The organism is Cupriavidus gilardii (genome assembly GCF_017598945.1).
In the GTDB taxonomy this organism is placed as follows: domain Bacteria; phylum Pseudomonadota; class Gammaproteobacteria; order Burkholderiales; family Burkholderiaceae; genus Cupriavidus; species Cupriavidus gilardii_E.
Genome location: NZ_JAGFTW010000023.1, coordinates 1 through 48,051, shown reverse-complemented (window position 1 = coordinate 48,051; position 48,051 = coordinate 1). Strand labels below are relative to the sequence as shown.

Annotated in this window: 38 protein-coding genes, 1 tRNA gene and 1 pseudogene; 6 read left to right on the top strand and 34 right to left on the bottom strand. The window is 67.1% G+C overall.

Annotated features, from left to right (window positions below):
- Positions 1-80: 80 nt before the first annotated feature.
- From J5T34_RS09395 to J5T34_RS09365, 7 genes are all read right to left on the bottom strand, one after another.
- Positions 81-156 (bottom strand) — tRNA-His (locus J5T34_RS09395).
- A 116-nt stretch (positions 157-272) separates the two neighbouring features.
- Positions 273-524 carry a hypothetical protein gene (locus J5T34_RS09390; RefSeq protein WP_208579522.1) on the bottom strand — a complete coding sequence of 84 codons (252 nt, stop codon included), beginning with the start codon at positions 522-524 and terminating at the stop codon, positions 273-275.
- Between the two features lie 661 nt (positions 525-1,185).
- Positions 1,186-2,241, bottom strand: a complete 1,056-nt coding sequence (gene dusA, locus J5T34_RS09385) for a tRNA dihydrouridine(20/20a) synthase DusA (protein ID WP_208579521.1) — start codon at positions 2,239-2,241, stop codon at positions 1,186-1,188.
- A 151-nt stretch (positions 2,242-2,392) separates the two neighbouring features.
- Positions 2,393-2,722 (bottom strand): hypothetical protein, encoded by a 330-nt coding sequence (locus J5T34_RS09380; RefSeq protein ID WP_208579520.1) that lies wholly within the window; start codon positions 2,720-2,722, stop codon positions 2,393-2,395.
- A 76-nt stretch (positions 2,723-2,798) separates the two neighbouring features.
- Complete coding sequence (locus tag J5T34_RS09375) at positions 2,799-3,359, bottom strand: NADPH-dependent FMN reductase (protein ID WP_208579519.1); 561 nt, start codon at positions 3,357-3,359, stop codon at positions 2,799-2,801.
- Positions 3,360-3,533: 174 nt separating this feature from the next.
- Positions 3,534-4,616: an enoyl-CoA hydratase/isomerase family protein gene (locus J5T34_RS09370; RefSeq protein WP_208579518.1), complete on the bottom strand. Its 1,083-nt coding sequence runs from the start codon at positions 4,614-4,616 to the stop codon at positions 3,534-3,536.
- Positions 4,617-4,708: 92 nt separating this feature from the next.
- Entirely contained in the window at positions 4,709-6,313 is a 1,605-nt protein-coding gene (locus J5T34_RS09365) for a methyl-accepting chemotaxis protein (protein WP_208579517.1), read from the bottom strand.
- Positions 6,314-6,502: 189 nt separating this feature from the next.
- Here J5T34_RS09365 and J5T34_RS09360 point away from each other — a divergent pair, with 189 nt between their 5' ends.
- Positions 6,503-6,853: a VOC family protein gene (locus J5T34_RS09360; RefSeq protein WP_208579516.1), complete on the top strand. Its 351-nt coding sequence runs from the start codon at positions 6,503-6,505 to the stop codon at positions 6,851-6,853.
- A 124-nt stretch (positions 6,854-6,977) separates the two neighbouring features.
- Here the strand turns inward: J5T34_RS09360 and typA are convergent, their stop codons facing one another.
- Positions 6,978-8,798, bottom strand: coding sequence for a translational GTPase TypA (typA, locus tag J5T34_RS09355; RefSeq protein WP_208579515.1), 1,821 nt, complete (start codon positions 8,796-8,798; stop codon positions 6,978-6,980).
- A 213-nt stretch (positions 8,799-9,011) separates the two neighbouring features.
- Here typA and J5T34_RS09350 point away from each other — a divergent pair, with 213 nt between their 5' ends.
- The 4 genes from J5T34_RS09350 (at position 9,012) to J5T34_RS09335 (ending at position 14,088) form a co-directional block, all read left to right on the top strand.
- Complete coding sequence (locus tag J5T34_RS09350) at positions 9,012-9,482, top strand: MarR family winged helix-turn-helix transcriptional regulator (RefSeq protein ID WP_208579514.1); 471 nt, start codon at positions 9,012-9,014, stop codon at positions 9,480-9,482.
- Positions 9,483-9,578: 96 nt separating this feature from the next.
- A complete protein-coding gene (locus J5T34_RS09345; RefSeq protein ID WP_244258790.1) occupies positions 9,579-11,135 on the top strand; it encodes an AdeC/AdeK/OprM family multidrug efflux complex outer membrane factor in 1,557 nt (518 codons plus the stop codon).
- A gap of 71 nt (positions 11,136-11,206) precedes the next feature.
- Positions 11,207-12,472: an HlyD family efflux transporter periplasmic adaptor subunit gene (locus tag J5T34_RS09340; protein WP_208579513.1), complete on the top strand. Its 1,266-nt coding sequence runs from the start codon at positions 11,207-11,209 to the stop codon at positions 12,470-12,472.
- A gap of 2 nt (positions 12,473-12,474) precedes the next feature.
- Positions 12,475-14,088, top strand: coding sequence for a DHA2 family efflux MFS transporter permease subunit (locus J5T34_RS09335; RefSeq protein WP_244258789.1), 1,614 nt, complete (start codon positions 12,475-12,477; stop codon positions 14,086-14,088).
- Between the two features lie 229 nt (positions 14,089-14,317).
- On the opposite strand, the gene truB is transcribed toward J5T34_RS09335, so the two are convergent.
- From truB to J5T34_RS09295, 8 genes are all read right to left on the bottom strand, one after another.
- A complete protein-coding gene (gene truB, locus J5T34_RS09330; RefSeq protein WP_208579512.1) occupies positions 14,318-15,289 on the bottom strand; it encodes a tRNA pseudouridine(55) synthase TruB in 972 nt (323 codons plus the stop codon).
- Between the two features lie 119 nt (positions 15,290-15,408).
- The gene (rbfA, locus tag J5T34_RS09325; RefSeq protein WP_149319110.1) at positions 15,409-15,777 is read right to left on the bottom strand and encodes a 30S ribosome-binding factor RbfA; all 369 of its coding nucleotides are present in this window, start codon (positions 15,775-15,777) and stop codon (positions 15,409-15,411) included.
- Between the two features lie 107 nt (positions 15,778-15,884).
- Complete coding sequence (gene infB, locus J5T34_RS09320) at positions 15,885-18,761, bottom strand: translation initiation factor IF-2 (protein ID WP_208579511.1); 2,877 nt, start codon at positions 18,759-18,761, stop codon at positions 15,885-15,887.
- Positions 18,762-18,836: 75 nt separating this feature from the next.
- Entirely contained in the window at positions 18,837-20,312 is a 1,476-nt protein-coding gene (gene nusA, locus J5T34_RS09315; RefSeq protein ID WP_174108445.1) for a transcription termination factor NusA, read from the bottom strand.
- A complete protein-coding gene (gene rimP / locus J5T34_RS09310; RefSeq protein ID WP_208579510.1) occupies positions 20,309-20,797 on the bottom strand; it encodes a ribosome maturation factor RimP in 489 nt (162 codons plus the stop codon). The genes nusA and rimP overlap by 4 nt, the downstream gene beginning before the upstream one ends.
- 295 nt (positions 20,798-21,092) lie before the next feature.
- Positions 21,093-22,973 carry a 23S rRNA pseudouridine(2605) synthase RluB gene (gene rluB / locus J5T34_RS09305; RefSeq protein ID WP_208579509.1) on the bottom strand — a complete coding sequence of 627 codons (1,881 nt, stop codon included), beginning with the start codon at positions 22,971-22,973 and terminating at the stop codon, positions 21,093-21,095.
- A gap of 6 nt (positions 22,974-22,979) precedes the next feature.
- A complete protein-coding gene (gene scpB / locus J5T34_RS09300; protein WP_208579508.1) occupies positions 22,980-23,945 on the bottom strand; it encodes an SMC-Scp complex subunit ScpB in 966 nt (321 codons plus the stop codon).
- Positions 23,946-24,533: 588 nt separating this feature from the next.
- Positions 24,534-25,295 carry a sulfite exporter TauE/SafE family protein gene (locus tag J5T34_RS09295; RefSeq protein WP_208579507.1) on the bottom strand — a complete coding sequence of 254 codons (762 nt, stop codon included), beginning with the start codon at positions 25,293-25,295 and terminating at the stop codon, positions 24,534-24,536.
- Positions 25,296-25,396: 101 nt separating this feature from the next.
- Here J5T34_RS09295 and fnr point away from each other — a divergent pair, with 101 nt between their 5' ends.
- Complete coding sequence (gene fnr / locus J5T34_RS09290) at positions 25,397-26,125, top strand: fumarate/nitrate reduction transcriptional regulator Fnr (protein ID WP_208579524.1); 729 nt, start codon at positions 25,397-25,399, stop codon at positions 26,123-26,125.
- Between the two features lie 31 nt (positions 26,126-26,156).
- On the opposite strand, the gene J5T34_RS09285 is transcribed toward fnr, so the two are convergent.
- The 18 genes and pseudogenes from J5T34_RS09285 to ugpB form a co-directional block, all read right to left on the bottom strand.
- Positions 26,157-26,426 (bottom strand): hypothetical protein, encoded by a 270-nt coding sequence (locus J5T34_RS09285; RefSeq protein WP_208579506.1) that lies wholly within the window; start codon positions 26,424-26,426, stop codon positions 26,157-26,159.
- Positions 26,423-26,668: a FixH family protein gene (locus J5T34_RS09280; RefSeq protein ID WP_208579505.1), complete on the bottom strand. Its 246-nt coding sequence runs from the start codon at positions 26,666-26,668 to the stop codon at positions 26,423-26,425. Before J5T34_RS09280 ends, J5T34_RS09285 begins: the two co-directional genes overlap by 4 nt.
- 26 nt (positions 26,669-26,694) lie before the next feature.
- Positions 26,695-28,113: a cytochrome c oxidase accessory protein CcoG gene (gene ccoG / locus J5T34_RS09275; protein ID WP_208579504.1), complete on the bottom strand. Its 1,419-nt coding sequence runs from the start codon at positions 28,111-28,113 to the stop codon at positions 26,695-26,697.
- Positions 28,114-28,165: 52 nt separating this feature from the next.
- Positions 28,166-29,128, bottom strand: coding sequence for a cytochrome-c oxidase, cbb3-type subunit III (gene ccoP / locus J5T34_RS09270; RefSeq protein WP_208579503.1), 963 nt, complete (start codon positions 29,126-29,128; stop codon positions 28,166-28,168).
- 4 nt (positions 29,129-29,132) lie between these two features.
- Positions 29,133-29,381, bottom strand: coding sequence for a cbb3-type cytochrome oxidase subunit 3 (locus tag J5T34_RS24160; protein ID WP_432207646.1), 249 nt, complete (start codon positions 29,379-29,381; stop codon positions 29,133-29,135).
- Between the two features lie 2 nt (positions 29,382-29,383).
- A complete protein-coding gene (ccoO, locus tag J5T34_RS09260; protein ID WP_208579502.1) occupies positions 29,384-30,028 on the bottom strand; it encodes a cytochrome-c oxidase, cbb3-type subunit II in 645 nt (214 codons plus the stop codon).
- Positions 30,029-30,047: 19 nt separating this feature from the next.
- Positions 30,048-31,541: a cytochrome-c oxidase, cbb3-type subunit I gene (ccoN, locus tag J5T34_RS09255; protein WP_208579501.1), complete on the bottom strand. Its 1,494-nt coding sequence runs from the start codon at positions 31,539-31,541 to the stop codon at positions 30,048-30,050.
- Positions 31,542-31,767: 226 nt separating this feature from the next.
- Positions 31,768-31,911 (bottom strand): annotated as a pseudogene (ccoS, locus tag J5T34_RS09250) (cbb3-type cytochrome oxidase assembly protein CcoS); the annotation flags it as partial.
- Between the two features lie 30 nt (positions 31,912-31,941).
- Positions 31,942-34,566 carry a heavy metal translocating P-type ATPase gene (locus J5T34_RS09245; protein WP_208579500.1) on the bottom strand — a complete coding sequence of 875 codons (2,625 nt, stop codon included), beginning with the start codon at positions 34,564-34,566 and terminating at the stop codon, positions 31,942-31,944.
- A gap of 130 nt (positions 34,567-34,696) precedes the next feature.
- Complete coding sequence (gene zapE / locus J5T34_RS09240) at positions 34,697-35,794, bottom strand: cell division protein ZapE (RefSeq protein ID WP_208579523.1); 1,098 nt, start codon at positions 35,792-35,794, stop codon at positions 34,697-34,699.
- Positions 35,795-36,056: 262 nt separating this feature from the next.
- Positions 36,057-37,493: a dihydrolipoyl dehydrogenase gene (lpdA, locus tag J5T34_RS09235; RefSeq protein WP_208579499.1), complete on the bottom strand. Its 1,437-nt coding sequence runs from the start codon at positions 37,491-37,493 to the stop codon at positions 36,057-36,059.
- Positions 37,494-37,639: 146 nt separating this feature from the next.
- On the bottom strand, positions 37,640-38,929 hold the full coding sequence (gene odhB, locus J5T34_RS09230) for a 2-oxoglutarate dehydrogenase complex dihydrolipoyllysine-residue succinyltransferase (RefSeq protein ID WP_208579498.1): 1,290 nt from the start codon (positions 38,927-38,929) through the stop codon (positions 37,640-37,642).
- A 178-nt stretch (positions 38,930-39,107) separates the two neighbouring features.
- Positions 39,108-41,960, bottom strand: a complete 2,853-nt coding sequence (locus J5T34_RS09225; RefSeq protein WP_208579497.1) for a 2-oxoglutarate dehydrogenase E1 component — start codon at positions 41,958-41,960, stop codon at positions 39,108-39,110.
- Between the two features lie 386 nt (positions 41,961-42,346).
- Complete coding sequence (ugpQ, locus tag J5T34_RS09220; RefSeq protein WP_208579496.1) at positions 42,347-43,135, bottom strand: glycerophosphodiester phosphodiesterase; 789 nt, start codon at positions 43,133-43,135, stop codon at positions 42,347-42,349.
- Position 43,136: 1 nt separating this feature from the next.
- Positions 43,137-44,249, bottom strand: a complete 1,113-nt coding sequence (locus tag J5T34_RS09215; protein ID WP_208579495.1) for a sn-glycerol-3-phosphate import ATP-binding protein UgpC — start codon at positions 44,247-44,249, stop codon at positions 43,137-43,139.
- A gap of 229 nt (positions 44,250-44,478) precedes the next feature.
- Positions 44,479-45,327 (bottom strand): sn-glycerol-3-phosphate ABC transporter permease UgpE, encoded by an 849-nt coding sequence (ugpE, locus tag J5T34_RS09210; protein ID WP_174108427.1) that lies wholly within the window; start codon positions 45,325-45,327, stop codon positions 44,479-44,481.
- A gap of 72 nt (positions 45,328-45,399) precedes the next feature.
- Entirely contained in the window at positions 45,400-46,281 is an 882-nt protein-coding gene (ugpA, locus tag J5T34_RS09205) for a sn-glycerol-3-phosphate ABC transporter permease UgpA (RefSeq protein WP_208579494.1), read from the bottom strand.
- A gap of 141 nt (positions 46,282-46,422) precedes the next feature.
- Positions 46,423-47,754 (bottom strand): sn-glycerol-3-phosphate ABC transporter substrate-binding protein UgpB, encoded by a 1,332-nt coding sequence (gene ugpB, locus J5T34_RS09200; protein ID WP_174108425.1) that lies wholly within the window; start codon positions 47,752-47,754, stop codon positions 46,423-46,425.
- Positions 47,755-48,051 lie beyond the last annotated feature (297 nt).

Below are 48,051 nucleotides of genomic sequence, written 5' to 3'. Positions count from 1 at the left end.
GGCGGGAACAAACCACTGTATGGATGTCCAGAAAGCAAAACAGCCGCTTTCGTAAGCGGCTGTTTCTTAAGGGAATTCTTTGGGGTGGCTGATGGGACTCGAACCCACGACGACAGGAATCACAATCCTGGACTCTACCAACTGAGCTACAGCCACCGTAGCACCGTCGTCAGTACTGCTCGACGGAAACCAAGATTATACAAACTTCGTTTGGCGATGGCTAGTAGTACGCACAAAATTTTTCTGGTGCGGCCAAGCGAAGTTCTGAAGCCTCAGGACCAGCGGGCTTCGAGCCGGATCGCCTCGTGGATCGCGTCGAGCGTTTCCTGCTCCGTCTGATAGGTACCCGGCAGTCGACGGCTCCTGCCGTTCAGCACATCGGTCTGCAGCGCCGCCGCAGCGGCGGCATCGGTGCCGCGATGCCAGCAGTAGCGAGCGGTCCAGGTACCGTTCTGCAACCGCTCGACGACCCAGACGACGCGGAAACCTTCGAACGCGACACCAAACAAGCCCTCTTCTTCCATTCCACCCTCCGAGGCCAGATCTTCTTGTCGTTTTTGGGCTCCATCTTGCCATCACCCGGTTGGGGGGTCACCCCTTTGCAAGAGCTAAACAAGGATTGTCGGCAGGGACGTTGCTCGGCGGCATCAGGCCGGCGCAGGCGGGGCGGAGCGGAATGGAAACGGGACGGCGGACGACGGCGGGGTGCGGGAGGACTGCAGGAGGGGTGCAGGAGGGGTGCAGGAGGGGTACAGGAGCAGAGGGCCGGGCAAAAAAAAGTCCGCACATGGCGGACTCTTAAACTCTTGCGATCTCAATGCCCTGAAGGCAATTGCAATGTAACTGTCATCGACGCCAAGCACCATTCGGGTAAACGAAAGGACCGGCGGCCGACCGAGCCCCAGACAAAAAAAGCCCGCACAAGGCGGGCTCCAAAATCAGTTGAAGAAAGCCCTGTATTCGAGGGCACGGACAGTTTAAGAAAATCGGAATCGGCTTGGCTATCTAGGGGAATCCCTTTCCTGGTGCCTGCGATCGCCCGCATTGGCGCGAAAAGCGGCGGAAAGTGGCTGGAACACGGCGGCACGGCCCCCGAAGCCCTATGCCCGATTCGAAATTAGAGTCTGCCCTCCAATCGGCGGCTCGCACGCCGACCACGGAGCCTGCCGCGCCCGTGCGGCAGAATCACGCCGCCTGCAGCGATCGCTCCGCATGCAGATGGCTACGCGCCTCTTCGAACAGCGCATCGACACCGTCCCGGGTACGGATCGCGTTCATCCGGCGGGCGTCGGACAGCACGCGCCGCCACCCCCGTCCGCCCGGCACACCGCGATACAGACCGAGCATGTGCCGCGTCGCGGCGCCCATATAACCGCCCCGCTCCACCAGATCGCCGATATAGCGCTGCATCGCCAGTTCGGCGTCGAGCCGCGAAGGCGACGGCGCGGTATCGCCGTAGTAGCGGCGATCGACCTCCGCCAGCAGGAACGGCTGATGGTAGGCCTCCCGCCCGATCATCACGCCGTCGACGTGACGCAGGTGTTCGTCGATCTCGTCGTAGCGCGTGATGCCGCCATTGATCAGGATTTCGAGCTGCGGGAATTCGCGCTTCAGCTGGTAGGCCACCTCGTAGCGCAGCGGCGGGATCTCGCGGTTTTCCTTCGGGCTCAGCCCCTTCAGGATCGCATTGCGCGCATGAACGATAAAGGTCTCGCAGCCGGCCTCGGCAATGGTGCCGACAAAATCGCGGACGAAATCGTAGTGCTCGATGGTATCGATGCCGATCCGGTGCTTGACGGTGACCGGCACCGACACGGCGTCGCGCATCGCACGCACGCAGTCCGCCACCAGTTGCGGCTCGGCCATCAGGCAGGCGCCGAACGCCCCACGCTGGACGCGCTCGGACGGGCAGCCGCAATTCAGATTGATCTCGGCGTAACCCCAACGCTCGCCCAGCCTGGCGGACGCCGCCAGATCGGCCGGCTCGCTGCCGCCCAGTTGCAGGGCCACCGGCTGCTCGGCCGGATCGAAGTCCAGATGGCGCGCAACATCGCCATGCAGCAGCGCGCCGGTCGTCACCATCTCGGTGTACAGCCAGGTGTGGCGGCTCAGGTGGCGATGGAAGGTCCGGCAATGGCGGTCCGTCCAGTCCATCATCGGCGCAACCGAAATACGCCGTGGATTGACCTTCTGGGGATCGGCCGGAGCCGGCGCCGCGCCTGCGGCTAGCGATTCGGACATGACTTGGTTCGGCTATCCCGTCCGTCGACGGGAACGAGGAAAACCCGAAAGTTTACCACCCGGTGCCGCATCGCATCGCCCACCACTTTTACGGATCGATGGCCCGCGGCGGGCCGGCCGGCCCACGCACAAGCCGCCTCTGCGCCGCGGCTCAGTCGTTCAGCCGCTGCTCCCGCGGCTGCAGCTCCAGGCCCAGCTTGACGAACAGGTCGAAGGCATCGGCCAGCAGGTGTTGCTGGCGCGGCAGCAGGCTCGCGTACGGCATGTCGTAGATCGACTGGTGCGCGCCGCGGTTGCCCTTGAGCCCGCGGTCGCGGGCGATGTCGGACAGCAGCGCCGCGAAGCCGGACAGGTCTTCGGCGTCGATGGCGTTGTTCAGCACGGTCGCCAGCAATTGCGGCGAGGCCGTGGCCCAGCACCCGACCAGTTCGGCGTTGGCCGCGCCTTCCGGGAAGTCGGAGGAGTTGTCGCTTGCATCCATATCAGCATTGTCGGCGCCAATTTCGCGTTCTTTACCCCTACCGTAGGGGGGCAAGGCGGCGAAGGCGCCGTCACAGTCAGCTTGCGGCGTTGCGCTCCACCCAGGCCGCAAAGGTCGTCAGGAATTTGCCCAGAAAGGCACGCGTCGATTCGTTGCCGATATTGCCCTGGTCATCGAACAGCTTGTCGACGCCACCGATATACGCTTCCGGCATCTGGAGCACCGGCACGTTGAGGAATACCAGCGACTGGCGCAGATGGTGATTGGCGCCAAACCCGCCGATCGCGCCCGGCGAGGCGCTGATCACGGCCCCCGGCTTGCGGTCCCAGGCGCTCTGCCCGTACGGGCGCGAACCCACGTCGATCGCGTTCTTCAGCGGGGCCGGCACCGAGCGGTTGTACTCCGGCGTGACGAACAGCACCGCGTCGGCGCGGCGGATGCGGTCGCGGAACGCGGTCCACGGTGCGGGCGGGTTGTCGTCCTCGTCCTGGTTGTACAGCGACAGCTGACCGATCTCGACGATCTCGAGCTTGAGCTCGGGCGGAGCCAGTTTCGCCAGCGCCAATGCCAGCTTGCGATTGAAGGAATCCTTGCGGAGGCTGCCCACCAGTACTGCGACATCGCGTGGAGTGCTCATCGTGCTTCCTTTTCTGAGAGAGACGGGGAAAGGAAAGGCCGCCGAACGACGGCGGGACCGGCCATCTCTGGCCGGCGCCCAGACCACACTCTAACCCGATGTCGCTTTGGCCGTGCGCGCCGCTGCCCATGGGCCGAGGCGCGCAGCGGCTTACGTTTGCAGTCCGGCCTGCAATCAGGCTTGCAATCCAGCCAGCGGATGCGCCTCCACGCGCCACGGGCTGTCGAAGAAGGCCAGCACCTTGTTGCGCTCGACCTCGTCGAGCCGGGCCGGTCGCCACTTCGGCGCGTGGTCCTTGTCGATCGCCAGCGCGCGGATACCCTCGACGCCATCGCCGTAGCGGAACACGTCGTGCATCATGTCGAGCTCCATGCGCAGCTCGTCCTCGAGCGCCATCGTCCGTGCGCGGCGGATCTGCTCCAGCGTCACGCACAGCATCAGCGGCGAGCGCGTCCGCAAGGCGGCGGCGGTCTGCGCCGACCACTCGTCGCCCGCATCGCTGACGATGGCGACGATCTCCTGCACCGTGGCGGCGCCGAAGGCCACGTCGATCGCATCGCGCTGGCGCGCCAGCAGGCTCGCTGCCGGATCGCAGGCGGCGCGATGCCGGGCGGTGACCGCATCGATCGCGGCCAGCACGTCGTCGCCGCTGGCGAAGCTGCTACCGCGCAGCGACGCCGCCAGCTCGGCCAGCGCGTTGCTCGGCACGAAGGCATCGGCCAGGCCCGCGTACAGCGCGTCGGCGGCGTGAATCACGTTGCCCGTCAGGCCCAGATACTCGCCGAGGCGTCCGGGCGTGCGCGCCAGGAACCAGCCGCCGCCCACGTCGGGAAACAGGCCGATATTGGTCTCCGGCATCGCCATCTTGGTGCGCTCCGTAACCAGCCGCCGCCGCGCGCCTTGCGAGATGCCCATGCCGCCGCCCATCACCACGCCATCCATCAGCGCGATATACGGCTTCGAATAGCGGTGGATCTTGTGATTGAGCGCGTATTCCTCGACGAAGAACTGGTCCAGCGTCGGATCGCCGGCCAGCGCGGCCTGATGGAAGAAACGGATGTCGCCGCCCGCGCAGAAGGCCTTGCCGCCGGCACCGGCGACCACCACGGCCACAACGCCGGGATCGGCGGCCCACTGGTCCAGCGCCTGCGTCAAGGCACGCACCATGTCGAGCGACAGGGCGTTCAGGGCCTGGGGCCGGGTCAGCGTCAGATAGCCGACACCGCCGACGACTTCGGTTGCAACAAACTCGGTCATGTCTCCTGTTCCTGTGGTGACGAAATGCAGGCCGTCACTGTACACCAGCCATGCCGGGCCGAACTCCGTGCCGCCGGCCGAATGCCGTGGGTTCAGGCGAGGCGGAAGCGCGCCATCAGCCCGGTCAACCGCTGCGCCTGGTCCTCCAGCGAAGTCGCGGCAGCGGCGGCCTCCTCGACCAGCGCCGCATTCTGCTGAGTCATGCCATCCATCTGCGTGACCGCCTGATTCACCTGTTCGATGCCTTGCGACTGCTCCATCGAGGCGGCGCTGATGCCGCCGACGATCGCGCTGACGCGGCGCACCGCGCCGACGATGTCCTCCATCGCGCGGCCGGCATCGGCGACGATCTCGCTGCCGGCGCGGACATTGCACACCGATTCGTCGATCAGGCCGCGGATTTCCTTCGACGCGGTCGCGCAACGCTGCGCCAGGTCGCGCACGTCGCCCGCCACCACGGCGAAGCCGCGGCCATGCTCGCCGGCTCGCGCGGCCTCGACCGCGGCGTTCAGCGCCAGGATATTGGTCTGGAATGCGATCTTCTCGATCACGTCGATGATGTCGACGATCTTGTTGGCGCTGGCGTCGATCGCCTGCATGGTGTCGACCACGCGCGTCACCGCTTCGCCGCCCCGCTCCGCAAGCCCGCTGGCGTTGCCGGCCAGCGCATCGGCTTCGCGCGCGTTGTCGGCGGTCTGCCGCACGGTCCCGGTCAGCTGCTCCATGCTCGACGCGGTCTGCTCCAGCGAGGCCGCCTGCTCCTCGGTGCGCTGGGACAGATCGGCATTGCCCAGCGCGATCTGCCGGCTCGCGGCGGCGATCGCATCGGCGCCGGTCCGCACCTCGCCGACCATGCCGGCGAGACTGGCTTCCATGCGCGCCAACATGTCGAGCATGCGGCTGGTCTCGTTGCGACTGGTCTCACCGGCCACGCTGCCACCGTTGTCTGCAACACGACGATCGTGCTGCCGCGGCGTATCGAGAGCCCGCGCCGCACTCAAGTCTCCGCGCGCGATCCGCTCGAAACGCGCAATCGCAGAATCGAGCGGGCCGACGATCGAGCCGCGCAGCCGCCAGGCAAAGACGGTACTGAACGCCACGCCCAGCACCAGCAGTGCCAGCGACCACGTGCGCAGCTTCGCAAAGCGCTGCTGCGAATCCTGATAGACGGTCTGCGCGGCGGCGGTCTGCAGCTTGTTCAGTTCGGCATTGGCCGACGTGAAGGCGATATCGAGCTTCGGAATGGTATCGAGCACCAGCGCCATCACGCGCTCGCGATCGCCTGCCTTCAGCGCGGCGATCATCGGCTCGACCCCTTGCTTGTGCAGTGCTTCCCGACGTGCCGACACCAGCGCGGCGGCGCGGTCTTCGTGCTCGCCGCGCGGCATTGCCAGATAGGCCTTCCACGCCGTCTCCGACGCCCGTGCGAATCCGGCCGCGGTCTCGGCACGTGCGAGCGCATCGGCCGGATCGGTGGCAAAGGTCGCCTGATCCAGCAGCACGCGCACCAGCAATTGATTTGCGCGCGCCTCGGACAGATGCATCGCCGCGGCCAGCTGATGCTGATAGATCTCGCGCGTGGCATCGTTGCTGCGCGACATGCCAAGCCAGCCGAAGGCGCCCACGATCAGCAGGATCGAATTGGTAACGACAATCAGGCCCCACAATCGGGCCCCAATGGTGGTGTTGCGAAACATTCCAGCTCCCCGTTCTCGTTGTGCGATCGCGGCATGTCTTGCCGCTCCGCTATCAACGGCGCGCTGGCGCGTTCCTTGACGGCACCGGAATGAAAGTCTGTGTATCCGCAGGATTTGCGAATCGATACGCGCTTATCCGACCAGGACGCGAGCTTTAGAATGACCCCTGCTTACCGAGGAGGCGGCACCATGACTGTCAAACGCATCGTCGCCAACATCGCGACCCCGAACATCGACAAAGCCCAAGCCTTTTATGGCGACATGCTCGGCATGGATGTCGTGATGGATCACGGCTGGATCCGGACCTATGCCACCGATCAAACCACCACACCACAGATCAGCTTCGCGGCCGAGGGAGGCTCCGGCACACCGGTGCCCGATCTGTCGATCGAAGTGGACAACCTCGACGAGGTCCATGCCCGCGCCGTGCAGGCGGGCTTCCCGATCGAATACGGCATCGCCGTCGAGCCCTGGGGCGTGCGCCGCTTTTTCGTGCGCGATCCGTTCGGCAGGCTGGTGAACATCCTCTGCCATCTCTGACGACGGCGATCGCCTCGGCAACATCGAGCCGATGCGCGCCGAGCCGCCCCCAAAACAACAAGGGCCGAGCCCCGTTACCACAGGACTCGGCCCTCGACCTTCCGGTCAGCGTATCGCGTATCGCTTATGCGCCTTCGCGCGAGGCGCGCTTGCGCTCGTGTTCCTTCAGGAAGCGCTTGCGCAGGCGGATGCTCTTCGGCGTGATCTCGACCAGTTCGTCGTCGGCGATGAATTCCACCGCGTATTCGAGCGTCATCTGGATCGGCGGCACCAGGCGCACCGCTTCGTCGGTACCCGAGGCGCGCACGTTGGTCAGCTGCTTGCCCTTGATCGGGTTGACGACCAGGTCGTTGTCGCGGCTATGGATGCCGATGATCATGCCTTCGTACAGCGGGTCGCCCGGCTTGACGAACATGCGGCCGCGATCCTGCAGCTTCCACAGCGCGTAGGCCACGGCCTCGCCGTCGTCCTGCGAGATCAGCACGCCGTTGTGGCGCTCGCCCAGACCGCCTTCGCGCACCGGCGCGTAGTCGTCGAAGATGTGCGAGATCAGGCCGGTGCCGCGCGTCAGCGTCAGGAATTCGCCCTGGAAGCCGATCAGGCCGCGGGCCGGAATGCGGTATTCGAGGCGGGTGCGGCCCTTGCCGTCCGACGCCATGTCCAGCAATTCGCCCTTGCGGCGGCCCAGCTCTTCCATCACGGCGCCCTGGTGGCCGTCCTCGACGTCGACCGTCAGCAGCTCGTACGGCTCGTGCTTGACGCCGTCGATCTCCTTGAACACCACGCGCGGACGCGACACGGCCAGCTCGTAGCCTTCGCGGCGCATGTTTTCCAGCAGGATGGTCAGGTGCAGTTCGCCGCGGCCCGACACTTCGAACACCGTGTCGTCGCCGGTCTCGGCCACGCGCAGCGCCACGTTGGACTTCAGTTCGCGGTCCAGACGTTCGCGCAGTTGGCGGCTGGTGACGAACTTGCCTTCACGGCCGGCCAGCGGCGAGGTGTTGACGCAGAAGTTCATCGTCAGCGTCGGCTCGTCGACCTTCAGCATCGGCAGCGCGTCCTGCGCTTCCGGCGCGCATACGGTGCAACCGATGCCGAGTTCTTCGATGCCGTTGATCAGCACGATATCGCCGGCCTCGGCCTCGGGCACGATCTCGCGCTCCAGGCCGCGGAACTTCAGCACCTGGTTGATGCGGCCCTTGATCGGGTTGCCTTCGGGGCCGAACTTGACCACCACGTCCTGCAGCGGACGGGCACGGCCGCGGGAGATGCGGCCGACGCCGATCTTGCCGACGTAGCTCGAGTAGTCCAGCGAGATGATCTGCAGCTGCAGCGGACCGTCCGGATCGTCATTGCGCACCGGCACCTTGTCGAGCACGGTCTCGAACAGCGGCTTCATGTCGCCGTCGCGCACGTCCTCGGTCAGGCCGGCGTAGCCATTCAGGCCCGAGGCGTAGATCACCGGGAAATCGAGCTGCTCGTCGGTCGCGCCCAGCTTGTCGAACAGGTCGAAGGTCTGGTTGATGACCCAGTCCGGACGCGCGCCCGGACGGTCGATCTTGTTGATCACGACGATCGGCTTCAGGCCCAGCGCCAGCGCCTTGCGCGTGACGAAGCGGGTCTGCGGCATCGGACCTTCGACGGCGTCGACCAGCAGCAGCACGCCGTCGACCATCGACAGCACGCGCTCGACCTCGCCACCGAAGTCGGCGTGGCCCGGGGTGTCGACGATATTGATATGGGTGCCGTTGTACTCGACCGCACAGTTTTTCGCCAGGATCGTGATCCCGCGTTCCTTTTCCAGGTCGTTCGAGTCCATCACCCGCTCCGCAACCTGCTGGTTCTCACGGAAGGTGCCTGCCTGGCGCAGGAGTTGGTCCACCAGGGTGGTTTTGCCATGATCGACGTGGGCGATGATGGCGATATTGCGGATTGCGCGGGTCATTGCGGCTCTCGCTTGCAGCTGGGCATCAAAAATTCAACCCGCCATTCTAGCATGTTGCGGCGCAAAACTGCGGACGACCGATCCGACTGTCTTTCGCGTTGCTGCAAGGGCTTGCGGCGCACTATTTCCAAAACCGCAATGACGAATTGACGTTCTTGCTGTTCGCTCAATCCCTGCATATATTTGCCACGACAAAGATTGCATAGGCAAACGATGAACGCCCCGCCCCCCGACGATACCTACCCCTTCGATCCCGCCTCGTACCGGATCTGCGACAGCGTGGGCTATCTGATGGCGCGGGCCAAGGGCGAGCTGTCGCGCGACGTCGAGCAGGAAGTCGGCGCGCTGGATATCACGCACGCGCAGGCTTCCTGCCTGGTGATGCTGGCGCACGACCGCGCCCGGACGGTCACGGATCTTGGCCGCGAGCTGAACACCGATATGGGTTCGGTGACCCGTCTGATCAGCCGCATGGAAAAACGCGGCCTGGTCGAGCGGCGCCGCAGCGACGCCGACCGGCGCATTGTGGATTTGTGCGTCACGCCGGCCGGCTGGGCGCTGGTCGACCAGTTGCCAACGATCTTCTGCCGGGTGCTGAACCGGCGCTTCCGCGGCTTCTCCGAGGCCGAAATCGCCCAGTTCCGCGACATGCTGCAACGGGTGATCGCCAACAACTCCGGATAGCGGCGCTCCTGCAGTCCCGGTCATCCCCCGAACCATTCCTGCGGCCCGTGCCCCCGGCACCGGACCGCGGCATCCGCATTTCGTCGTCGTCCCAACATGAACCAACAATTTTCGACTTCTCGCCGCGCTCCGGCGCGGCAACCGGCCCGACGCCTTGGCGCCTTCGCGCTGAGCGCGCTGGCCGCCGCCGCGCTGGCCGGCTGCGCCGCCTTCGGCAATTCGCACACCACGCAGGTCATGACCGAGCCCGCGCAGCTGGCCACCGCGCAGACGCTGCCCGGCGAGCACGGCCAATGGCCGTCGCAGGACTGGGTCGACCAGTTCGGCGATCCGCAACTGCGCGCGCTGGTCGACGAAGCGGTGCAGAACAGCCCCAACCTGCAGGCAGCGCTGGCGCGCGTGCAGGCCTCGCGTGCGATGGCCGACGCCACCCGCAGTGCGCTGTACCCGCATATCGACTTCGACGCCTCGCTGACGCGCCAGCGTTTTTCCGAGACCGATCTGTACGAGGGCACGCCGCGCGCCGGCTCGTGGCAGAACCTGTCGCGGATGCAGGTGGGCCTGTCCTACGACCTCGACTTCTGGGGCAGGAACCGCGCGGCGCTGGAAGCCGCGCTGTCGGACGACCGCGCCGCCGAAGCCGAAAGCCAGGCCTCGCGGCTGCTGCTGACCACCGCGGTGGCGCGCAACTACGCCCGCCTGGCCGCGCTGTTCGCGCAGCGCGATGTCGCAGAACGCGCGATCGCGCAGCGTGGCGATCTGACCGAGCTGTCGCGCCAGCGCCTGTCGGCCGGGCTCGATACACAAGTGGAAACCACGCAGGCACGCGGCACGGTCGCGTCGGCCCGCACCGATCTGCAACGCATCGAAGAAGAAATCGCGCTGGCGCGCAACCAGATCGCCGCGCTGCTCGGCAAGGGCCCGGACCGCGGTCTGGCGATCCAGCGGCCGACGCTGCTGGCGCATGCGACGCCAACGCTGCCGGACAACCTGGCGATCGACCTGCTCGGTCGCCGGCCCGACCTGGTGGCAGCGCGCTGGCGCGTCGAAGCCTCGTCGAAGGACATCGACGTCGCCCGCGCGGAGTTCCTGCCCAATATCACGCTGAGCGCCTTCGCTGGCCTGGCCTCGCTCGATCCGTCCAATCTGCTGCTCGGCATCAGCCGCCAGTTCGGCTTCGGCCCGGCGGTTCGCCTGCCGATCTTCGAAGGCGGGCGGCTGCGCGCGAACCTGAAGGGCAAGCACGCGCAATACGACCTGGCGGTGGCCAACTACAACCAGACGCTGGTCGACGCGCTGCGCGAAACCGCCGATACCGTGACCAGCATCCGCAGCGTCGACCAGCAGATCCAGACGCAGCGAGAGGCGCTGGAGCTGGCCGAGCACGCCTATGCGCTGGCGACCACGCGCTACAAGGCCGGCCTCGGCACGCAGCTGACCGTGCTGAATGCCGAGAGCAACGTGCTGCAGCAGCGGCGCCTGGCTACCGATCTGCAGGCACGCCGGCTGGACCTGCAGATGGCGCTGGTCAAGGCGCTCGGCGGTGGATATCAGCAACCCGGCGAGCCGACCGAGGGCCAGCCGGCACAGGCGGCCAAGCCCGCCGCCGCCACGCCCGCGCCATCCCCCGCCACTGCAGCGGCGCACGGCTGAAGCACCCGCCGACCCGCAACCCGACCTCGAAGAACAACGACAACGTCCGAATCGTTTTAGCGACCGACATCATGAGCGACCAACAACAGAACGCGGCCACCCGCACGCAACCCTCCGACAACAACAACGGCAAGCGCAAGCGCCTGCTGCTCTCGCTGACCGCCGCCGTGGTGGTCGCGGGCCTGGCCTATGGCGGCTACTGGGCCCTGTATGCGCGCCATTTCGAAAGCACCGACGACGCCTACGTGGCCGGCAACGTGGTCCAGGTGACCCCGCTGGTGCCGGGCACCGTGGTGGCGATCGGCGCCGACGACACGCAGCTGGTCAACGCCGGCCAGCCGCTGATCCAGCTGGACCGCGCCGACAGCGAGGTCGCGCTGGCGCAGGCCGAAGCGCAGCTGGCGCAGGCGGTGCGCGAGGTGCGCACGCTGTACGTCAACAACGGCTCGCTGGCCGCCAACGTGGCGCTGCGCCAGGCCGATGTGGCGCGGGCCCGTGAAGACCTGAAGCGCCGCCAAGCCATCGCCGGTTCCGGCGCGGTCTCGTCCGAAGAACTCGCGCATGCCCGCACCACGCTGCAGGCTGCCGAATCGGCGCTGCAGGCCGCACGCGAACAGCTCGCATCGAACAAGGCGCTGACCGACCAGACCACCGTCGAGAAGCATCCGAACGTGCAGCGCGCCGCCGCCAACGTGCGCGCCGCCTACCTGAACTACGCGCGCTCGCAGCTGCCGGCGCCGGTGACCGGCTATGTCGCCAAGCGCTCGGTGCAGGTCGGCCAGCGCGTGGCCGCCGGCTCGCCGCTGATGGCCGTGGTGCCGCTCGATCAGGTCTGGGTCGACGCGAACTTCAAGGAGGTCCAGATCACGCATATGCGGATCGGCCAGCCGGTCACGCTGCACGCGGACGTCTACGGCTCCGACGTCGAATATCACGGCAAGGTGGCCGGCTTCTCGGCCGGCACGGGCTCGGCCTTCTCGCTGCTGCCGGCGCAGAACGCCACCGGCAACTGGATCAAGGTGGTGCAGCGCCTGCCGGTGCGCATCGCGCTCGATCCGCAGCAACTGAAGGACCATCCGCTGCGCATCGGCCTGTCGATGAACGTCACGGTCGACGTGCGCAAGACCGAAGGGGCGGCGATGACGACCACCACCGCCAGCAAGCCGCTGCAGACCGATGTCTATGACAAGGTGGGGCACGATGCCGATGCGCTGATCGCGCGCATCATCGCGACCAACAGCGGGCGCCAGGGCGCCGAGCCGGCAGCCCCCGCCTCGGCGGCACGCGCCTCGACCGCCCAGTCCACGGCGACCGCCAAAGCGACCACGCACGCCTGATCATGGCCGATACCCTGACCGCCCGCGAGGGCGTCGAACCCACGCCTGGATCGGCCCCTGCGGCTGCGGCGCGCCCCGCGCACCAGCAGCCGCTGTCGGGCGGCAAGCTGATCGTCGGCACGATCGCGCTGTCGCTGGCCACGTTCATGAACGTGCTCGACTCGTCGATCGCCAACGTATCGATCCCCGCCATCTCCGGCGACCTGGGCGTCTCGCCGAACCAGGGCACCTGGGTCATCACGTCGTTCGCGGTCGCCAACGCGATCTCGGTGCCGCTGACCGGCTGGCTGACCACGCGCTTCGGCGCGGTTCGGCTGTTCGTCACGTCGATCCTGCTGTTCGTGCTGTCGTCGTGGCTGTGCGGCGTCGCGCCGAATCTGGAGGTGCTGCTGGCCGCGCGGATCCTGCAGGGCGCGGTGGCCGGGCCGATGATTCCGCTGTCGCAGTCGCTGCTGCTGTCGAGCTATCCGCCGCACAAGAGCACGATGGCGCTGGCGCTATGGGGCATGACCACGCTGGTCGCGCCGATCATGGGCCCGCTGCTCGGCGGCTGGATCTCGGACAACATGACGTGGCCCTGGATCTTCTACATCAACATCCCGGTCGGCATCCTGGCCGCCTACGCGACCTGGGTCATCTATCGCGACCGCGAGACGCCGAAGCGCGTGCTGCCGATCGATACGATCGGGCTGGCGCTGCTGGTGATCTGGGTTGGGTCGATGCAGCTGATGCTGGACAAGGGCAAGGAGCTCGACTGGTTCCATTCGACCGAGATCGTCACGCTGACGGTGGTCGCGGTGGTCGGCTTCCTGTTCTTCCTGGCGTGGGAGCGCTACGAGAAGCATCCGATCGTCGATATCAGCCTGTTCAACGGCCGCAACTTCAGCGCGGGCGTGGTGGCGATCTCGGTCGCCTACGGACTGTTCTTCGGCAATCTGGTGATCCTGCCGCTGTGGCTGCAGACCATCGTCGGCTATACCGCGACCGATGCGGGCATCGTGATGGCCCCGGTGGGCATTTTTGCGATCCTGCTGTCGCCGGTGATCGGCCGCAATCTGCCGAAGATGGATCCGCGCTGGGTCGCCACGGCGGCGTTCATCACGTTCGGCATCGTCAGCCTGATGCGCTCGCGGTTCACGATCGACGTGGACACCACCACGCTGATGATTCCGACGCTGATCCAGGGCGCGGCGATGGCGATGTTCTTCATCCCGCTGACGTCGATCATCCTGTCAGGGCAGCCGCCCGACAAGATTCCGGCGGCCTCGGGCCTGTCCAACTTCGTGCGGATCACGTTCGGCGCGATCGGGGCCTCGGTGTCGACCACGGTGTGGGAGAACCGCTCGGCGATGCACCATGCGCATCTGGTCGAACAGGTCAATCCGTACAACCCGGTCTACAACGCCCAGGTCGAGCATCTGATGCAGCAGGGCATGAGCCATCTGCAGGCGGTCGGCGTGATCGAGCGCACCATCTCGCAACAGGCGTCGATGCTGGGGGCCAACGATATCTTCTGGATCTCGGGGGTGATGTTCTTCGCGCTGATCGTGTTTGTCTGGCTGACCAAGCCGAAGGGTAGCGGGGGCGGGTCGGCGGATGCGATGGGGGCGCATTGAGGGCGCATTGAGGCAGCATTGACGGCGGCATGGCAGGCTCGGCGCAATAGCGACCGCCGCTTGCCCTCTCCCCCGCCCCTCTCCCGCAAGCGGGAGAGGGGAGAAAACCAGCAGTACGCTCGCCCTTCCGCTAGAACTTCAGCAGTGTCCCCACCCTTCCCTGACCGATTGTGTTCTCCCTCTCCCGCTTGCGGGAGAGGGTTGGGGAGAGGGAAATCTCCGGCGATCGTCAGTCGACAGGAGTCAGCCGCACCAGCCGCTCCGGCCGCAGCGCGCCTTCGCGCCATCTGGCCACGCCCAGCAGCCGCGGCGGCTCGCCGCCATAGACGCGCGCCAGCGCGTCTTCCCGCGATCCCATGCTCTGGAATGCCTGTGCGGGCAAATCCCGGCCGGCGATGCGCTGACCCTGCAGGAAGCGCTGCGTCGCCAAAGCATCGAGCGTGACGGGCACGCAGCGTTGCAGCAGCGCGTCCACCGGTGCCAGCAAGGCCGGACGCGTGCCGTCGTCATGCTCGGCAAGCTGTTCCAGCGTGACCGCGCCGTCCAGCGTCAGGTCGCCGACCGCAGTGCGTCGCAGCGCGGTCAGATGCGCGCCACAGCCGAGCGCCTCGCCGATGTCCTCGGCCAGCGTCCGGATATAGGTCCCCTTGCTGCAGGTCACGCGCATCGCGAACACTGGCGCGCCGGGCAGCTCGCAGCTCAGCAAGGCGATCTCGTGGATCGTCACGCTGCGCGCCGCGCGCTCGACGGTTTGCCCGGCGCGCGCGTATTCGTACAGCGGCCGGCCATCCTTCTTCAGCGCCGAATGCATCGGCGGCACCTGCTCGATCGCGCCGACGAAACGCGCCAGCGCGGCGTTCAGCGCCGTCGCATCGCAGTTCACCGGACGCTCGGCAATCACCTCGCCTTCGGCATCGCCGGTCGACGTGCGCTGCCCCAGCCGTACCGTCGCCTCATAGGTCTTGTCGGCATCGAGCAGGTCCTGCGAGAACTTGGTCGCCTCGCCGAAGCACAGCGGCAGCAGCCCGGTCGCCAGCGGATCGAGCGTGCCGGTATGGCCCGCCTTGTTGGCGCGCAGCAGCCGCTTCGCGCGGATCAGCGCATCGTTCGACGACAGCCCGAGCGGCTTGTCGAGCAGCAGCACGCCATGCACGTCGCGGCGCGGCAGCCGGGGCGGACGTGGAGCGTTGGAATCGGTCATGGGGAATGAAACGGGGGGGAGCGGCGCGAGCGGTGGCGGCAGGGCTTGCCATCTCGGCATGCCACCAGGCCGCGTGGCCCGGAGAAGGCGACGGCGCAGGACGCGCCGGCGCCGTTGACTTATTCGTCCTTGGCGCGCGTGGCGTTGGCCTGGTCGATCAACTTGGACATCTCGATCGCGTGTTCGACCGAGGTATCGTGCACGAAGCGCAGCGTCGGGACGGTATGGATATGCAGCCGCTTGAACAGCAGCGAATGCAGGTAGCCGGCCTTCTCGTTGAGGATCGCCTCGGCGTCGGCCGGTTCGGCGCCCAGCACCGTGAAGTGGACCTTGGCGTGCGCGTAGTCGGGCGTCAGTGCGACCGACTGCAGCGTCACCAGGCCGAGCCGCGGGTCGCGCAGTTCGCGCTGGATCATCTCGGCCAGATCCTTCTGGATCTGGTCGGACAGGCGCAGGTTACGGGAAGAGATATTGCCTTTTTTGGCCATGCGATACGACTTTGCCAGCGGCGTCGCCAGCGAAGGCGATGGGTCCGACGGCGTGGATGGGCCGGCGGCGGCGGACCGGTAAAGGTCCGCCGCCGCGGCGCGCCGCCTTACAGCGTGCGCGCGACCTCGGTGATTTCATACACTTCGAGCTGGTCGCCTTCCTGAACGTCGTTGAAGTTCTTGATCGACAGACCGCACTCGAAGCCCTGCTTGACTTCCTTGACATCGTCCTTGAAGCGCTTGAGCGAATCGAGCTCGCCCGAGAACACCACGACGTTGTTGCGCAGCACGCGCACGAAGGCGCCACGCTTGACCAGACCGTCGGTGACCATACAGCCGGCCACCGCGCCGATCTTCGGCACGCGGAACACCTGGCGTACCTCGACCTGGCCGATCGTCACTTCGCGCTTCTCCGGCGCCAGCATGCCGGACATCGCGGCCTTGATCTCGTCTACCGCATCGTAAATGATGTTGTAGTAGCGGATGTCGATGCCGTTGTTCTCGGCCAGCTTGCGCGCACCGGCGTCGGCACGCACGTTGAAGCCGATGATGACCGCCTTCGATGCCGTGGCCAGGTTGACGTCGGACTCGGTAATGCCGCCCACCGCGCCGTGCACGATCTGCACGCGCACTTCTTCGGTCGACAGCTTCTGCAGCGACTGCACCAGCGCTTCCTGCGATCCCTGCACGTCGGCCTTGACGATCAACGGCAGCGTCTGCACTTCGCCTTCGGCCATCTGCTCCAGCATGGTCTCGAGCTTGGCCGCCTGTTGCTTGGCCAGCTTGACGTCGCGGAACTTGCCCTGACGGAACAGCGCGATTTCGCGCGCCTTGCGCTCGTCGGGCAGCACCAGCACTTCCTCGCCGGCAGCCGGCACTTCCGACAGGCCCTGGATCTCGACCGGAATCGACGGACCGGCTTCCTTGGTCGGCTTGCCGTTCTCGTCGAGCATCGCGCGGACGCGGCCGTAGGCGCTGCCCGCCAGCACGACGTCGCCGCGCTTGAGCGTGCCGCTGCTGACAAGCACCGTCGCCACCGGGCCCTTGCCCTTGTCCAGCTGCGCTTCGACGACCAGGCCCTTGGCCGGCGCGTCGACCGGTGCCTTCAGCTCCAGGATTTCGGCCTGCAGCGACACCTGCTCCAGCAGTTCTTCGACGCCCGCGCCGGTCTTGGCCGACACCGGCACGAACGGCGAATCGCCGCCGTACTCTTCCGGCAGAACCTGCTCGGCCACCAGTTCCTGCTTGACGCGGTCCGGGTTGGCCTCGGGCTTGTCCATCTTGTTGATCGCCACCACGATCGGCACACCGGCCGCCTTGGCGTGGGCGATCGCTTCCTTGGTCTGCGGCATCACGCCGTCATCGGCGGCCACCACCAGGATCACGATATCGGTCGCCTTGGCACCGCGCGCACGCATCGCCGTGAAGGCCTCGTGGCCCGGCGTATCGAGGAAGGTGATCACGCCGCGATCGGTTTCCACATGGTAGGCACCGATATGCTGCGTAATGCCGCCTGCTTCGCCCGCCGCGACCTTGGTGCGACGGATGTAGTCCAGCAGCGAGGTCTTGCCGTGGTCGACGTGACCCATCACGGTGACGACCGGCGGACGCGGCAGCTGCTCGGCGTCCGACTGGTCCTCGCCGCCTTCGATCAGCAGCGCTTCCGGATCGTCCAGCTTGGCCGCCAGCGCCTTGTGGCCCATTTCCTCGACCACGATCATCGCGGTCTCCTGGTCCAGCACCTGGTTGATGGTCACCATCTGGCCGAGCTTCATCATCTGCTTGATGACCTCGGAGGCCTTGACGGCCATCTTGTGGGCCAGGTCGGCCACCGAGATGGTCTCGGGCACATGGACCTCGCGCACCACCGGCTCCATCGGAGCCTGGAAGCCGCTGCGGTCGTCCTGCTGATGCTTGCCGCCACGGCCGCGCGGGCCACCGCGCCAGCCGCCGACACCGCCCGACGAATCGCCGCGGGTCTTCAGGCCACCGCCCTTCTTGCGCGCGCCCTCGTCCTGCCAGGTCGACGAGCCCTTGACCACCTTGCCGGTCTTCTTGTCGACCGTCGTAGTAGCCACCGCGGGCTTCTTCTCGTCCTTCTTGGCCTCGACCGTGCCGGCCGGCTTGACCGGCTTGTGCAGCGTGCCGCTCTGCTCGGCCTTCTTTTCCTCGGCCTTGCGCTCGGACGGTGCCTTCAGCACGCGCGCCGGCGCATTGAGCATCTGCTGGATCGCGCGGGCCTCGGCCTCGGCGGCCTCGCGGCGCTTGCGGGCCGCATCCTGCTCCGCGCGCACCTTGTCGGCGGCGGCCTTGGCATCGTCGGCGGCCTTCTGCGCGGCGGCGCGCTCGGCCGCCAGACGCGTCTTGTCGTCTTCGGCCTTCTTGCGATCCGAATCCTCGTTGGCCTCGCTCGCGGCGCGCGTTGCCGCGGCCTCTTCCTCGGCCTTGCGGGCGGCCAGCTCGGCCTGGCGGCGCTCTTCCGCCTCCAGCGCTTCCTGGCGTGCGCGGCGCTCGGCTTCCTCGCGTTCGGCCGCCTCCTGGCGGGCCTTCAGCTCGGCTTCCTGGCGCGCCAGCAATTCGGCCTGGCGGCGTTCCTCTTCGGCGCGGCGTGCCAGCTCGGCCTGGTCGACCACCGGCTCGGACACTTCCTGGCCGTCGGCCGCGCCATCGGCGGGCGTCTCGTCGCGCTTGATCAGGACGCGCTTCTTGCGCACCTCGACCTGTACCGTGCGCGTCTTCCCGGTCGCATCCGCCTGGCGGATCTCCGAGGTTTCGCGCTTGGTGAGCGTGATCTTCTTGCGCGAGCCGTCGTCTGCCTGACCGTGCGAACGCTTCAGGTAGTCCAGCAACCTGGCCTTGTCGGTCTCGGTGATCACGTCCTCAGGCTTGGACTTGCCCACCCCAGCTGCCTGCAATTGTTCCAGCAGGGCAGCTGCGCTGCGACTCAGTTCTGCGGCCAGTTGGGCAACTGTTGTGCTTGCCATTCAAACCCTTTCAATGCTCGGTTTCTACGTCGGGACAGTCTTGTGCGGAAAGCGCGCTCTATGCGAACGTGTCCCTCAGTTGAACCAGTGTTCCCGTGCTTTCATGATCAGCGCTTTGGCTTCTTCTTCGCTGACCCCGGTCATCTCGACCAGTTCGTCGACCGCCAGTTCGGCAAGGTCGTCACGCGTGTGGATATCGCCCTCGGCGAGCTTGCCGATCAGCTCCGGCGTCAGGCCGTCCAGCGAGCGCAGATCCTGCGACACCGCCTCGACCTTCTCTTCGCGAGCCAGCTCCATCGTCAGCAGCGCATCGCGGGCGCGATTGCGCAGCTCGTTGACGGTGTCCTCGTCGAAGGCCTCGATTTCCATCATCTCGCTGATCGGCACGTAGGCGACTTCCTCGAGCGAGGAGAAGCCTTCCTCGATCAGGATGTCGGCCACTTCCTGATCCACGTCCAGCTTGGACATGAACAGGCGCCGCACCACTTCGCTTTCCTCGGCCTGTTTCTGCGCCGATTCTTCCTGCGTCATGATGTTGATCTGCCAGCCGGTCAGTTCGGACGCCAGGCGCACGTTCTGTCCGCTGCGGCCGATCGCGACGGCGAGGTTTTCCTCGTCGACCACGACGTCCATGCTGTGCTTCTCTTCATCGACGACGATCGACTGCACCTGAGCCGGCGCCAGCGCGCCGATCACGAACTGCGCCGGATCTTCCGACCACAGCACGATGTCGACCGCTTCGCCGCCGATCTCGTTGCGCACCGCGGTGACGCGGGTACCGCGCACGCCGACGCAGGTGCCGATCGGATCGATGCGCTTGTCGTGCGCCACCACCGCGATCTTGGCGCGCACGCCCGGGTCGCGGGCGGCCGCCTTGATCTCCAGCAGGCCTTGTTCCATCTCCGGCACTTCGTTCTCGAAGAGCTTGATCAGGAACTGCGGCGAGGTGCGCGACAGCTCGATCTGCGGGCCACGCGCGGTGCGGTCCACATTCAGGATATACGCTCGGACGCGGTCGCCGGTACGCAGATTTTCCTTCGGAATGATCTGGTCGCGTGCCAGCAACGCCTCGACGCGGCCGGACTCGACGATCAGGCCCTTCTTGTCGGCGCGCTTGACCGTGCCGGTCATGATCTTCTCGCCGCGTTCCAGATAATCGTTCAGGATCTGCTCGCGCTCGGCGTCGCGGATCTTCTGCAGGATCACCTGCTTGGCAGCCTGCGCGCCGATGCGGCCGAACTCGACCGACTCGATCTGCTCCTCGACGAAATCGCCGAGTTCCATATTGGGGTCCTGCTCGCGGGCTTCAAACAGCAGGATCTGCTTGTCCGGCTCCTGCAGGCCCTGCTCGTCGGGCACCACCAGCCAGCGGCGGAAAGTCTCGTGCTCGCCGGATTCCCGATCGATGTGCACACGGATATCGACGTCTTCCTCGAAACGCTTCTTGGTGGCCGAAGCGAGAGCCGCTTCGAGCGCACCGAATACCACATCCTTGTCGACGTTCTTCTCGCGCGCAAGCGCATCGACGAGCAACAGAACTTCGCGGCTCATTGCTTGTTCCCTTTTCTCTGATTTCCTTTGAAGTCGATAACCGGCACCAGGCGCGCCTTGTCGACATCGGATACGGTAAATTCCAGCAGCGCCGGGCCTTCCTTGCCCTCGAATTCCAGGCCGATCTTCTCGGCGCCGGGCTCGCCCGTGGGCGGCTGCAGGATGCCGACGAAGTTCTTGCGGCCGTCGATCGGCAGGCGCAGCGTCACGCGCACCTCCTCGCCGGCAAAGCGAACATAGTCGGCCAGTTTTTTCAGCGGACGGTCCAGTCCCGGAGAGGAGACCTCGAGCCGTTCGTAATCGACGTTCTCGACGGTCAGCACGTGGGTCAGCTGGCGGCTGACCTTCTCGCAATCCTCGATGGCAATGCCGGTGTCAGGCTGATCGATATAGACGCGCAGCAACCCGCCTGGGGCGCGTTCAAGTTCGACCAGCTCATACCCCATGCCGGTCAGTGTGGTTTCGATCAAATCTGCCAGATGCACTGTCGTTCCGAAAAATGGCCATCAAACTACCGGGCAAGGCCGCGGCGAATGGCCGGCTGCCTGCCGTCATCTCCGGCGGAGCCCCACATCGCGATTTTCCGCGTGTTCGGACGATCGGACGAACCAAAAAAAAATGGGCGGAACGCCCATCATTCGCCCATCCCCTTGGAGGATGACTTTTTGAATAGACTCGCATTATACGCGCTAGGGCCACAAAAGGCAAAGCAGAGCGAAGGGGGCACGCTTTGTGCCAGCCTTCGCCCCGTCCGGCCTCGCGGCCCGGCGCGCGCTTGCCTCAGCGGCTGCCGCCGCGGGGGCGTCCGCGCCGGGGCGCGGTCGGCTTGCCAGCCTTCGGAATCACATTGCCGTTGGGCTCGCCGCCGCGTCGCTGCGGACGTCCCTGGCCCTGGCCGCCTTGCCGCTGCGCGCCGCGGGCACCGCCGCGCGCACCGCCGGCGCGGCCGCCGCCGGAGGGGCCGCGCATGCCGGGCTGCGGCGGCAGGCTGACGCCCGCTGCGAACCTGCCGGTGTGCGAGGTCAGCAGCGTCGGCGAGGTGATATAGCCCATCGACGTCTGCATCGGGTCCGGCTGGCCGCGATTGGCGCCGCCGCGGCCGCCTTCCTTGTTGAAGCGCGGCAGGCCGTCCATGCCGGTCGGCATCGGCTTGCCCTCGATCGCGGCCTGCTCGCGCTGCTTGCGGCCACCGACCTTGGTCGCGCCCTTGGGGGCGCCCGCCTGCTTGGCCGGGGCCTTCAGCCCGACCGCCGCCATCAGCGCACGCACCTCCTCGGGCTCCAGCTCCTGCCAGCGGCCGCGCTTGAGGCCGCGCGGCAGCAGGAACTGGCCATACCGGGTACGGATCAGCCGCGACACGGTCAGGCCGACCGCCTCGAACATGCGCCGCACTTCGCGGTTGCGGCCCTCGGTCAGCGCCACGTGATACCAGTGGTTGACCCCTTCGCCGCCGCCGTCGACGATGCGCAGGAAGTTGGCCTGGCCATCGTCGAGCTGGATGCCATGCAGCAGGCGCTGGCGATCCGCCTCGGCCAGCTCGCCCAGCGTGCGCACCGCATACTCGCGCTCGACGCCGTAGCGCGGATGCATGAAGCGGTTGGCGATATCGCCGGACGTGGTGAAGATCAGCAGGCCTTCGGTATTGAAGTCCAGCCGGCCGACGGCGACCCATTTGGCGGTCTTCAGGCGCGGCAGGCTGTCGAACACGGTCGGACGGCCTTCCGGGTCCGACTGGCTGACGATCTCGCCGGCCGGCTTGTGATACAGCAGCACGCGCGGCGGCTTGCTGGTCACGCGGCGGTGGATCAGCTTGCCGTTGACCCTCACCTGGTCGGTCGGCAGGATGCGCTGCCCGATATGCGCGGGCAGGCCGTTGACCGACACGCGGCCCTGCAGAATCAACTCTTCCATTTCGCGGCGCGAACCGAGACCGCCTTCGGCCAGCACCTTGTGCAGCTTGGGCGCATCGTCCTCGGCGGACAGTTCGCGCACCGGCTTGGCCTTGCGCGTCGTGCCGGCGGCACCGCCGTCGGCGTCGTACTGGCCCGAGATCACGAAGCGGAACAGATCCTCGGCCGCGGCGCTCTTGTCGCCCTTCGCGGCCGGCCTGGCGTTGCCCTTGTCGGCCGTCGGCGCGGCGGACTTGCCGGCGCCCTTGGCGGGACGTGCGGCGTTCTTGCCGCCCTTGCGCTTGCCCGCGGGACGCGGCTGGCCGTTGTTGCCGGCTTCGCCTTCGGGTCGTGCGCCCTCGGCCCGGGCGCCGCCGCTCTGGCCGCCGCTCTGGCCGCCGTTCTGGCCGGCGTTCTGGCCCGCATTCTGACCGGCATTGCCGCGGCCGCGGCGTTGCTTGCCGGCATTCTCGCGCGGCGCCTCGCCCTCGGCCGGCTTGGCGCGCCGACCGCGTCCGCCTCGCGATCCGGGCGCGGGCGCCGCCGTGGCGCCGCTGGCGCCGCCTTCGGGCTGCACCGCCGCGCCGGCATCGCCGGCGACGGCTTCGCTGCCGTCGCGGTCCTGCGCGGACTGGCGGCGCGAGGCCACCAGATTGCGCAGGCCGCGGCGCAGGCCCTTGCGGCGCGGCGCGGCGCCTTCGGCTGGCGTCTCCGCGTCGCGCACGTCTTGATCGATAGAGTCGGACAAAGTATTCACACTCGCTTGTTGCATCTGGTGTTAGTTCGGGACGCGCGCGCCTTGCTCGTCGGCATCGCGTGGATCCAGTTGGGGCGCGTCGGCGTCGGCCTGGTCGGCGGACTCGTCGGCAGCGTCGGCGTGGTCAGCGTCGGGGGCATCGTCAGCGGGCGCCGCTGCGGGCATATCCGCGGGTTCGGCGGCTTCGGCGACTTCGGCAGCTTCGGCGGGATCGTCGGTCTGCACCGGCGCGTCGCCGGAGGCCGCGTCGGCGGTCACGCCGACCGCATTCGTTTCTTCGGCCGCACCCGCATCCGGCGGCGCCACGCCGGCGGCATCGTCCACAGCCGCATCGACCGCAGCAGCATCGACGCCATCGGCCTGCGCGACACCTGCCGGTACCGCCGCGAAGGCTTCCTCGTCGACGCCGGCCGCGGTGGCGACCTCTTCGAAGTCGATCGCACCCTGCTTCAGCAGCGCTTCCTGGACCTGCGCCTGCGGATCTTCCAGCGGCGGCAGTTCGTCCAGCGTACGCAGGCCGAGATCGTCGAGGAAGGTCTTGGTGGTTGCATACAGCGACGGCTTGCCGGGGACGTCGCGATGGCCGATCACCTCGATCCAGCCGCGATCCTCCAGCTTCTTGATCACTTCGGTGCTGACCGTGACCCCGCGGATTTCCTCGATATCGCCGCGCGTGACCGGCTGGCGATAGGCAATGATGGCCAGCGTCTCCATCACCGCACGCGAGTATTTGGGCGGTTTTTCCGGATTGAGCCGGTCCAGATATTCGCGCATCGCCGGCCGGCTCTGAAAGCGCCAGCCGCTCGCCAGCGCCACCAGCTCGACCCCGCGCGGCTCCCAGTCCTTGCGCAACTCTTCCAGCAGAACACGGATCGTGTCGGCGCCGACGTCGTCGGCGAACAAGCGGCGCAAATCGGCGACGCGCAGCGGCTCCTGCGCGCAGATCAGCGCCGTCTCGAGGACGATTTTCGCCTCTTGGGTATTCATGTTGTGGTGTGCGGCCTGTCTTTGCATCTGCGTCCGTGACACCCGGACGCGCTGGAGATTGGTCGATTCAGCAGCGCGCGTTCCGCTTCAGGGACGCCTGCCGCCATTCATCGCGCAGCGGACCGGGATGCTTGCCGCATCGGGTCCGCGCGCCTTCTCATCGGTGCATCGATTGCCGGTCCGGTCCGGCAGAAGATCGTCCGCCCGTCTCCCGAATTCGGTCGGCGGAAGGACCAGCGCGCCGCGCCGTCTCCCCTGTTGCGGCCGACACGCCCGGACAGCCGCGACTGTCCGGATTGCGAGACAACTTGGTCATGGCCTGGCGTGCAGCCTGTCGGGCCCCTCGCTGCCACGCCGCTGGCCGGTATTCTTGGCCGATGTCGACACCGGATGTTCTAGCCGGACAGTGCGGGGAGGGAGATGGGTATGGAAACCCATGAGTGCCTTGACAGACGCCTGGAACAAGCGCGACCGGGCGACCACGACACCTGCGCGAAAGCGGCCCGGTCGCCGTGGCTTCCCGCGATTGTATGGCATTCCCGCGCCGGCCTGCAACCGCGGGGTTGGACGGGAAGCTGCCGGGCGGCCTCAAAGGGTCAGGCAGAAGCCGTGGGCGGCCAGCGTTTCGGGCAGCATCGCGGCCCGCGCGAGACCGGCCGCGCCGAACAGCGCCACCGCCGCGCCGATGCCGCGCCGAACCCACGGGCGCCGCGCCAGCACGCGCAGGCCGGCCGACAGGCTCGACAGCATCAGCAGATTGGGCAGCGTACCGAGGCCGAAGGCGAGCATCACCAGCGCGCCCGACGGCGCGCTGCCGGCCAGCAGCGCCAGCGCGAGCGCGGCGTAGACCATGCCGCACGGCACCAGACCCCAGGCCAGTCCGGCGGCGTAGCGACGCAGCAGCCGTCGGTCGGCGCCCGTGTCCTGCCGCACGAGGGCCCTTCCGCCCCAGCGCGCCCACGTCGCCGCCAGCCGCCGCGCTGCGGCCTGGACGCCCGGGCGCTTTCCCGCGAGCCGCGCGCCGCCCAGCGCCCATAGCCCGGCGAGTAGCAGGCTCGCACTGCCCGCTGCAAACAGCGCGCGCTGCAGCGGCAGATACTGCGCCTTCCACGCGCTCGCCCCCACCGCGCCGAGCAAGGCACCGAGCATTGCATAGGCACTCAGGCGGCCGGCATGCAGGACCAGCAGTTCACGGACCCACGCAGCGCGTCTGCGGTACAGCGGCACCGGCGCAGCCTGCCGCGCATCGCGGCTCTCGAGCACCAGCGCGATGCCGCCGCACATCGCCGCACAGTGGACACCGCCCAACAGTGCCAGCAGAAACACGCTGATCAGTACGCCGATCGCCATCTCAGGCTCCCCCTGGCCAGAGTGTGCACGGTAGAATGCCCGCACCCCTTTGCGCCCATCGCGATGTCGATGGCAACCCCTTCCCTTCGCGCGGATTCCAATTGCTGAACGCCATTCCCCTGAACGACCAATCGACCCGCTGTTCCACCTGCTCGCTCGGACAGCTGTGCCTGCCGATCGGCATGTCGGCGCAGGACGTCGAAAAGATGGACACGCTGGTGCAGGAACGCGTGCGGGTGCGCAAGGGCGAATCGCTCTATCGCCTCGGCGATGCGCTCGACGCGATCTATGCGATCCGCTTCGGCACGCTGAAGACGCACGTGACGATGGAAGACGGCCGCGCACAGATCACGGGCTTTCACCTGCCCGGCGAAGTGGTCGGCTTCGATGGCCTGACCGAGATGCGGCATGCATCGGACGCGACCGCGCTGGAAGACACCGAGGTCTGCGTGGTCCGCTACGACGAGATCCAGACGCTGTCGGCCTCGCTGCCTTCGCTGCAGCACCAGTTCATGCGGCTGATGAGCAAGGAAATCACGCAGGACCAGATGATGCTGATCACGCTGGGCTCGATGCGCGCCGAAGAGCGGCTGGCGGGCTTTCTGATCAGCCTGTCCGAGCGCCTGGCGGCACGCGGCTATTCCGCGTCCGAGTTCGTGCTGCGGATGAGCCGCGAGGAAATCGGCAGCTATCTGGGGCTGAAGCTCGAGACCGTCAGCCGCCTGTTCTCGCGCTTCGCCGAAGCCGGCCTGATCCAGATCCGCCAGCGCCATGTGAAGCTGGTCGACATGGACGGCATCCGCCAGCTGCTGGGCAAGACGGCCTGCTGATGCCGGCACGGCGGTGGCGTCGGCCATCGCCCTACTCCAGTTCGTCGGCCGCCGACATCGGGGCCGAAGCGGGCGCGATGATCGAGGCCGGCAGCATGCACACCGTCAGCGCGCTGGACAGCGCGCACACCGCCCACGCGGCCACGAAGCCGATCGTATAGACCGCGCCGTGCGACAGTTCCAGCGGCTGACCCAGGATCCGCAGCTCGCGCGGATCGATCAGCGAGAACACCAGCACGAACGCGACGGCCGCGCCGACGAAGGCGGGCCACAGCACCCACATCAGCCAGCGCGCCTTCATGGCCGTGCCGCCGCTTGCGGATCGGCACCGGTGTGTGCGGCTCGCGCGGCCGGCACCACTGCGGTCGCCGTCGCGGCCTGCCGGATCACCAGCCCCTGACGCACCACGCCATCGACGATGGGCCGATCGGCGTGCTGCATCGCGACCCAGATCGTCGCCGCGCAGCCCAGCATCGCCATCGCGGGGCCGCTGATCAGCAGCCACGGCCACGGTTCCTTCCACCACGGTTTGCATTGGGACATGTCGATGCCTCGTTGTCGATGCCTGGTCACGGTTGAGCGGGAACGATAAAGCGGGTGGGCTGCCGCACCTGCACACGCTCGCTGCCGGCGGCACCATGGACGACGATATCGACCACATGGGTGCCCGGCGCCGCCTGCTCCAGCGGCACGCGCAGCCGCAGCGGCAGCAGCCGGTTCGAGGTTGGCGCGAGATGGCCGGCGCGGTCTTCGTATTCGACGGACAGCCCCGGCAAGTCCGCGCTGTGCGCCACGATGGCGATGTCCATCTCGCCCTCGGTGGTGTTGATCAGCTGCAGCCGGTAGACGTTTTCGATCCAGCGCCCGTCCACCTCGCGCGCCAGTGCCTGCCGGTCGCGCAGGATGTCCACCTTCAGCGGCGTGCGCACCGCCACCGACCAGACGAAGCCGCCGGCCAGCGCCAGCCACAGCACCGCATACAGCACGATGCGCGGGCGGATCACGCGGCGGCGCGCGCTGGCAGCCGACAGCGCGCGCCGCATCGCGTTCTCGGAGGTGTAGCGAATCAGCCCGCGCGGATAGCGCATCTTGTCCATGACCTGATTGCAGGCGTCGATGCAGGCGCCGCAGCCGATGCATTCGTACTGCAGGCCGTCGCGGATATCGATGCCGGTCGGGCAGACCTGCACGCAGATGCTGCAGTCCACGCAGTCGCCGATGCCCAGCGCCCTCGGGTCGGCCTTGCGCGAGCGCGAGCCGCGCGGCTCGCCGCGCTGCGCGTCGTAGGTCACCACATAGGTGTCCTTGTCGACCATCACGCTCTGGAACCGCGCATAGGGGCACATGTACTTGCAGACCTGCTCGCGCATGAAGCCCGCATTGCCCCAGGTGGCGAACGCATAGAAGCCAATCCAGAACGCTTCCCACGGCCCGGTGGACAGGTTCAGCACCGCGCTGCCCAGCGCATCGATCGGCGAGAAGTAGCCGACGAAGGTGAAGCCGGTCCACAGCGCGATCGCGATCCACAGCAGATGCTTGGTAGCCTTGATGCGCAGCTTGCGCAGGGTCCAACGCTCGCCGTCGAGTCGAATGCGGGCGATGCGATCGCCCTCGACCTTGCGCTCGATCCACAGGAAGATCTCGGTGTAGACCGTTTGCGGACAGGCATAGCCGCAGAACAGCCGCCCCGCGATCGCGGTGAACAGGAACAGCGACAACGCCGAGATCACCAGCAGCACGGCCAGATAGATCACGTCCTGCGGCCACAGCACCAGGCCGAACAGATAGAACTTGCGCGCAGCGAGGTCGAACAGCACCGCCTGACGGCCGTTCCACTGCAGCCACGGCGAGCCGTAGAACACCAGCTGCGTCGCCAGCACCATCGCGATGCGCCAGCGGGCGAACGCGCCCGTCACCGCGCGCGGATAGATCTTGCGGCGGACCTCGTACAGCGAGGCCTCGGTCGAATCGATGCCGGGCGCGTTCATGGCCGTCCTCGCAGATGGCGGGTCGCGAACCGATGGCGGGAAGCGGTGTCCATCATTGCCCCGCCGCCGGCATCGTGGTGCTGTCGGCGGACAGTCCCCAGACGTAGGCGGTCAGCATGCGGATACGCTCGGGCGTCAGGATGTCCTCGTGCGCCGGCATCCGGTTGTCGTGGCCCAGCAGGACCGCCTTGACGATCTGGGCCTCGCTGCTGCCATGCAGCCATACCTTGTCGGTCAGGTTCGGCGCGCCGAGCGCCTGATTGCCCTTCCCCGTGCCGCCGTGACAGGCGACGCAGGTCGACTTGAAGATGGGCTCGCCGCGCGCCGCACGAATCGGGTTGAAGGCGAGCCCCGACAGCGAACGCACGTATTGCGCGACATCGCCTGCCCCCTTCTCGTCGATGACCGCGGCGAACGAGGGCATCACGCCATGCCGGCCCTTGGCGATGCTCTGCATGATCGCGGCCGGCTCGCCGCCGTGCAGCCAATCGCGGTCGGTCAGGTCGGGAAAGCCGCGGCTGCCGCGCGCGTCCGAACCGTGGCACTGCGCGCAGTAGTTCAGAAACAGCCGCTGGCCGATCTCGCGCGCCTGCGGATCGGCGGCGACGCGCTCGATGGCGACGTCCATGTATTTGCCGTACACCGCCTGCTGGCCGCGCAATGCGGCCAGCCGCTGTTCTGCCAGCTCGCCCTGGCTGGTGAAGCCGAGCATGCCGCGATACGCGCCCAGGCCGGGATACAGCAGCAGATAGCCCAGCGCGAACACGCAGCTCAGCAGGAACATCCACATCCACCAGCGCGGCAGCGGGTTGTTCAGCTCGCGCAGATCGTCGTCCCACACGTGGCCGGTGTCGTGCGCCGGGGCGCCGGCATCGACGGCCGAAGCCGCGTTCGATGCGGCCGCGCCCTTGGCGACGCGCGTCTGCGAGAACAGCAGCCAGACGCACCAGACGATGCCGCCCAGCGCGATCGCGCCGATGTAATAGCCCCAGAAATCCGAAATAAAGTCGCTCATGACATCAATGTCCCTGCTCGATGGCTTGTGCCCGCGCGGCGTCGCGCGGCACGGCCGTGCTGTCGCCCATGCCCTCTCTGCCAGCCTCTTTTCGAACCTCGCCGGCCTCGCCCACTGCCTCGTCGGGCAAGGCGAACGGCAGCCAGGCGGCTTCCCGATTGGCATGGCGCCGCCCGCCGGACCACGCCCAGCAGACGATGCCGATGAAGACGACGAGGAAGATCAGCGTGGAAAACGCGGTCAAGATCGCCATGGTCACTGCCCCGCGGTCGGCGCCAGCGTGCGGCGATTGGTGCCGAGGCCCTGCAGATAGGCCACCAGCGCATCCTCCTCGGTCTTGCCCTTCAGCGCGTCCGGCGCTGCCTCGATGTCGGCGTCGCTGTAGGGCACGCCGAGCGCGCGCAGCGTCCGCATGCGCTGGCGGATGTCGTCGGTCGGCAGCGCGGTCTTCGCCAGCCACGGATACGAAGGCATTACCGATTCCGGCACGACGTCGCGCGGATTGCGCAGGTGGATGCGTTGCCAGTCGTCCGAGTAGCGGCCGCCCACGCGGGCCAGGTCCGGTCCCGTCCGCTTGGAGCCCCACAGGAACGGATGGTCGTAGACCGACTCGCCGGCGGTCGAATACGGGCCGTAGCGCTCGACCTCGGCCTGCAGCGTGCGCACCTGCTGCGAATGGCAGCCGACGCAGCCCTCGCGGATATAGATGTCGCGGCCCATCAGGCGCAGCGGCGAATAAGGGACGATGCCCGGATCGGGCTGCGTGGTCGAATGCTGGAAGAACAGCGGCAGGATCTGCACGAAGCCGGCGATGCTGACCACCACGATGGTGCAGACGATCAGCCAGCCGATGTTCTTCTCCAGCGTCTCGTGCGTAAAGAAGCGTCGTTGTTGGGACATGATGAAATCCGGATGGCGTTCAGGCTGCGGCGGGGGTGGCCGGGGTGGCCGGGGTAGCGTTCGCACCTGTGGGAATCACCGCATCGAAGGCGCGGCGGCCCGCGATCGTGCGCGCCACGTTCCAGGCCATCACCAGCATGCCGGCGAGGAAGCACAGGCCGCCGAGCAGACGGATCAGGTAGAACGGCGTCTTGGCCTTGACCGCTTCGACGAAGGCATAGGTCAGCGTGCCGTCGGGCTGCGTGGCGCGCCACATCAGTCCTTCCATCACGCCGGCGATCCACATCGAGGCGATATAGAGCACCACGCCGATGGTCGCGATCCAGAAGTGCCATTCGATCGCCCGCACGCTGTGCATCCGCTGCTGGCCGAACAGACGCGGCACCAGGTAGTACAGCGAGCCGATCGTGATCATCGCGACCCAGCCCAGCGCGCCCGAATGCACGTGGCCGATGGTCCAGTCGGTGTAGTGCGACAGCGCGTTGACCGTCTTGATCGACATCATCGAGCCCTCGAAGGTCGCCATGCCGTAGAAGGACAGCGCCACCACCAGGAACTTCAGGATCGGATCGGTACGCAGTTTGTGCCAGGCGCCGGACATCGTCATGATCCCGTTGATCATGCCGCCCCACGACGGCGCCAGCAGGATCAGCGAGAACACCATGCCCAGCGATTGCGCCCAGTCGGGCAACGCGGTGTATTGCAGATGGTGCGGACCGGCCCACATGTAGGTGAAGTTCAGCGCCCAGAAATGGACGATCGACAGCCGGTACGAATAGATCGGGCGCTCGGCCTGCTTCGGAATGAAGTAGTACATCATGCCGAGGAAGCTGGTGGTCAGGAAGAAGCCGACCGCGTTATGGCCGTACCACCACTGAACCATCGCGTCCTGCACGCCGGCGTAGGCCGAGTACGACTTCCACAGCGACGCCGGCAGCTCGATGTTGTTGACGATATGCAGGATCGCGATCGTCAGGATGTAGGCGCCGAAGAACCAGTTGGCCACGTAGATATGGCGGGTCTTGCGCTGGATGATGGTGCCGAAGAACACGATCGCATAGGCGATCCATACCGCCGCGATCAGCAGATCGATCGGCCATTCCAGTTCCGCGTATTCCTTCGACGTGGTGATGCCCAGCGGCAGCGTGATGGCGGCGGCCACGATCACGATCTGCCAGCCCCAGAAGGTGAAGGCCGCCAGCGGCGCGGCGAACAAGCGCGCCTGGCAGGTCCGCTGCACCACGTAGTACGAGGTGGCAAACAGCGCGCTGCCGCCGAAGGCGAAGATCACCGCATTGGTATGCAGCGGGCGCAGCCGGCCGAACGACAGCCATGGCGTATCGAAATTGAGCTCAGGCCAGATCAGCTGCGCGGCGAGCAGCACCCCGACTGCCATGCCGACGATCCCCCAGACCACCGTCATGATGGCGAATTGCCTCACGACGTGATAGTTGAAGGCGTCGGCACGCGCGGGCGTGGCCGTGCCGGTCAGGCCGGCGGCGGTGACATCCATTCAGACCCCCAAAGATTGACGTAATAAACCGTTCGATGACGTCAATGTAGAAGGGGTCGGGCGATGCGCCCTTGATCCGGATCAAGCGAGATGCAGATGCCTCGGCGCCAGGGGGAACTCAGTGGCGCGGCTCGCCGCGAAGCGGCTGCGGCACGGCGCGTGTGTTGGCGTTGGCGTTGGCGTTGGCGTTGGCGTTGGCGTTGGCGTCGGCATCGGCGCCGGCATCGGGACGGTCGTTGTCGAGCAGGATTGCCTGTCCGGGGCGCTCGAGATCGTCGTATTGCCCGGCCCGCAGCGCCCACCACAATGCGCCGGCGATCAGCGCGGCCAGCGCCAGGCTCATCGGCACCAGCAGGAACAATGTATCCATCACGGGGTATCCATCACGGCGTGTCCATCGCTAGCGCCCCTTCGGCACGCGCAGCAAGCGCCAGGCATTGGCGACCACCAGCAGCGACGACAGCGACATGCCGAGCCCCGCCATCCACGCCGTGACGTGGCCGCTCGCGGCCAGCGGAATCGCGACCATGTTGTAGGCAAAAGCCCAGCCGAGGTTTTGCCGGATCACCGCACGCGTGCGGCGCGCGATGGCCAGCGCGGCGGCGATCTCGGCGATGCCGTCGTGCGTCAGCACCGCATCGGCGCCGACCTGCGCCAGCGGCGCGCCGCTCGCGAGCGCAATCGAGACCTGCGCCTGCGCCAGCACCGGCGCATCGTTGATGCCATCGCCGATCGCCAGCACGACGGCCCCGTCGCGCTGCAGCGCGGCGACGTAGTCGCGCTTGCCCTCGGGACTGACGCGCCCCTGGGCATCGTCGATGCCGAAATGCCGCGCCCACCAGCGCACCGTCGGCTGGCTGTCGCCCGATATCAGATGGCAACGCAGGCCCAGCGCACGCAGGCGCGCCAGCAGATCGGCGGCCTGCGCACGCTCGGTATCGGACAGCACGAACACGGCCAGCGGCCCCCGTTCGTCGCCCAGCCACACCGGCGAGGCGCCATCGTGCAGATGGCCACGCCAGGCTTCGAGCGCGGCGGCGTCATCGCGCGCGCGCCCGGCCGGCCCCAGCGCGCCGACGAAGTCGCGCCGGCCGACCCGGATCGCGCGGCCGTCCAGCATCGCTTCCACACCCTGCCCCGGACGATTGCGCAAGCCGCGCAGTCGTTGTGCGAATTCCATGCCGGCGATGCCCTCGCCGGCGGCGGACGGCTGCGCTGCGCGGTCGGCTGCGGCCACCAGCGCCCGCGCCACCGGATGCTCGCCGCTGCGGCACAGCGCGCCGGCCAGCGCCAGGCACTCGGCCTGCGCCAGATCGCCAAGCGCAATCACGTTGGCCACGGCAAAGCGCCCTTCGGTCAGCGTGCCGGTCTTGTCGAGCACGACATCGGTGACCCCGGCCAGCGACTCGAGCGCATGGCCGCGCGTCAGCAGCACGCCGCGCCGCGACAGCGCCGCACCGGCGGCCGCGAGCGCCGCAGGCGTCGCCAGCGACAGCGCGCAAGGGCAGCTGACCACCAGCACCGCAACGGTCACCATCAGCGCGCGCTCCGGTGCGATGACCCACCAGAGCAGGCCAACGGCCGCGGCAATGACCAGCAGCGCCGCCACGAACCAGGCGGCCACGCGGTCGGCGACCACCGCAAGCCGCGGCTTGTCGGTCAGCGCGCGCTCCAGCAGCGCGACGATTTCCGCCAGACGCGTGCCGGCCCCGACCTGCCGCACTTCGATGACCAGCGGACTGCTGGCGTTGTAGCAGCCGGCCAGCACCGGCTGCCCGGGTCCGCGCGGCACCGGCCGGCTCTCGCCGCTCAGCATCGATTCGTCGAGATCGCTGCGGCCCTCCAGGATCTCGCCATCGGCCGGCACGATCTCGCCGGCGCGCACGCGCACACGGTCGCCCGGCATCAAGCGCGCCACCGGCACGCGGCGGGCCGTGCCGTCGGACGACAGCCGTTCGCAGGTGGCCGGCAACTGCCGCGCCAGCATCTCGGCACCGCTGCGCGAGGCCTGCCGCACACGCAGTTCCAGATAGCGCGCCAGCAGCAGCAAGGCGACGAACATGGTGACCGAGTCGTAGTAGACCTCGCCGGTGCCGCGCACGGTGGCAAGCAGACTGGCGCCGAAGGCCGCCGCCAGCCCCAGCGCGACCGGCACGTCCATGCCGACATGGCGTTGACGCAGGCTGCGCCACGCGCCCGCAAAGATCGGCGCCGCGCTGTAGACGATCACCGGCAGCGTCAGCGCCAGGCTCGCCCACTGCAGCAGCCGCAGATGCGTGGCATCGATCGAACCTTCGTGCGTGTAGACCGGCCACGCGTACATCATCACCTGCATCATGCCGAGCATGGCCACCGCCAGCCGCATCAGCAGGCCGCGCCGCGCCACGCTGTCCTGCCGGTCCGCGGCGGAGAATTCGAACGGCCACGCGGTGTAGCCGATATCGGCAAGCGCGCCCAGCAGGCCGGCGACGGTCAACGCGTTGCCGCGCCAGCGCACCAGCACGCGGCGCGTGGCCAGATTGGCGACCGCGGATTCGACCCCGGGCAGCTGCGCCAGCTTCTGCTCGATCAGCCAGGCACAGGCGGCGCAGCGGATGTTCTCGGGGGCCAGCGTGATTTCGAAGCGTTCCTCGGATCGTGCCTCGGGCTCTTGCGCCCTCGCACCGTCCAGCCGCCGGACGAAGCGCGCGCGCAGCTCCTCGGTGTCGTAGGCCTGCCAGACCGGCTCGAGCCGCGCGCGTGCGGCGTCGTCGAGCGGCCGGCCGAAGCGGAATTCGCCGGCATAGAGATGGGCAAAGCCGGCCCGATCCAGCGCCTGCGCCAGCGCCAGGCAGCCGGCGCAGCAGAAGCGGCGCGCCACGCCGCCGACCGCCGCGTGCAGCGTGTCCGCGGCCGACGCCGGCAGCCCGCAATGGAAGCAGGCGGCGTCGTCCGCTGCGGTGGCGGTGACGGTGCCGTTGGCCGCGGTCCGCAGCGCGGGCGCGGAGGAGTCGGAGGGGGATGAATGGGCGAAGGCGATCGGCATCGTATTCCTGGATGTCCGATCGATTCTAGGGACCGCGCGGGCGCGGCGAATTGATCCCGATCAAGGCGCACGCAATCGGTACGCCCTGCAAGGCCGTGCGGCGGGTGGCCGCCCAGGCGGCCGAGGACGCTCAGGCCAGCTCGGTGGCGCCGGTGCGCCGCGGCGCTTCCAGATATTCGCGCGATTGCATCTCGATGATGCGCGACACCGTGCGATGGAATTCGTTGGCCATCTGGCCTTCGACATACAGCTCGTCGGGCGGCACCTCGGCCGACATCAGCAGCTTGACCTTGTGGTCGTAGAACACGTCGACCAGCCAGGTAAAGCGGCGCGCTTCCGACGACATCCGCGGCGTCATCTTCGGCACGTCCGACAGGATCACGGTGTGGAAGCGCTCGGCCAGTTCCAGATAGTCGTTCTGCGAACGGGGGCCGCCGCACAGCGTGGCGAAGTCGAACCAGACCACGCCGTTGGCCTTGCGCAGCGCATGCAGCTCGCGCTTCTCGATATGCAGGATCGGCGATTCGTCGGCGATGCCGGCCAGCGCGGCGAAGGAATCCCGCAGCGCCGCGCTCGCCTTGGCGTCCAGCGGCGTGTAGTAAGCCTGCACCTGCTCCAGCGTGCGCTTGCGGTAATCGATGCCGGCATCGACGTTGAGCACGTCGAGCTTGCGCTCGAGCAGCGCGATCGCGGGCAGGATGCGGTCGCGATGCAGCCCGTCCGGATACAGCAGGTCCGGGCGGTAGTTCGACGTCATCACGAACTGCACGCCGTTCTCGAACATCTGCTCGAGCAGGCGATGCAGGATCATCGCGTCGGCGACATCGCTGACATGGAATTCATCGAAACAGATCAGCCGGTACTTGCGGGCGATCCGTTTGGCCAGCTCGTCCAGCGGATCGGGCCGGCCTCGCAGTTCCTCGAGCTGGCGGTGCACCTCGCGCATGAACTCGTGGAAATGCAGGCGGGTCTTCCGGACCACCGGCACGCAGTGGTAGAAGCTGTCCATCAGAAAGGACTTGCCGCGCCCCACGCCGCCCCACAGATAGACGCCCTTGGGCACCTCCGGCCGGATCAGCAGCTTCTTCAGCGCATTGTTGCGCCGCTGCTTGTAGGCGACCCATTCGTCGTAGCACTGCTGCAGCCGCGCCACCGCGCGCAACTGCGCCTCGTCGGACCGATAGCCGCGCTGCTGCAGTTCGTGGTGGTAGTACTCGGTGACGTTCATCGGGGGGAAGGAATGGAAGCGGCAGATCGACGGATCGGCGGCGGCGAACGCATGGCGCACGCCGCCGCACCGCGAGACTCCCCTCTCCCGCGTGCGGGAGAGGGGCCGGGGGAGAGGGAAAGCAGCGGTCAATCGACCGGCAGCGCTCCTGCAAGCGCCCTGCCCTCTCCCCAACCCTCTCCCGCAAGCGGGAGAGGGAGCAGGTTGTCGCCCTCGCTCCCGCCAACCGCAATCAGCAAGCGGGAGAGAGAGAACACCGGCCTTACATATTGAGCTGACGCTTGTCCACCGCGAGCGCGGCTTCGCGCATCACCTCGGACATCGACGGGTGCGGGTGGCACACCCGGCCGATATCCTCGCTGGCGGCCTTGAACTCCATCGCCACCACGGCTTCGGCGATCAGGTCCGAAGCATTGGCCGCGACCACGTGCACGCCCAGGATCTCGTCGGTCTTGGCATCGGCCAGCATCTTGACGAAGCCGTCCGAGGCGCCCATGCCCAGCGCGCGGCCGTTGGCCACGAACGGGAACTGGCCCGACTTGTACTCGCGGCCCTCGGCCTTGAGCTGCTGCTCGGTCTTGCCGACCCAGGCGATTTCCGGGTAGGTGTAGATCACCCACGGAATGCAGTTGTAGTCGATGTGCGGCTTCTGGCCGGCGATGCGCTCGGCCACGGCCACGCCTTCGTCCTCGGCCTTGTGCGCCAGCATCGGGCCGCGCACCACGTCGCCGATCGCCCACAGGCCCGGCACCGAGGTCGCGCAATGCTCGTCGACCGGAATGAAGCCGCGCTCGTCGGTACCCAGGCCGACGGCGTCCAGACCCAGGTTGTCGGTGTTCGGCACGCGGCCGACCGACACGATCAGGCGATCGACTTCCAGCGTCTGCGCGTTGCCGTCCTTGTCGGTGTAGCTGACGGTGACGTTGTTGTCGCCGGTCTTGACCTCATTGACCTTGACCCCCAGGCTGAACTTCAGGCCCTGCTTGGTCAGCAGCTTCTGCGCTTCCTTGGCGACGCCTTCGTCGGCGGCACCCAGGAACGCCGGCAGCGCCTCCAGCACGGTCACGTCGGCACCGAGGCGGCGCCACACCGAGCCCAGCTCCAGGCCGATCACGCCGGCGCCGATCACGCCCAGCTTCTTCGGCACTTCGGCGAACTTCAGCGCGCCTTCGTTATCGTTGACCAGCTTGTTGTCGACCGGAATGCCGGGCAGATGGCGGGCCTTGGAACCGGTGGCGACGATCACCTGCTTGGCGGTGATGGTCTCGGTGCCGGCCTTGCCGGCGATCTCCACCTGGAAGCCGTCGGCATTCTTGCCGACGAACTTGCCGAAGCCCTTGAACAGCGTGACCTTGTTCTTGCGGAACAGGAACTCGATGCCCTTGGTCATCTTGCCGACGATATCGTCCTTGCGCTTGAGCATCTTGGCGATATCGACCTTGACGTCGCCGACGGTGATGCCGTGGTCGGCCAGGTGGTGCTGCACGTTCTCGAACTCTTCGGACGAGGCCAGCATCGCCTTCGACGGGATGCAGCCGACGTTCAGGCAGGTGCCGCCGAGGCGGGCTTCGCCCTTCGGATCGTCGTACGGATTGCCTTCGCAGCAGGCGACGTTCAGGCCAAGCTGGCCCGCGCGGATCGCGGCGATATAGCCGCCGGGGCCCGCGCCGATCACCAGCACGTCGAATTGTTTGCTCATGGGAATTCCTCGTTGCGTCGGCGCGCCCTGCCCCGTTTTGGGTCGGGGCCGGCGCGCGGCATGGTGTTGCATTCGGTTGGCCGCCGGGCTCGCGCTCCAGGCGGCGCGCGGTCTCCCGCCTCGGGAGACCGCGGCGGATGCTGCGATTACAGGTCCAGCAGCAGGCGGGCCGGATCTTCCAGCGCTTCCTTCATCGCCACCAGGCCCAGCACGGCTTCGCGGCCGTCGATGATGCGGTGGTCGTAGGACATCGCCAGGTAGTTCATCGGACGGATCACGATCTGGCCGTCCTCGACCACGGCGCGGTCCTTGGTCGCGTGCACGCCCAGGATCGCCGATTGCGGCGGGTTGATGATCGGGGTCGACAGCATCGAGCCGAACACGCCGCCGTTCGAGATCGAGAAGGTACCGCCCGACAGCTCGTCCAGCGACAGCTTGCCGTCGCGGGCCTTGGTGCCGAACTCGGCGATCTTCTTCTCGATGTCGGCCAGGCTCATCTGGTCGGCGTTGCGCAGGATCGGCACCACCAGGCCGCGCGGCGAACCGACCGCGATGCCGATGTCGAAGTAGCCGTGGTAGACGATGTCGTTGCCGTCGACCGAAGCGTTGATGATCGGGTACTTCTTCAGCGCGTGAACCGCCGCCTTGACGAAGAAGGACATGAAGCCCAGCTTGACGCCGTGTTCCTTCTCGAAGCGGTCCTTGTACTTGTTGCGCAGATCCATCACCGGCTTCATGTTGACTTCGTTGAAGGTGGTGAGGATGGCGTTGGTCTGTTGCGATTGCAGCAGACGCTCGGCGATACGGGCGCGCAGGCGGCTCATCGGCACGCGCTCTTCCGGACGATCGCCCAGCGCGGCAAAGTCGACCGGGGCGGACACTTGCTGCAGCGCCGGCTTGGCGGCCGGAGCCGGCGCGGCCTTGGCGGCGGGGGCCGAACCGGCGGCGAGCACGTCGCCCTTGGTGATGCGGCCATCCTTGCCGGTACCGGCAACCTGGCCGGCCGACAGGCCCTGCTCGGCCATCAGCTTGGCGGCCGACGGCATCGCCACGGCGCCGGCGGCGGCGGGAGCGGCGGCAGCCGGTGCAGCAGCGGCCGGAGCCGGTGCAGCAGCGGCCGGAGCCGGTGCGGGCGCGGCAGCCGCCGGTGCCGCTGCGGGCGCGGCGGCAGCGGGAGCGGCGGCGCCAGCGGTGGCTTCGGTATCGATCTTGGCGATGACTTCATCGGCCGTCACGGTGTCGCCGTCGTTCTTGACGATCTGCGACAGCACGCCTGCGGAGGGTGCCGGCACTTCGAGCACGACCTTGTCGGTCTCGATTTCGATCAGGATTTCGTCCTGGGCGACGGCTTCACCGGGCTTCTTCTTCCAGTTCAGCAGGGTCGCCTCGGCGACGGATTCGGACAGTTGCGGGACCTTGACGTCAACAATGGCCATGGTGTGAGTTTCCTCGGTAAATGCGTGGATGCAGCGGTATTCGGGGCGAACCGGCGCAGTCGTGACTAAGGGAGGCGACTGGCGCGGTTCGATGCGATGCGATCGGGGATGGCAGGGCGGATGCGCAAGCGCAGCGCGGCAGGGCCCGCCAACCGGCGCGCCCTGCCCGCACTGGCGCTTACTTGCTCAGCACGAAGCCCTTGAGCTTGGAGAACGCCGCGTCCAGCAGCGCCTTCTGTTGCTCGTTGTGCTTGGCGTAGTAGCCCACGGCCGGCGAAGCCGATGCCGGACGGCCGGCGTAGCCCAGCTTCTGCCCTTCCGTCATGTTCTCCATGATGTAGTGCTGGACGAAGAACCAGGCGCCCTGGTTCTGCGGCTCGTCCTGGCACCACACGATCTCGGTGGCGTTCGGATACTTCTTCAGTTCGGCGGCCACCGCCTTGTGCGGGAACGGATAGAGCTGCTCGAGGCGGATGATGGCGACATCGCTGGCGCCCCGCTCCTTGCGCGTCGCGACCAGGTCGTAATAGACCTTGCCCGAGCACATGATCACGCGCTTGACCTTGCTGGCGTTCAGTTCCTCGTGTTCGCCGATCACGGTCTCGAAATGGCCCTTGGCCAGATCCGACAGCGGCGACACCGCGTCCTTGTTACGCAGCAGCGACTTCGGCGTCATGATGACCAGCGGCTTGCGGAACAGCCGGATCATCTGACGGCGCAGCAGGTGGAAGATCTGCGCCGGCGTGGTCGGCTGGCAGACCTGCATGTTGTGGTCCGCGCACAGCTGCAGGAAGCGCTCGATGCGCGCCGAGCTGTGTTCCGGGCCCTGACCTTCGTAGCCGTGCGGCAGCATCAGCGTCAGGCCCGAGGCGCGGCCCCACTTGACTTCGCCCGACGAGATGAACTGGTCGATCACGACCTGCGCGCCGTTGACGAAGTCGCCGAACTGGGCTTCCCAGATCACCAGCGCGTTCGGCTCGGCGGTCGAGTAGCCGTATTCGAAGCCCAGCACCGCTTCCTCGGACAGCACCGAGTCGATCACGGTGAACGGGGCCTGGCCTTCCGACACGTTCTGCAGCGGCACGTACGAGCCCGCATCCCAGCGCTCGCGGTTCTGGTCATGCAGCACCGCGTGGCGGTGCGTGAAGGTGCCGCGGCCGGCGTCCTGGCCGGTGATGCGCACCGGATAGCCCGATGCGACCAGCGAGGCGAAAGCCAGATGCTCGCCCATGCCCCAGTCCAGCGGCTGATCGCCGCGGCCCATGTTGGCGCGGTCCTTGATCACCTTCTCGACCAGCGGATGCAGCTTGAACTGTTCGGGGATCGTGGTGATCCGCTCGGCCAGACGCTTCAGCTCGGTCACCGGCACGGCGGTGTCGGCGGCGTCGGTCCACTTGCGGTTCAGGAACGGCATCCAGTCGACCGCGAACTTGTTCTTGAAGTTCGACAGCACCGGATCGACCGTGTGCTTGCCCGCGTCCATCGCGGCGCGGTAGGCCTTGACCAGCTCGTCGCCGAACTCGGCCGGCACCACGTTCTGCGTGGCCAGCTTGTCGGCGTAGACCTTGCGCGTGCCCGGATGCTGCGAGATCTTCTTGTACATCAGCGGCTGCGTGACCGCCGGGGTGTCCTGCTCGTTGTGGCCCAGCTTGCGGAAGCAGATGATGTCGACGACGACATCCTTCTTGAACTCCATGCGGTAGTCCACCGCCAGCTGCATCGCGAACACGACCGCCTCGGGATCGTCGCCGTTGACGTGCAGCACCGGCGCTTCGATCATCTTGACCACGTCGGTACAGTACAGCGTCGAACGGGCGTCGCGCGGGTCCGAAGTGGTGAAGCCGATCTGGTTGTTGATCACGATGTGCATCGTGCCGCCGGTACCGTAGCCGCGGGTCTGGGCCAGGTTCAGCGTTTCCATCACGACGCCCTGGCCGGCGAAGGCCGCGTCGCCGTGCACCTGCACCGGCAGCACCTCGCGATGGCCGGCTTCGCCACGGCGCTCCTGGCGCGCCTTGGCCGAGCCCTCGACCACCGGGTTGACGATTTCCAGGTGCGACGGGTTGAAGGCGAGCGACAGGTGGACCGGGCCGCCTTCGGTCGAGACATCGCTGGAGAAGCCCTTGTGGTACTTGACGTCGCCAGCGGGCAGATCGTCGACGTGCTTGCCTTCGAATTCGGCGAACAGGTCGGCGGGCATCTTGCCCAGCGTGTTGACCAGCACGTTCAGGCGGCCGCGGTGGGCCATGCCGATGACGATTTCCTGCACGCCCTGCTTGCCGGCACGCTGGATCAGTTCGTCCATCGCGGCGATGAAGCTCTCGCCGCCTTCGAGCGAGAAGCGCTTCTGGCCGACGTACTTGGTATGCAGGAAGCGCTCCAGGCCTTCGGCGGCGGTCAGGCGCTCGAGGATGTGCTTCTTCTTCTCGGCCGTGAACACCGGACGGGCGCGCGTCGATTCGAGGCGCTCCTGCCACCAGCGCTTCTGCGCCTGGTCGCTGATGTACATGAATTCGGCGCCGATGCTGCTGCAATACGTTTCGCGCAGGTTCTGCAGCAGTTCGCGCAGGCTCATCGTCTCCTTGCCGAAATACGTGTTGCTGGCATTGAAGACGATGTCCAGGTCGGCCTCGGAGAAGCCGTAGAACGCGGGATCCAGATCCGGCAGGGGCGGACGCTCCTGGCGCTTGAGCGGATCGAGGTCGGCCCAGTGCGAACCGATATTGCGGTAGGCGGCGATCAGCTGGGTCGCGGCGACGCGCTTGCGGCCCATGTCCGCATCGGCCGAGGCGACGATGGTGCGGATCGGGCCCTGCTTGGCGCGCTCGGCGAACGAGGCGACGATCGGGGCGTGGGGAATATCGCGGGAGGCGGTGCCGTTCGCGGCCGGCACGTTCTGCATCGCGTCGAAGTACGCGCGCCAGTTGTCGGGGACCGAGGCGGGATTCTGGAGGTAGGCTTCGTACAGCTCTTCCACGTACGGCGCGTTGCCGCCGAAGAGGTACGAATTGCTCTGATACTGCTGCATCATGGGGCGCTCACTATTCTTCGGGTATGCCGAAGTTAAGCGGGTTTATCAACCTTCCGCGACACGGCTTGACCGGTTAGCGGATTGCAAACAACTCTTGAAGGCCCCTAAGCAAACGGCACCACTGGGGTGCCGGCGCGCAGAAGCCCGGAAGGGCAAGTTGTGCGGGGAAGGACCTTAAGTCTTCACTGCGCGTAAGAATAGCACGTTTGCGCAAACGTCCATCGCTCTTTTCCGGTAGTGCAACACCGACCCAACGGTTTCCCGCGGTATTGCGCGCCTTGCCGGTTTTCTTGCCCAGAAACCCGCTCGCTATCAGGGAATGCTGTTGCGAAATGCCGTCGCTTTCTTTCAGCCGGCTTTCATTCTCCCCGGCTTGATTGGGCCGATTATCCGCCGAGCGGCGCGATACGGTCGACCGCGTCGGTAATCACGGCATCGACGCCCCATTCGAGCAAGGCGGCGGCGCGGTCCGGATCGTTGACGGTATAGCAGGCAACCCGATAACCGGCGCGATGAGCCGCCTCAATCACATTCTGGTTCAGTTCGCGATGGTTGGCGTCCAGCGCGACGCAGCCCAGCCGTGCCAGCCGGTCCAGCCAGTCGGCCGGCAGCGTGTCGAGCAGCAGCGCGCGCGGCAGGTCTGGCGCGACCCGGCGCGCGGCCTCCAGCGCCGCCTCCGAGAACGACGACAGCAGCGGCGGCACGGCGGCGCCGGCCCACAGCGCCAGTGCGTCGAGCGCCACCGCGGCGCCGGTGCGGGCCTCGGTGCCGGGCACCGGCTTGATCTCGATATTGACGTGCAGGCCGTTGGCGCGGGTGTAGGCCGCGATCGCCGCCAGCGTCGGAATCGGTTCGCCGGCATAGGCCGGGCTGTGCCAGCTGCCGGCGTCGAGCTGGGCGAGTTCGCCCAGCGTCAGCGCATCGGCGCGGCCGCGGCCGCTGGTGGTGCGCTCCAGCGTGGCGTCGTGCAGCAGCACCGGCTTGCCGTCGGCCGACAGCTTGACGTCGAATTCGAACATCCGGTAGCCGAACGAGGCGCCGTGGCGGAAGGCCGCCAGCGTGTTCTCGGGCGCCAGCTTGCCGGCGCCGCGATGGGCGATCGTGCGCGGATAGGGCCACGGCGGCAGCGTGCCCGCGGTCGCCGGGGAATCGGGACGCTGGAGGTCGGCCGCCATCTCAGGCCTCGATCCGCTTGCCGCTGGCGTGGTCGAAGAAGTGCAGGTGGTCGCTCGAAGCTGTCACCGGCAGCTTCTCGCCGGCCCGCACAGGCATATGGCTGTCGAGCCGGACCACCACCTGCTGGCCGCCGAGCGTGCCGTAGGCGAAGGAGTCCGCCCCCAGCGCCTCGACCACGCGCACGTCGATGTGGGCGATGGCCTCGTGAGCGGCGCAGGGTTCCAGATGTTCGGGCCGCAATCCGAGCAGCGCCTGTTGCGGCAGATGCAGTCCCATCGGCAGATGGCCGAGCGTCGCCTCGGACGGCTGACCGTCCGGGCCCAGCACGCGCATCGGCGCGTCCGACGGCACCGTGCCCTGCCCCGCTTCGTTGCGCACCACCGGAATCAGGTTCATCGGCGGCGAGCCGATGAAGCCGGCGACGAAAACGCTGGCGGGCCGTGCATAGACCTCCAGCGGCGTGCCGATCTGCTCCACGCGCCCGCCGTTGAGCACCATCATCCGATCGGCCAGCGTCATCGCCTCGACCTGGTCGTGCGTGACATACAGGCTGGTGGTGCGCAGGCGCCGATGCAGCTCCTTCAGTTCCAGCCGCATCTGCACGCGCAGCTTGGCGTCCAGGTTCGACAGCGGCTCGTCGAACAGGAACACCGCCGGCTCGCGCACGATCGCGCGCCCCATCGCCACCCGCTGGCGCTGGCCGCCGGACAGCTGGCGCGGCTTGCGCTCGAGCAGCGGCGCCAGCTCGAGGATGCCGGCCGCATGGCGCACGCGCTGTTCTATCTCGGCCTTGGGCATGCCGCGGATCTTGAGACCGTACGCCATGTTGTCGTAGACGGTCATGTGCGGATACAGCGCGTAGTTCTGGAACACCATCGCGATATCGCGCTCGGCCGGCTCCAGCTGATTGACCACGCGATCGCCGATATGGACCTCGCCGCCGGTGATGGTCTCGAGCCCCGCGACCATCCGCAGCAGCGTCGACTTGCCGCAGCCCGACGGCCCGACGATCACGACGAACTCGCCATCGTCGACTTCCATGTCGATGCCGTGCACGGCGGCGACATTGCCGGCGTAGGTCTTCTGAACGTTTCGGAGCGACAGTTTTGCCATGTGTTTCTGTTGTTCGATATCGATCGATTTGGCCGATTGCGGCGATGGGCTGCGTGGTCTTGCTCCCCTCTCCCGCCTCGCGGGAGAGGGGTTGGGGGAGAGGGAACAGCGGTCGACACTGCGAGCATGTTCGCGGATTCCGGCGCCCTTTGCCCTCTCCCCCGCCCCTCTCCCGCAGGCGGGAGAGGGGAGAAAACCATCGTGCAAGGGCGACCGTTACAGCCGTTCCTTACTTCTCGGTCTCCACCAATCCCTTCACAAACCACTTCTGCATCAGGATCACCACCACGGCCGGCGGAATCATCGCCAGCATCACGGTCGCCATCACCAGGTTCCAGTCGGTGGCGGCATCGCCCGAGCGCGAGATCATCTGCGTGACGCCGACCACCACCGGGATCATCGACTTCTGCGTGGTGATCAGGAGCGGCCACAGGTACTGGTTCCAGCCGTAGATGAACTGGATCACGAACAGCGCTGCGATGCTGGTCTTCGACAGCGGCAGCAGCACGTCGAGGAAGAAGCGCATCGGCCCCGCCCCGTCGATGCGCGCGGCCTCGGCCAGTTCGTCCGGCACCGTCAGGAAGAACTGCCGGAACAGGAAGGTCGCGGTGGCCGAGGCGATCAGCGGCACCGTCAGGCCGACATAGCTGTCGAGCATGCCCAGGTCCGACACCACCTCGTAGGTCGGCAGGATGCGCACCTCGACCGGCAGCATCAGCGTGATGAAGATCATCCAGAAGAAGGTCTTGCGCAGCGGGAACTTGAAGTACACCACCGCGAAGGCCGAGATGATCGAGATCGCGATCTTGCCCAGCGAGATACCCAGCGCCATGATCATGCTGTTCATCAGCATGGTGGAGACCGGGGCCGCCGCCACGCCGACGCCTTCGAACAGCACGGTGCGGTAGTTCTCCAGCAGATGCGGGCCCGGCATCAGCGTCATCGGCGCGTCCAGCACCTCCTCGGCGGTCAGCGTCGAGGCGACGAAGGTCACATAGACCGGGAAGGCCACGATCAGGATGCCGACGATCAGCACCACGTGGGTCAGGAAATCGAGGAAGGGACGCCGCTCTACCATGTGGGATACCTGTCTGCCGTCTTCATTGCGGTCTTCATTGCGGTGTGCATTGCATTGTTCATCGGCCGCCGCTCAATACTGGACGCGCCGCTCGACGTAGCGGAACTGCACCACCGTCAGCGCGATCACGATCGCCATCAGGATCACCGACTGCGCCGCCGAGCCGCCGATATCCATGCCGCGGAAGCCGTCGTGATAGACCTTGTAGACCAGCGTGTTGGTCGAGTTGAACGGCCCGCCGTGCGTGACCGCGTCGATGATGGCGAAGGTGTCGAAGAACGCGTACACCACGTTGATCACCATCAGGAAGAAGGTCGTCGGCGACAGCAGCGGGAACACGATCGACCAGAAGCGGCGCCACGGCCCGGCGCCATCGATCGCGGCGGCCTCGATCAGCGAGCGCGGAATGCTCTGCAGCCCGGCCAGGAAGAACAGGAAGTTGTAGCTGACCTGCTTCCACGCCGCGGCGATGATCACCAGCAGCATGGCCTGATCGCCGTTGAGCAGGAAGTTCCAGTCCACCCCCATCTTGCGCAGCATGTACGAGACGATGCCCAGCGTCGGATTGAACAGGAACATCCACAGCACGCCCGCGACCGCCGGCGCGACCGCGTACGGCCAGATCAGCAGCGTCTTGTAGGCGACCGCGCCGCGCAGTGCGCGATCGGCGAAATACGCCAGCAGCAGCGCGAACGACATGCCCAGCAGCGCGACGCCAAACGCGAAGATCGCGGTCACGCGGAACGACTCGATGTAGTTCGGGTCGTTCCACAGCGTCATGAAGTTGGCCGCGCCGACGTATTCGAGGCTGATGCCGAACGCATCCTGCTGCAGCACCGACTGGTACAGCGCCTGGCCTGCGGGCCAGAAGAAGAAGATCAGCGTGATGGCGATCTGCGGCAAGACCAGCAGATACGGCAGCCAGGGCGAACGGAAGACGACGCGTTTTTCCATGCGTGGCGAAAGCAAAGGAGCGCCGTCGCGGCGCCCCGGAGGAATCGGACCTGCCGCCGGCCGAGGACGGCGGCAGGTGCGCGACAGAATCGCAGGCGGCCGGCCGGCGCGCGGAACGCGGCGCCGGTCGCTGGTTGCCGCTTACTCCTTGGCGGTGCGCTGGAAGCGCTCGAGCAGCTCGTTGCCGCGCTTGACCGCGGTATCGAGCGCTTCCTTGGGCTCCTTCTTGCCGGCCCAGACCGCCTCGAGTTCCTCGTCGACCACGGTGCGCACCTGGACCATGTTGCCCAGCCGCACGCCGCGCGACTTGTCGGTGGTCTTGACGACCATCTGCTGCACCGACACGTCGGCGCCCGGATTCTTCTCGTAGAAGCCGGACTTCTTGGTCAGCTCATAGGCCGCCGTCGTGACAGGCAGATAGCCGGTGGCCTGGTGCCAGTCGGCCTGGACCTCGGGGCGCGACAGGAAGCTGAAGAACTTCGCCACGCCCTTGTATTCCTCGGGCTTGCGGCCGGCCATCACCCACAGCGAGGCGCCGCCGATGATGGTGTTCTGCGGGGCGCCCTCGACATCGGGGTAGTACGGCAGCTGCGACACGCCGAAGGCGAACTTGGCGTTCTTGCGGACGTTGGCCAGCGTCGCCGACGAGCCGGTGAACATCGCGCACTCGCCATTGAAGAACTTCGCGCCCGACTCCGCCTTGCGGCCGCCGTAGCTGAAGTAGCCCTTCTTGACCATGTCCTGCAGATTGCCGATGTGCTTGACGTGCAGCGGGCTGTTGAACACCAGGCGCGTATCGGTGCCGCCGAAGCCGTTGTTCTTGGTGGCGTACAGCGTGTTGTGCCAGGCCGAGAAGCTCTCCAGATGGACCCAGCCCTGCCAGTCGGTGGTGTAGGCGCAGTTGCCGCCCGAGGCCTTGATCTTGGCCGAGTACTGCATCACCTCGGGCCAGGTCCTGGGCGGCTTCTCGGGGTCGAGGCCGGCCTTCTTGAAGGCGTCCTTGTTGTAGTAGAAGACCGTGGTCGAGCTGTTGAACGGGAACGACAGCATCTCGCCCTTGGCGGACGTGTAGTAGCCCGCCACCGCGGGGATATAGACCTTCTGGTCGAACTTCTCGCCGGCTTCCTTCATCACGGTCGAGACCGGCTTGATCGCGCCCTTGGCGCTCATCATGGTCGCGGTGCCGACCTCGAACACCTGCAGGATCGCCGGGGCGCTGCCGGCGCGGAAGGCGGCGATGCCCGCCGCCAGGGTCTCGTCGTAGTTGCCCTTGTTGACCGGCACGACCTTGTACTCGGTCTGGCTGGCGTTGAACTTGTTGGCGACCTCATTGACCTTGTCGTTCAGCGCGCCCTGCATCGCATGCCACCATTGGACTTCGACGGCGGCGTGCGCGGCGCCCGTGGCGCTCAGCGCGGCCACGGCGGCGGCCGCGGCGGCCAGCTTGACGGTGATACTGCGGCGGATGGTCATCGACGGCTCTCCTCTTTATTGCGTCACCCAGTCGGAAACCGGCTGAATGTATGCATTTTTTGTGACAAGCGGATGTTACTCCGCTCACGCGCGCCGAGAAACCGAGCGTTTCTACCAATGTCCAGGCCGGCTCGCGGTCGATTCGGGCCGGCGGCAAGCCAGATGACAGCGCCGTGACTTAGCTTAGGCCACCGTGACCGCGAGGTACAATGCGCCGCCATGTCGACCCCGCAAATCCACCCCGCCCTCCCCGCCCCGCCGGTGTTCCCCGCCTCGCTGCCCGCCGCCGCGCTGCGC

What these genes read in the sequence shown, in the direction of transcription:
- J5T34_RS09390 (WP_208579522.1), bottom strand. Translation starts at nt 524, where the DNA reads ATGGAAGAAGAGGGCTTGTTTGGTGTCGCGTTCGAAGGTTTCCGCGTC.
- dusA (WP_208579521.1), bottom strand. Translation starts at nt 2,241, where the DNA reads ATGTCCGAATCGCTAGCCGCAGGCGCGGCGCCGGCTCCGGCCGATCCC.
- J5T34_RS09380 (WP_208579520.1), bottom strand. Translation starts at nt 2,722, where the DNA reads ATGGATGCAAGCGACAACTCCTCCGACTTCCCGGAAGGCGCGGCCAAC.
- J5T34_RS09375 (WP_208579519.1), bottom strand. Translation starts at nt 3,359, where the DNA reads ATGAGCACTCCACGCGATGTCGCAGTACTGGTGGGCAGCCTCCGCAAG.
- J5T34_RS09370 (WP_208579518.1), bottom strand. Translation starts at nt 4,616, where the DNA reads ATGACCGAGTTTGTTGCAACCGAAGTCGTCGGCGGTGTCGGCTATCTG.
- J5T34_RS09365 (WP_208579517.1), bottom strand. Translation starts at nt 6,313, where the DNA reads ATGTTTCGCAACACCACCATTGGGGCCCGATTGTGGGGCCTGATTGTC.
- J5T34_RS09360 (WP_208579516.1), top strand. Translation starts at nt 6,503, where the DNA reads ATGACTGTCAAACGCATCGTCGCCAACATCGCGACCCCGAACATCGAC.
- typA (WP_208579515.1), bottom strand. Translation starts at nt 8,798, where the DNA reads ATGACCCGCGCAATCCGCAATATCGCCATCATCGCCCACGTCGATCAT.
- J5T34_RS09350 (WP_208579514.1), top strand. Translation starts at nt 9,012, where the DNA reads ATGAACGCCCCGCCCCCCGACGATACCTACCCCTTCGATCCCGCCTCG.
- J5T34_RS09345 (WP_244258790.1), top strand. Translation starts at nt 9,579, where the DNA reads ATGAACCAACAATTTTCGACTTCTCGCCGCGCTCCGGCGCGGCAACCG.
- J5T34_RS09340 (WP_208579513.1), top strand. Translation starts at nt 11,207, where the DNA reads ATGAGCGACCAACAACAGAACGCGGCCACCCGCACGCAACCCTCCGAC.
- J5T34_RS09335 (WP_244258789.1), top strand. Translation starts at nt 12,475, where the DNA reads ATGGCCGATACCCTGACCGCCCGCGAGGGCGTCGAACCCACGCCTGGA.
- truB (WP_208579512.1), bottom strand. Translation starts at nt 15,289, where the DNA reads ATGACCGATTCCAACGCTCCACGTCCGCCCCGGCTGCCGCGCCGCGAC.
- rbfA (WP_149319110.1), bottom strand. Translation starts at nt 15,777, where the DNA reads ATGGCCAAAAAAGGCAATATCTCTTCCCGTAACCTGCGCCTGTCCGAC.
- infB (WP_208579511.1), bottom strand. Translation starts at nt 18,761, where the DNA reads ATGGCAAGCACAACAGTTGCCCAACTGGCCGCAGAACTGAGTCGCAGC.
- nusA (WP_174108445.1), bottom strand. Translation starts at nt 20,312, where the DNA reads ATGAGCCGCGAAGTTCTGTTGCTCGTCGATGCGCTTGCGCGCGAGAAG.
- rluB (WP_208579509.1), bottom strand. Translation starts at nt 22,973, where the DNA reads ATGCAACAAGCGAGTGTGAATACTTTGTCCGACTCTATCGATCAAGAC.
- scpB (WP_208579508.1), bottom strand. Translation starts at nt 23,945, where the DNA reads ATGAATACCCAAGAGGCGAAAATCGTCCTCGAGACGGCGCTGATCTGC.
- J5T34_RS09295 (WP_208579507.1), bottom strand. Translation starts at nt 25,295, where the DNA reads ATGGCGATCGGCGTACTGATCAGCGTGTTTCTGCTGGCACTGTTGGGC.
- J5T34_RS09285 (WP_208579506.1), bottom strand. Translation starts at nt 26,426, where the DNA reads ATGAAGGCGCGCTGGCTGATGTGGGTGCTGTGGCCCGCCTTCGTCGGC.
- J5T34_RS09280 (WP_208579505.1), bottom strand. Translation starts at nt 26,668, where the DNA reads ATGTCCCAATGCAAACCGTGGTGGAAGGAACCGTGGCCGTGGCTGCTG.
- ccoG (WP_208579504.1), bottom strand. Translation starts at nt 28,113, where the DNA reads ATGAACGCGCCCGGCATCGATTCGACCGAGGCCTCGCTGTACGAGGTC.
- ccoP (WP_208579503.1), bottom strand. Translation starts at nt 29,128, where the DNA reads ATGAGCGACTTTATTTCGGATTTCTGGGGCTATTACATCGGCGCGATC.
- J5T34_RS24160 (WP_432207646.1), bottom strand. Translation starts at nt 29,381, where the DNA reads ATGGCGATCTTGACCGCGTTTTCCACGCTGATCTTCCTCGTCGTCTTC.
- ccoO (WP_208579502.1), bottom strand. Translation starts at nt 30,028, where the DNA reads ATGTCCCAACAACGACGCTTCTTTACGCACGAGACGCTGGAGAAGAAC.
- ccoN (WP_208579501.1), bottom strand. Translation starts at nt 31,541, where the DNA reads ATGGATGTCACCGCCGCCGGCCTGACCGGCACGGCCACGCCCGCGCGT.
- J5T34_RS09245 (WP_208579500.1), bottom strand. Translation starts at nt 34,566, where the DNA reads ATGCCGATCGCCTTCGCCCATTCATCCCCCTCCGACTCCTCCGCGCCC.
- zapE (WP_208579523.1), bottom strand. Translation starts at nt 35,794, where the DNA reads ATGAACGTCACCGAGTACTACCACCACGAACTGCAGCAGCGCGGCTAT.
- lpdA (WP_208579499.1), bottom strand. Translation starts at nt 37,493, where the DNA reads ATGAGCAAACAATTCGACGTGCTGGTGATCGGCGCGGGCCCCGGCGGC.
- odhB (WP_208579498.1), bottom strand. Translation starts at nt 38,929, where the DNA reads ATGGCCATTGTTGACGTCAAGGTCCCGCAACTGTCCGAATCCGTCGCC.
- J5T34_RS09225 (WP_208579497.1), bottom strand. Translation starts at nt 41,960, where the DNA reads ATGATGCAGCAGTATCAGAGCAATTCGTACCTCTTCGGCGGCAACGCG.
- ugpQ (WP_208579496.1), bottom strand. Translation starts at nt 43,135, where the DNA reads ATGGCGGCCGACCTCCAGCGTCCCGATTCCCCGGCGACCGCGGGCACG.
- J5T34_RS09215 (WP_208579495.1), bottom strand. Translation starts at nt 44,249, where the DNA reads ATGGCAAAACTGTCGCTCCGAAACGTTCAGAAGACCTACGCCGGCAAT.
- ugpE (WP_174108427.1), bottom strand. Translation starts at nt 45,327, where the DNA reads ATGGTAGAGCGGCGTCCCTTCCTCGATTTCCTGACCCACGTGGTGCTG.
- ugpA (WP_208579494.1), bottom strand. Translation starts at nt 46,281, where the DNA reads ATGGAAAAACGCGTCGTCTTCCGTTCGCCCTGGCTGCCGTATCTGCTG.
- ugpB (WP_174108425.1), bottom strand. Translation starts at nt 47,754, where the DNA reads ATGACCATCCGCCGCAGTATCACCGTCAAGCTGGCCGCCGCGGCCGCC.